Below are 57405 nucleotides of genomic sequence, written 5' to 3'. Positions count from 1 at the left end.
GGGCTGCTGTTTTGCAGTTTGCGCACCAGTTCCTCGGGTGAGGGCAGATCGGCCACATGGGTCAGGCGGATCACGGCCATTTCGGCGGCCATCATCGCGTTGGGGGCGGCGGCGACTTCGTCCAGCGCCTTCAGCAGCATTTGCCACAGCCGGGTCAGCACCCGCATCGGCAGGGTTTCGGCCATTTGTTGGCCGCGGGCGCGTTCTTCGGGGGCGATTGTGGGGTCTTCGGCGGCGTCGGGGGTGATTTTCACGACTGAGACCCAATGGGTGATCTCGGCCAGATCGCGCAGCACCGCCATCGGGTCGGCCCCGTCGGCATATTGCGCCGAAAGTTCGGTCAGCGCGGCACCGGCATCGCCACGCAGCACCATGTCGAAAAGGTCCAGCACCCGGCCCCGGTCTGCCAGCCCCAGCATGGCGCGCACCTGTTCGGCCCCCGTTTCGCCCGCGCCGTGGCTAATGGCCTGATCCAGCAGCGAGGTCGCGTCGCGAGCCGAGCCTTCGGCAGCGCGGGTGATGAGCGCGAGAGCGTCGTCGGTGATCTCGGCAGTCTCTGCCGTCGCGATCTTGCGCAGCAGGGCGATCATCACTTCGGGCTCAATCCGGCGCAGGTCAAAGCGCTGGCAGCGCGACAGCACCGTCACCGGCACCTTGCGAATCTCGGTGGTGGCGAAGATGAATTTGACGTGTTCGGGCGGCTCTTCCAACGTCTTTAGCAGCGCGTTGAACGCACCGGTGGAGAGCATGTGCACTTCGTCGATAATATAGACTTTGTAACGGGCCGAGGCCGCGCGGTAATGCACCGAATCGATGATCTCGCGAATGTTGGCGACACCGGTGTTCGAGGCGGCGTCCATCTCCATCACGTCGACGTGGCGGCCTTCCATAATCGCGGTGCAATGTTCGCAGACGCCGCAAGGATCAGTCGTCGGCCCGCCATTGCCGTCTGGCCCGATGCAGTTCATCCCTTTGGCGATGATCCGCGCGGTGGTCGTTTTGCCAGTGCCGCGGATGCCCGTCATCACGAACGCCTGCGCGATCCGGTCGGCGGCAAAAGCGTTCTTGAGCGTGCGCACCATGGCGTCTTGGCCGACGAGATCGGCAAAGGTTTCGGGCCGGTATTTGCGGGCCAGAACGCGGTAGGCGGATGTATCTGTCATGGTGCCCCAGATCGGATTCGGTCAAGGCCGTAAACTAGGCGCTCAGCGCCGTGGCGTCTACCGTGCTTGCGGGAGGGTCAGAGCATCCAAAGGATCACGCCGACGCCAGTTGAGGCAAAAGCAAGGAACGCGGCCAAGATTTTCATGCGGCTGTTGGGCTGGGCGTGGGCGTGATGGTCGCTCAGCCGCTTTTGGGTTTTCGCCGCCGAGGCCTGCGCGGCCCAATAGACATAGAGGGCGGCTATGATGAAGACCGACGCCACGGCTTTCGCCACCCACGTAGGTTCAAACTCACCAAAAACGGCACGCAGACCAATCGCCACGGCCACGGCAGCCATGCCGGTGCGCATCCAGCCTGCAAATGTGCGTTCATTGGCAAGGATCGTGCGGTCTTCGGCCCAATCCGTGCGGTTCTCAGCGAGATCGTTTTTATCAGTCATTGAACCAATCTGCTCTTTGCGCGTTCATGTGGCAATAAACTTTGACATAGTGGGGGACGGTTAATGCGTTTGCGGGGAATTGGGCGGAGCAAGAATGTCATTCGCCGCAGCGGTGGGGCGGGCAAGGCAGGCGGTCTGGGTCTGGTCGGCGTCTTGGCGGTGCTGGCAATCGGCTATTTTACGGGAATTGACGTGACCCCGCTGTTGAACGGTCAAGGTGGGGGGCAGGTGCAGCAATCCCGCCCGCTGAGTGATAGCGAAGACCCGCAAGTTGATTTCGTAGCCCGCGTGTTAACCACCACCGAACAGGTCTGGGCTCGTGTGTTCCAAGAGCAGTTGGGAGAGACATATACCCCGCCAAAGCTGGTGGTTTTTGAGAATGTGACCCAAAGTGCCTGTGGCGGGGCGTCAGGTGCTACGGGGCCGTTCTACTGCCCGGCGGACAAGATGGCCTATCTCGACACCGCGTTTTTCCGCACCCTAGATCAGAGGCTTGGGGCCGAGGGTGACTTCGCCGCTGCCTATGTGATCGCCCATGAGGTTGCGCACCATGTTCAGAATGAGATTGGCGTTCTCCCGCAAGTGGCCCAGATGCGTCAACAATCTTCTGAAGTTGAGGCCAATGCGTTGACTGTGCGGCTTGAGTTGATGGCCGATTGTTTTTCGGGGATCTGGGCGTCGAACGTCGAAGGGTTGATGGAAAAAGGCGATCTGCAAGAGGCATTGAACGCAGCGCGGATGATCGGCGATGATCACTTGCAGCGTCAGGCCGGTCAAGTGCCGCAGCCGCATACCTTTACCCATGGCACATCAGAGCAACGCGCGCGTTGGTTCGAGCGCGGCTATGAAAGCGGCGAGATGGCGCAGTGTGATACGTTTAAGGCGGATCGGTTGTGATGGGGTAAGGGGGGAGCCCGTCCCAATAGGGTTATCGAGGTGCGGCATGGCCAGCAAAAGCGGCGAGCGCTTTAATGTGGCGAACTGGGACATCGTTCTGAGTGGCGGCAGTTTGGCTGTTTGCCCCTCTCATCGTTTCTGCGAAGCGTCTGCCGGGGCTCGCACCATTGCTGCACAATAGTGCTTGGGTGAGAGGCTGATAACGACCCAAGCGGGGCTCGTTACGGCTGCTTCCTTCCGGATCTGACCGGGTTGGCGAGGCGCCTGCCCGCACCAACCTCTCAATGCCCATATAGGAGGGAGAGGACCAAAGTGCAAGCCTCACAGATGAAGCCGTACCTCTGCAAAACCTAAGGGCGTTGTTCCGCCGGGATTCGGGGAGAGATGCGCGATCTCTTTGATGAAGGGCAGCGCGGCGGGAGTGGTATGTAGGATCGCTTGCGCGCCTACAGCGCTGAATCGCCATGGCGGGGCATCGGGCCAGAGGACGGCGTTTGGATCGGCGAGGGTGGTGATCAGCGCCTCCGACAATGGCATTGGATTGCGCAGCACCACAGTGGCCTTGGGCGCGCAATCGAATCCCCCCCCTCCGGCTGCGCGAAACTGGTTCGTGGCCAATAGAAATCTCTGCTTTGCCGACACTGGCACGCTTTGCCATGACAGGGCGGTAATGCGGTCGCCCCGCGGGCGGCGCAGGTTGATCTCATAGGTTACACCGTGAATCGTATCAAAGTGGTAGGGCGGGCGGTGTGGATCAATCAGCGGTCCCGCGACGGTCCCCAGCGGGGCAAAAACCTCTGCCGCAGTCTCCAACCACTGACGAAGATCAGCACCCGTGACGCGCAGCGCCCAGACTTCGTTGCGATAGGGGACAAGTCCGGAGATATGGCGGCGCTGTACCGGTCCGGGCGGGATATGTAAAAAATGTCCCGGCCCAGCACGCCCCCCTGCCGTATGGGCGGCTGTTGCGACGAGGATGGGAAGATCGCTGTCGGGCGTACCAGCGACCCCTTCGCGTATCACCTTGGCCTGCGCGCGGGCGGTCAGTGCGTCAATGGCGGTGGGCATGGCAAGCGCAAAGAAGTTGTGCAGCGCAATGTCGGTATGGCCGACGACTTCTTCCAATTGCGCGCGGATGGCGATGTGGTTTGGCCGTGCGGCACTCAGCACAACGGGGTCGGCTAGGGTGTTGACGGTGTTACAGCGCAGGCGGCTTTCGTGGCTCAATACGCTCCATCGACCCTGCGCATCACGGTTAAGTGCAAGATCAAGAACAGCCAGATCAGACCCGCCAAAGCCCGGCATTGCAGCGGGTTTCAGTGAAAGCGTCCCGGCCTGTGCGTCCACACCGCTGCCTTCGGAATGATCCGGCCCGGGAAACCGGCGGTGCGTGTGGCCGGTGATGACCGCGTCGATCCCGTCGACCTGAGCCAAGGCGCAGATGTCTTCTTCGACTTTGGCCTCGTCTTTATGTGCGATGCCCATATGGGCCAGCAGGACGATCAGATCAGCCCCCGCTGCCCGCAATTTTGGCACCGCGGACCGAAGGCTTTCCAGCGCGCAGGTGATTTTGGCTTGGCCTTCCAAAACATCACGGTTCCAAATTTCCGTCTTGGTTGGCAGCACGGAAAGCAGGCCAATCTGTAGCGTTGGAGCCGTAGGGTGATCTGCCATCGGCAGGGGGCAAGTGGCGATGGCCCAGTGACGCAATGGGCCGGGTTCGGTCAGATGCAGGTTGGTCGATACCAGCGGCATGTCAAGCGCGCCCGCAACTGTGCGGAGATACGGCAGCCCATGGTCGAGGTCATGATTGCCCAGGCCAATGGCGTCATACCGCAAGTGATTCAAACAGGCGATGACGGGGTGTGCGGGGGATACGGCCATCTGCGCCAGTTGGTCACCCATCGCATTGCCCTGCAGCAGATCACCGTTGTCCAGCAAAACGCAAGCGGCACCTTGTGCTGCGGCCTCTTGCCGGGCGGTGCGAATAAGCGTGGCGATGCCCGCCAACCCATGATGCCCCACAGAACGGTCACTGACATAATCATGCCCAACGATTTGCATGTGTAAATCGGTGGTGGCGAGAATGCGTAGACGTGCTTCAGCCGGGGTGGTTCCTACAGGAGGATCTGCACCGGCTGAAGCATATGAGCAGCGTCTGTCCACCGAAAAAGTAATCACTTGTTAAAATTACACAACTTTAAAGTGTTTTTAAGTAAGCACAATACAACCTCGTGGCAAGTGGGGGTGGGATTGCCTAGATTGCGCGCGCTGTGGCATGGCTTGGCCCAAAGCGGAAAACCCGCGTCAGGAGAGCGCCATGCGTCATGCGGAAACGGTAACTTTTGGAGGCTCAGCGCTGGATCGTGCGGGCGAGCTGCGCGGTAATGCCGAAGCGCTGGAACAGCTCCGGGCCGACCCTGCGGCGCGGGCCATCGTTTTTTGGCGCGGCAAACCTTTGATAGCGCCCGAACGTCCTGCCGCCTTGGTGCGGCTGCCTCTGGACCACCCGGCGTTGAAGGAGGCCGATGGCTCAGCGATCTTGCTGGGCCGCGAGGACGGAGCGGCGCGGTTTGCGGTCGATCTCTCCAACTGGCAGCCTGCCGATCTGGATCAATCGCAACTGGGTGCCTTCCTCGACCCCAGCGAGCAGCGCCATCCACTGCTGGGCGATGACATGGCATTCGCCGAGTTGCGCAGGGTGATGACATGGCTCGATCCGCGCGATGCCGAACTGGCTGCCAGCGGCAAGGCGATCCTCGGCTGGCACGAAACCCACCGCCATTGCGCGCGCTGCGGCTGCGCGACCGATCTGGCGCAGGGCGGTTGGCAGCGGGTCTGCCCAAATTGCGGTGCCGCGCATTTCCCGCGCACTGACCCGGTGGTTATCATGCTGATCACGCATGGAAATTCCGTTCTTATGGGCCGCTCCCCCGGCTGGCCCGAAGGGATGTATTCACTGCTTGCGGGCTTTGTTGAACCAGGCGAGACGGTTGAGGCTGCCGTACGCCGTGAGGTTTTTGAAGAAGCGGGCGTACAGGTCGGCGCGGTGGATTACCTTTCAAGCCAGCCGTGGCCTTTCCCGGCGTCGTTGATGCTGGGCTGCGCTGGCGAAGCTCTCAGCCGTGAGCTGACCATCGACCCGGTTGAGATCGAAGACGCGCTTTGGGTTACCCGAGAAGAGATGATGGACGTTTTTGCCGGCAGCCATCCGCGCCTGATGCCCGCCCGGCGCGGAGCCATCGCGCATTTCTTGCTGGAAAACTGGCTTGCGGATACACTGCGTTAACAGGCCCCGCCGTCACCACGGTTTTGACGAACAATACGAGCAGAAGAATTGGAACGGACGTAATGAAATTCTCGACCAAAGAAGATGTCGAAGCGCCGATTGAAGCGGTATTTGACATGCTGTGTGACTTTGAGAGCTTTGAGCGGTCCGCCATGCGGCGCGGGGCCGAGGTGCAGCGCGTTGATACCATGCCCAAGCCCGGCGTTGGCATGACATGGAATGCGGTTTTTCCCCTGCGCGGCAAGCGTCGGGAGTTAACGCTTGAGATGGTCAGTTTTGACCGGCCCAACGAGATGGTGATCGACAGCATGTCGCAGGGTCTGGCCGGGCAGATGTCGTTTGAGCTGATGTCCCTGTCGCGCAACAGCACGCGGGTGCTGGTGGCGCTAGAGATCAAACCTTTGAACCTCTCGTCGCGGCTATGGGTGCAATCGCTAAAGTTGGCCAAGACGACCTTGAACAAGAAATACAAAGAACGCGTGGCTGATTATGCTCGGGGCATGGAAGAACGCCACGCCCGCAGCATTCAGGCCTAAACCCGCGCGTGTCACATCCCGGTCGGTGCGCCTCGGTCGGGATGGGCGGGATAGGCGCCTAGAATTTTCAGCATATTGGTAAAGTAGCCCAGTTCATCCAGTGCGCGTTTGACGGCTGGGTCTTCGGGGTGGCCTTCGATATCGGCGTAGAACTGCGTCGCGGTGAATGACCCGCCGACCATATAGCTCTCGAGCTTGGTCATGTTGACCCCGTTGGTCGCGAACCCTCCCATCGCCTTGTAAAGCGCGGCGGGGATGTTGCGCACCTCAAAGACAAAGGTGGTCAGCATCCGCTCGGCCCTGCGGCTGAGATCGATCTCGGGCGCCATCAGCAAGAAGCGGGTGGTGTTGTGGTCCATATCCTCAATGTCGCTGGCCAGCACGTTAAGGCCGTTTATCTCTGCCGCGACCTCACCGGCCAGCACCCCATCGGTGCAGCCCTCGGTGGCGGCCAGTTCGGCGGCGGCCCCGGCGGAATCAGCGGCTGGCTCGGACGTGATGCCGTGTTCTTGCAAGAAGCTGCGGGCCTGGGGCAGCAACACCAGATGCGCGCGAACATGTTTGATGTCTTCCAGTGCCACACCGGGGCGGGCCATCAAGGCGATGCGCACCCGCACAAAGGCCTCGCCGATGATATGCAGCCCGCTTTCGGGCAGCAGACGGTGAATATCAGCCACGCGCCCGTATGTGGTGTTTTCCACGGGCAACATCGCCAGATCCGCACGACCCTCGCTAACCGCGCGAAAAACCCCTTCGAACGATTGGCACGGCACCGGTTCCATGTCGGGGCAAGCGCGAATGCAAGCCTCATGACTATAGGAGCCAAGGGCCCCCTGAAAGGCGATGCGGGGCGTGGTCTGGGGGGTCATGGATCGTATCCTGCTGCAAAAGGCGCGGGGAAGGGCAATTGGTCGCGGTAACTACACCTTGCCTGCGCCAAGGGAAAGCAATAGATACGCGGGCAACGATGCCAAGAACCATGGCCCGCCCATGGTACCAATACCAAGTGATGGACCCTGACGCATGTTCGATACAATGACCCTGACAAAAATCGCAGCCGGCGTATTCGGCGCCTGGTTGGTGCTTCTGCTGGGCAAATGGGCGGGTGAAGAGATTTACCACGCCGATGCACATGGGGAAGCGTCCTATGTGATCGAAGTGGCCGATGCCGGTGGTGACGAAGGCGGCGAAGAGATCGACTTTACCGCCGTGATGGCCGAAGCCGATGCCGACAGCGGGTCCAAAGTGTTCCGCAAATGCGCCGCTTGCCACAAGGTCGATGGCTCCAACGCCGTTGGTCCGCACCTTGACGGTGTTGTCGACCGCGATATCGCCTCGGTTGACGGTTTCGGGTATTCCGGCGCGCTGACCTCGATCGACGGAAGCTGGACCCCGGAAGAGCTGAGCGCCTTCCTTACGAGCCCCAAAGGCTATGCTCCCGGCACCACCATGGGTTTCGCCGGTCTGCGTAAAGTCGAAGACCGCGCTGACGTGATCGCCTACCTGCAAAGCGTTTCCAACTAATTCCACGCTGCAATGCGTGCGTGAAAGCCGCCCCAAGGGGCGGCTTTTGCGTTTTTGGCGGGTGGAACGACTTCTTTTGGCAGGTGTTGGGCAATGAAACGTCCACACCGAAAGGAGACGCGCCATGCAAAGTCACACATCTACGGTCGATGGAATCGAAATGCGTTGGGAAGAGATGGGGGCGGGTGGTCCTGTCATCCTGCTCCACGGCATCCCCACATGCCCCGCACTTTGGCGCGATGTTGCGCCGAAAATTCAGGGCCGACGTGCTCTTGCTTGGGAAATGCCGGGCTATGGCGCGTCAATCCCGCAGGGCGAAGGACGCGATATTTCGGTTTCAGCACAGGCGGATTACTTGGTCGCATGGATGCGCGACCAAGGCATTGATCGTGCGGTGCTTGCCGCCCATGACCTTGGCGGCGGCGTTGCGCAGATCGCAGCGGTGCACCACCCTGAAATGGTTAGCGGGCTGCTGCTGACCAACGCGATCAGCTATGATTCATGGCCCGTACCGTTGGTCAGCGCGGTGGCCACAACCGGCAGCGTGACGAAACATGCGCCAGATGGTTCATTCCACCAACTGCTAAAAACGATGTTTTCGAAAGGCCATGAGACCGACGCTGCCGCAGAGGCCGCCTTTGACGCGCACGCACCGCACTACGCCCGCCACGGAGAGGCAGAGGCATTTGTGCGGCAAGCGCAGTCATTGGATGTGGAAGATACAAAGGCCATCGCAGACAAGCTTCCTACACTTAATATCCCGGCGCGGATCGTCTGGGGGGCGGCGGATGATTTCCAAAAGATCGAATATGGTGAGCGCTTGGCGAAAGATTTGAACGCGCCGCTGCGCCGGATTGCGGAGGGCAAGCATTTTACCCCCGAAGATCACCCAGACGTGCTGGCGGATGAGATCAACGCATTGATCCGAACGATCGACGGTAATTAACGCGAGGGGGCGGCGCGGCAGCGATCGCGCGGCCCTCCCCGATATTAGGCGGCGATCACAGATCTGTGGATAGCCGTGGCAATGGTTCCAATGGTATCATGTCGCCATGCAGACTAAGAAACAGGCTGTCCAGTGATCTAACTGAGGCGGGGGGCGCATCGCGCCATCCGCGGCACACCGCCGCTGGGCCCAAACCTTACATATTCGCAACTTGTATCTTGGCGCGTCACAGCGTTAGCCTACATGACGCTACGATCCGGACTATGCCACGCCAAGGAGTGCCCTATGCCCCGTGCCCAGACCCGCGCCGCGACCCGTCCATCGGCCCTTGCCCCCCTTCCACTATGGTTAACGACGATGACGGTCTCGGTGCTTGTTTTGCTGGCGAGTTCAGCAGCGGCGCAGGAGCAGAAGGTCATCAAAAGCCACGGGTATTCCTTTTACGGCGATCTGACATACCCGGCGGATTTTGAGCATTTCGACTATGTGAACCCCGATGCCCCCAAAGGGGGTGAGATTTCGCTGCCCTTCGTCGGCACGCTCGATTCAATGAACCCATATTCCGGCAAGGGCCGCGCGCATCTGTTTTCGATCTTTGGCTTTGAGAGCCTTTTGGGCGAAGCGCCAAGCGGAGAGCCACTGCCCGCAGATGTCTATGGCGAGAGCTATTGCCTGCTGTGCGAAAGTCTTGAGTATCCTGAAGATAAATCATGGGTGATCTTCAACATGCGCCCCGAGGCGCAGTTTTCGGACGGCACACCCGTCACTGCGCATGACATCGTATTCTCGCATAACTTACTGTTAGACGAAGGGCTGAAATCCTACGCCGACGCGGTGCGCAAACGCATCCCAAAGGTTGAGGCGTTGGACGATCACACTGTCAAATTCACCTTTGCCGACGGCATCTCGCGCCGCAGCTTGATTGAGACGGTAGGCGGCGTGCCTGCATGGCCGAAAGCGTGGTTTGAAGAGACCGGCAATGGCCTGAAAGACAGCTGGATGGACCCGCCCCCCGGATCGGGTGCCTATATGGTGGAAAGCGTCGACCTGACCAAACGGATCGTACTGAAACGCAATCCCGACTATTGGGGGAAAGACCTGCCGATAAACCGCGGGCGGATGAATTTTGATCGTATCCGACTTGAGATCATCAGCGATGACACCTCAGCATTTGAGGCGTTCAAGGCAGGCGAATACACCTTCCGGGCTGAGGGCGATTCCAAGAAATGGGCGACGGGATATGACTTTTCCAAGGTGAGCGACGGCGATATTGTGAAAGCGGAACTGCCTGACGGTTCTCCGCCCACGCCATCGGGGATCATCTTCAACCTTGGACGTGAGGCGCTGCAGGACCGTGCCGTGCGCGAAGCCGTGGCGCTGATGTTTAACTTTGAGTGGACGAACGAGTCGCTGCAATACGGGCTGTTCAATCACCGCGCCTCCTTTACCCAAGACACACCGCTGATGGCCCAAGGCGCGCCTGAAGGGGCGGAGCTGGCGCTGCTGGAAAGCCTTGGTGATCTGGTACCCGCTGAGTTGCTTTCCGAGCCTGCCGTCGTACCGCATTCCTCTGACGCCAGTCGCTTGCTAGATCGCCGCAATGCGCGGCAGGCATCAAAGCTGCTCGAAGAGGCCGGCTGGACTGTGCAGAACGGCATGCGCGTCAACGAGGCGGGTGAGCCGCTGCGACTGAACTTCCTAATGAACTCCTCCGGCTCTCCAACGATTTCTGCCGTGATTGAGAATTTCGTGGGCAATCTGACATCTATCGGGATCGATGCCCGGCTCGAGAAGGTGGACAGTTCGCAATACACTGCCCGCGAGCGTGATCGCGATTACGACATGATCTATGATGCCTACGCGGCCTTCCTTGGCACCGGTACGGGGTTGTCGCAACGCTATGGGTCTGAGGCGGCTGAATTCTCGCTCTTTAACCCTGCTGGTCTGGCCAGCCCGATGGTGGACGCGATCATCGAAGCCTCGCTAGACGCTGAAACAGCCGAGGAAGAAGACGCGGCCCTTATGGCGCTTGACCGGGCGCTGCGGCACGAATTCTTCATGATTCCCACATGGTATAATGACAGCTATTGGGTCGCCTACTACGATCAATACGACCACCCCGAGGAGATTCCGGCCTATGCCTTGGGGTACCTTGATTTCTGGTGGTACGATAAAGAGGGCGCAGAGCAATTGCGCGCCTCGGGCGCCTTGCGGTAAAGCGACCTTATGGGTGCATATATTCTCAGACGGCTGTTGCTGGTGATTCCGACATTGCTTGGGATCATGTTGGTTAACTTTGCCTTGGTGCAATTCGTCCCCGGTGGCCCGGTAGAGCAGGCCATCGCGAGGATTCAAGGGGGCGGCGATGTCTTCGGCGGTTTTGCCGGGGGCAACAATGACGCTGGGGTTGATACTATGGCGCGCGGGTCTGACAGCACCTATGTCGGCGCCCGCGGGCTACCGCCTGAGTTGATCGAGGAATTGGAGAAGGAATTCGGCTTCGACAAACCGCCCGTCGAGCGTTTCTTGCACATGCTGTGGAACTACGTGCGGCTGGATTTTGGCGAGAGTTATTTCCGCTCCATTGGTGTGATTGACCTGATCAAGGAAAAGCTGCCCGTGTCGATCACGCTGGGGCTTTGGTCGACGCTCATTGCCCACTTGATCTCAATCCCGCTGGGCATTCGCAAAGCCGTGCGCGACGGTAGCCGCTTTGATACTTGGACCTCAGGCGCGATCATCGCCGCCTATGCGATCCCCGGCTTTTTGTTCGCAATCCTGCTCTTGGTGCTCTTTGCTGGCGGGTCTTATTGGCAGGTATTCCCGCTACGGGGGCTGACCTCTGACAATTTCGACAGCCTGAGCCCCTTGGGCAAGGTTGCCGATTACTTTTGGCACATCACCCTCCCGGTGCTGGCCTCGACCATCTCGGCCTTTGCGACACTGACGTTGCTTACGAAAAATAGCTTCCTCGATGAGATCAAAAAGCAATATGTCATCACCGCCCGCGCCAAAGGGCTGTCGGAGAGCAAGGTGCTGTACGGCCATGTTTTCCGAAACGCGATGCTGATCGTGATCGCCAGTTTCCCGGCGGTGTTCATCTCGGTCTTTTTCGGCGGGTCGATCATTATTGAGACAATCTTTAGTCTCGACGGTCTGGGCCGCCTCGGGTTTGAGGCCGCCGTGGCGCGGGACTATCCGATTGTCTTTGGAACGCTGTTTATCTTTGGTCTCATCGGCCTTGTCGTCGGGATCTTGTCGGACATGATGTATGTGCTCGTGGATCCGCGCATTGATTTCGAGAAGAGGGAAGGCTGATGGCGCTCTCCCCCCTGAACCAGCGCCGCTGGCGCAATTTTACCGCGAACCGACGGGCCTATTGGTCGCTGTGGATCTTTGCGATCCTATTCGGGATATCGCTGTTTGCTGAATTCGTGGCGAACGACAAACCGATCCTCGTGAACTACCGAGGTGAGTATTTCGCGCCGATCTTCAATTTCTACCCCGAGACCGCCTTTGGCGGGGACTTCCAAACCGAAGCCGCCTACCGCGACCCAGAGGTGCGCTGCCTAATTGCCACCGGCGGACTGGAACAGTGTTTCGACGATCCCGAGGGATACATCCTTGATGCCGAAGATGGCGAAGTTGAGGGCGAAGCGATTGATAAAGGCTGGGCGATTTGGCCCGTGATACCCTATTCCTTCAACACCGCTGTTGATCGCCCCGGCGCCGCGCCGCTGCCGCCCAATGGGCAGAACTGGCTAGGCACCGATGGCACCAAACGCGATGTGATGGCGCGGGTCATTCATGGGTTCCGGCTGTCTGTTTTGTTCACGCTTATCGTTACCGGCGCGGCGTCGATCATCGGAATTCTCGCAGGCGCGGTGCAGGGGTTCTTCGGCGGTTGGCTCGACCTGATCTTCCAGCGCATCATCGAGATATGGTCATCCACCCCGTCGCTTTACGTGATCATCATTATGTTCGCGATTCTGGGGCGAAGTTTTTGGCTTTTGGTGATCCTCCTCGTGCTGTTCTCATGGACCGCACTTGTGGGTGTGGTGCGGGCCGAGTTCCTGCGCGCGCGTAACCTTGAATACGTCCGCGCAGCGCGTGCGCTTGGCGTCGGTAATGGCACAATCATGCTGCGGCACATGCTGCCCAACGCGATGGTGGCCACGCTGACCATGCTGCCGTTTATCATCACGGGCACGATCTCTACGCTGGCCACGCTCGATTTCCTTGGCTTTGGCCTGCCGTCCTCGGCGCCGTCGCTGGGGGAGTTGACGCTGCAAGCCAAGCAGAACCTGCAAGCGCCTTGGCTGGCTTTCTCGGCCTTCTTTACCTTTGCCATCATGCTGTCACTGCTGGTCTTCATCTTTGAAGGCATCCGCGACGCATTCGACCCCAGAAAGACCTTTTTGTGACCGCGCTTTTGGACGTTAAAGACCTGCAAGTTTCCTTCCGGCAGGACGGTCAACTGATCCCCGCCGTGCGCGGTGTCAGCTTTGCCGTGAACCGCGGCGAGACGGTGGCGCTGGTGGGTGAAAGCGGGTCGGGTAAATCCGTCTCGGCGCTCTCGACCGTGTCGCTGTTGGGCGACAGTGCAGAGGTCAGCGGTTCGGTCACCTATGACGGGCAAGAGATGATCGGCGCGGATGACAAGCTGCTGCACAAGGTGCGCGGCAACGACATCTCGTTCATTTTCCAAGAGCCGATGACATCGCTCAATCCGCTGCACACGATTGAAAAACAGTTGGCGGAATCGCTGGCGCTGCACCAAGGCCTGCAAGGTGCAGAGGCCCGTGCGCGGGTGTTGAGCCTGCTGGAACAGGTGGGCATAAACGACGCGGAAACCCGCATGGGGGCCTACCCTCACCAACTCTCAGGCGGGCAGCGGCAGCGCGTGATGATCGCCATGGCGCTGGCCAACAAGCCCGACATCTTGATCGCGGATGAGCCAACGACGGCGTTGGACGTGACCATTCAGGCGCAGATCCTTGATCTGTTGAAAGCGCTTAAAGATGAAATGGGGATGGGGCTGTTGTTCATCACCCATGACCTTGGCATCGTGCGGCGCATCGCCGACCGCGTGTTTGTGATGCAAAAAGGCGTGGTGGTCGAAGAGGGCGCCACGGCTGAGATTTTTGATAACCCGCAGCACCCCTATACTCGCAAACTGCTGAGTGCCGAGCCGACGGGCTCTCCTGAGCCTGTAGCTGAGGATGCACCCGAGGTGCTGCGCACCGACAACCTCAAGGTCTGGTTCCCGATCCAGAAAGGACTGCTGCGGCGCACCGTGGGGCATGTACAGGCGGTCAATGACACCAGCCTGTCGGTCCGCGCTGGTGAGACGTTGGGCATCGTCGGCGAAAGCGGGTCTGGTAAGACCACGCTGGCGCTGGCGATCATGCGGCTCATCGGTTCGGAAGGGGAGGTGACCTTTCGCGGCGAGGATGTGCGCAAATGGTCCACCCGGCAACTGCGGAAGCTACGTGCTGACATGCAGATCGTGTTCCAAGATCCCTTCGGCTCGCTCAGCCCGCGTATGACCTGTTTTCAGATCATCTCGGAAGGGCTGGCGATCCATAAGGTGGATAAGGGCCGCGACCGGCGGGAACTGGTGGCGGAAGTGATGACCGAGGTCGGGCTCGACCCTGTGACGATGGACCGCTACCCGCATGAGTTTTCGGGCGGGCAGCGCCAGCGTATCGCCATCGCCCGCGCCATGGTGTTGCGACCCAAGCTTTTGGTGCTGGATGAGCCGACCTCTGCGTTGGACATGACTGTACAGGTGCAGATCGTCGATCTGCTACGGCGATTGCAGGTGAAATACGGGTTGGCCTATCTGTTCATCAGCCACGACCTGAAGGTCGTGCGCGCCATGTCGCATAAGGTGATGGTAATGAAGCGCGGTGATGTGGTCGAATATGGCGACGTTGATGCGCTTTATGACAACCCGCAGACGGAATACACGCGGGCTTTGTTGCAGGCGGCCGGGTAAGCTGGCGTCGCAGAGGTAGCAGGGGGCGCTGCCCGGCCGTTAATTGTCAGGTACATAAGCAACTATAGAAATATAACGTGTTTGCGTTTTTGGCAGACCGGAGTCGCCACCATATTCTTAAGGAACGTCCCGCATCAGACATCGCTCAAACAGCGCCTAGTTTTTCCGGCGTCTGTCCGATGAAATCCAGCTCTTGCTGCAGAGAAATCTGCGTTAGGGATGAAAACGGCAATGACGTAAATGCCTTCAGACGGCGTTCCATCGTGGCATAGCACTGCTTGAACGCTAAGGCGCGTTCGGCCTCGGTGCCTTCTGTCCTGCTGGGGTCGGTCATGCCCCAATGGGCTGTAACGGGCTGGCCTAAAAGCGGTGGGCATTCTTCGTTTGCAGCGCGGTCGCAAACGGTAAAGACAAAATCCATGCGCGGGGCAGAGATTTCATAGAAAGCGTCATAACTTTTGGGGTAGAACTGCGATATCTCGTGGCCCTTGGCGCGCAGCACCTCACTTGCGAGGGGCTTGAGGGCCGCGCGGGGGCGAGTGCCTGCGGAAAAGGCGCGAAATTTTTCTCCGCCTTCCGCCTTCAGGATCGCTTCGGCAAAGATTGATCGGGTGGAATTCCCGGTGCAAACAAAGAGAACGTTAAAGGTTTTTTGCGGGCCGGTGATTTCGTCTGGTCGAGGTTGAGATATCAGTGACGTCAAAAGTTCCGGGCGACCCCGGCAGCAATCGTTCACAAGGTATTCGATCAAAGAACCGGTTAACGCGAGATCAATGCCATAGTGGAGCGAGCGGCCCCTGCGAGTTTGCTGGATAAGGCCCGCGCGTGTTAGAATTCCCAGATAAACCGATAGCGTGCTGGGTTTTAACGAAAGTGCTTCGTTCAGTTCCCCCGCCGAAACGGTATCCGGGGTGCGTCGGGCCAAAAGCCGAAAGACCGCCATGCGCCCCGGGTGGGCCAGTGCGGCCAGCGCCGCAATGTTTTCTTTTTCGCTCATGGCTGACCGGACTTAACACCTAAAACAACAGTAGGATGGCGGCTTTGCGTGGAGGGAAAACCATCCGAGAAACCGCATTTAGCATCCCAACGGCCTGCCAGACAACCGCAATAGCGCGATGGATCGCTTAGCCGAGGGCATAGCCTACGCCGTGCACGGTTCGGATCGGATAGGACTTGTCGGTTTGGCAAAGCGCCTTGCGCAGTCGGGCCACATGGACATCAACCGTTCGTGCTTCGACCCTGGCATCCCGGCCCCAAACGCGATCAACAAGGGCAGCCCGTGTCCAGACCTTGCCGGGGGTTTCGATCAAGGCGACCAGCATGACGAACTCAGTCGATCCAAGGTGTACCAATCGTCCTGCGCGGCGCACACGCAGGCATTCTATATCAAGCACGATGTCGTCAAACTCGAATACGAGTTCATCCGCGATCAATGCTCGGCCCCAAGTCATCCAATCCCAGACCCTGTTCTGGTCGCGCCGGGTGCGACGCCCCGCGAGACGAACAACACCTCTTCTGCGATGTTGGTGGCGTGATCGCCGATCCGTTCAAGCGCCACGGCGACCAAGATGCGCCCTATGTGGTCACGCGCCTGCGCGGCATTCCGTTGAAGGTCCACAATCGTCGCGTCGAAGACCGCGTCGCGATAGGCATCAACCCGCAGATCGGCAGCCAGAACTTGTTTGGCGGCTTCGGTTGAATGATCTGTCATCGCGATCACGCTTTTGCCCAGCGTGCGTGCGACCAAAACCGCCATTTCGTCAAGCCGGGTGCGATCCTCGGGGGGTAGCATATGTTTCGGTGTGGCAATCACATGTCGGGCGATCGTCTTGGCGTGATCCCCGGCCCGTTCCAGATTGCCGACCGCGTGTTCAATCCCCATGACCAGCCGCAGGTCCTTTGCGACGGGTTGAAACCTTAGCAGCACGTCAAAACAATCCGAGCGCAATTGTTCAAAGGTTTCGTCGATATCTAGGTCGTGGTTGATCGCCTCAAGCGCGCGCGCCTCGTCATGGGCAAGATATGCGGAGGTTGCCAAAACACAGTTCTCGGCTGTCATATCTCCCATCTGCTGGAAGTTCTGACGGAGCACCTGAAGCGCGGCATCAAAGGATTTCAAAAAATGCGGATGCTGGGACATGATCATGCTTACCCGTATCGGCCCGTGATATAGCTTTCCGTGCGGGGGTGTTTGGGATTGGTGAATATCTGATTGGTGTCCCCAAACTCGATCGCCTCGCCCAGATACATAAACGCCGTCCGATGCGAGATCCGCGCGGCTTGTTGCATATTGTGGGTGACGATCACGATGGTCACGGTTTCCGACAGCTCCTGTACAAGGTCTTCGACCTTCGCGGTGGCGATGGGATCAAGAGCGGAGGTCGGCTCATCCAGCAGCAGGATTTCGGGGTTGGGTGCGAGCCCGCGTGCGATGCAAAGGCGCTGTTGTTGCCCGCCAGAAAGGTCATAGGCCGAGCCGTGCAGTTTGTCCTTAACCTCATCCCAAATGGCGGCACGGCGGAGGGCGGTTTCGACGGCCTCATCAATCACGGCGCGTTTTTTGATCCCCCGCACGCGGAGCCCGGCAGCAACATTTTCATAGATCGACTTTGGAAAGGGGTTGGGCTTTTGAAACACCATCCCCACCCGCAGGCGCACCAGCACGGGGTCGGCCTCGGGCCCGATCAGGTTCTCGCCCTCGGGCTCTAGGATCACTTTGCCCTCATAGCGGTTGCCGGGATAGAGATCATGCATCCGATTGAGGCTGCGCAGCAGGGTCGACTTGCCACAGCCCGAAGGGCCAATGATTGCGGTGATCTTGCGATCAAGAATTGGCATGTCGACCTGTTTGATCGCCTGAAAACCGTTCGAGTAGTAAAAGCTAAAGTTCTCAATTCGTGCGCGCAGCGGATCGCGCTCTGCCGCGGGTTTGATGGCGGGCGGCATGTCGGGTTCGGCCTTAGTGGAGGGCGCCGGCTGCGTATCCGTCTTTGTCTTGTCTAAGGTCATGGTGGTATCCGTCATGGGTCAGTTCCTATAGCCTTGGCGCAGTCGATAGCGGATCCAGATCGCGATCCCGTTGAGCGAGAAAGTCAGCGCGATCAGAACCACGCCGGTAGCTGCGGCAGCGACGTGGAATTCCGCCTGTGGACGCGACACCCAGTTGAACATCTGGATCGGCAGCACGGTGAAACCGTCGTTTAGCCAAGCGAATGATATGAATGGGAATTCCCCGGTCACCGGAGCAGGGGGAAGAAAGGCGATGAAGGTCAGCGCGCCGATGGTAATGATCGGTGCTGTTTCGCCAATGGCGCGGCTCAGCCCGACGATGGCACCCGTCAGGATGCCTGGGCGCGCGGCAGGGATGATATAGCTCCACATCACCTGCCATTGATCTGCCCCAAGCCCGTAGGCGCCCTCTTTGATGATCCGGGGGATCGCGCGCACCGCCTCGCGGGTTGAAACGATGACGATCGGCAGGATCAACAGGGCCAATGTCATCCCTGCGACAAGGATCGTCTTGCCCAAGTTAAAGCCATAGACAAACAGGCCCAACGCGAGCAGGCCATAGATGATCGACGGCACCCCAGCGAGGTTTGATACGTTGATCTCAATGAAATTCGACAGCCACCCTTTGCGGGCATATTCCTCAAGATAGAGCCCCGCGCCAATGCCGATGGGGATGGCGAGAAATGCGGTCACCAGCATTACCAGCAATGAGCCGACCCATGCCGATAGAATGCCCGCCCGTTCAGGCAACCGCGAGGGGTAGCTGGTTAGGAAACCATAATCAATGCGCGTGGCACCGCGAATGACCAAATCCCCAATCAGCGCCAGCAGCAGCGTCATGGCCAGCGCCATAACAACAAGCCCGCCCGTGGCAAAAAGGATGTCTTTTTGCTTGGCCTTGCGAACGGCATCAAAGGCAGTTTGGTTGGTGGTTGCGGCGCTCAACGCGCCTTGGGTAGTCGTGCTCATCTCAATACGCCTCGCGGAATTTACGGCGCAGATAGAAGCCGACGATGTTGAAAAGCAGCGTGATGACGAAAAGCAGCAAACCGACAGCAAAGATCGACTGATAGGCGATAGAGCCATGGGCCACGTCGCCGAGGCTCATCTGCACAATATAGGCGGTTATGGTCGCGGCCCCTTCGCGGGGATCCCATGTCAGGTTCGGGTTCTGCCCTGCCGCGACGGCCAGCACCATGGTTTCGCCCACCGCACGTGACATCCCAAGAATGAAGGCCGCAGTGATACCGGAAAAGGCACCGGGAATGACGATCCGTGTGGCCACCTGCCATTTCGCCATACCCAGCCCATAGCCGCCTTCGCGGAGGCTATTGGGCACGGCGCGCATCGCGTCTTCGCTGACGGAAACGACGTAAGGCAGGATCATGATGCCAAGTATGATGCCCGGCACCAACAAATTGATGCCTTTCAACCCAGGAACGAAGCCCTGCAAGAAAGGGGTCATGACTAAAAGGGCGAAATAGCCATAGACCACCGTTGGTACGGCCTCCAACATCTCTAGCGCAGGTTTGATCGTTTCGCGCACTGCGGGCCGCGCATATTCGCTGAGGTAAATCGCCATGATCAGGCCGAAGGGGACGGCGATTGCCATTGCCAGCCCTGCGGTTTGCAGCGTCGCAGCCAAGAGCGGCAGCACGCCAAATTGAGGGTTGGCAAATACCGGCGTCCACATTGTGCCGAAGAGGAAATCAAACAACGGGACATTCGCAAAAAAATCCCAAGAGTCGCGGACCAGAACAAAGACAATGGCCGTGGTCACAAAGACAGACAGGGCCGCGCAAAGGAACAGAAAAGTCTTCATACCGCGCGCGATCCATTTTCGGCGTCGGACGAAACCGCTTTGGATCAACTCGGCAGAGGTGGGGATGGAAGAATTAGGCACGCGTGTCCTCGTTCGGTCGTGAAGAAATGCGCGGCGGACCCAACGGCCCGCCGCAAAGGCGCGATGCTTAGTTCGCCGCCAGAAGATCGTCAGGTGTCACGCCAACCTTGGAGCCGCCGTCAAAGAATGAGCCGGTCTTGCGGGCCGCAATCTTTTCTTCCGCTGCGGTAAAGGCCGCTTCGGGAAGTGCGAGGTAGCCGGTGGAGGACACCAAATCGATGGCATGGGCCGGGTCGAAGAAGAACTTGGCGAAATCCTCGACATTTGGCATCTCATCAAGGTGAGCTTTGTTCACATACATAAACAGCGGCCGCGTCAGCGGCTGGTAGGTGCCCGATGCTGCATTCTCGGTCGAAGGCTCAACACAATCGCCGCCGTTGTAGGAGATTTCCAAAGGCTTCACGCGGCCGCGGTTTTCTTCGACATAGGCTAGACCAAGAAAGCCGATGGCATCGGGGTCGGTCGACACACCTTGAATAGTAATGTTGTCATCCTCGGTCGCAGTGAAATCGCCGCGCGATGCACCTTCTTCACCGATCACAGCAAAGGTGAAATAGTCATAAGTGCCTGAGTCTGTCCCTGCCCCGAATAGGGTCAGGGGCTGATCCGGGTATTCTGTATTCAACTGGTTCCAGTTATCGACCTTGCCTTGCGCTTCGGTCTCATAGGCTGTCTTCAGCTCTTCGACGCTCATACAGGTCAGCGGGTTTTCTGGGTTCACGATGACGGCAAGCGCGTCCATCGCGACCGGCATTTCCAGAAACTCGATGCCGTTTTCCGCACAAAGGTCGGCTTCTTCGGTTTTGATTGGGCGCGAGGCACCCGAGAAGCTGGTTTCGCCACGGCAGAATTTCTTAAAGCCGCCGCCGGTGCCGGAAACACCGACCACCACGCGGTTGCCAGTTGCGATCTGGTATTCTTCAGCAAAGGCTTCGGACACTGGGAACACCGTGGAAGAGCCGTCAACCTGGACGGCATCTTGGGCGAAAGCCATACCCGGCAAAGCAAGGGCAAGGGTGGTGAGGGATAGAGTACGCATGAGCAGATATTCTCCTGTCGATGTTTGCAGCTCAGCGTCGGGCTAACGGAAGTATGTTTCATATTTGTGAATTCATGAAATATCGAATTAAAAAATTTATAATTCAGGATTGGCATAGGGCAAAAACACCATTTGCATGCATTGCTGTTCAGTTTGGCACCTTTGCTTGGAACGTAATACAATGCCGCTGGAAGAGTTCCTGAATATGAAGTTTTTGTAAAAAAACAGTTTTTTGGCCAATTCGTGCTACGGTGAGCTTGATAAATCTATTCTACGTGAAATAACAAAATGACTGCGCCCAATCTGGCGTGGTCGCGCGCCTCGCTGTTCGGCAGGGCGCGGGAAGACTGCCATTTTCCTTACGCGGCACCGACCGCACATCCGACGGAGATATCATGTCCCTTCTTTCCAATAGTATCGCAGGCGCAACCATCGCGGCCTTTTGCGCCGTACCGGCTATGGCTGAATTTCAACTTGGAGAGCGTTATTCTGACGCGGATGGCGACTTGATCGCCGACATCCCACAAGATGCCGCTGATCAGATCGATCCCTCGACACTTATCTTCGCCTATACCCCGGTCGAAGACCCCGCCGTTTACGCTGATGTTTGGTCTGAGTTCCTTGCGCATATGAGCGAGGTTACCGGCAAAGAAGTGCAATTCTTCCCCGTTCAATCGAACGCTGCGCAGATCGAAGCGATGCGCGCAGGTCGCTTGCATGTTGCGGGCTTCAACACCGGCTCCAATCCGTTGGCCGTGGCCTGTGCCGGCTTTCGTCCCTTTGCCATGATGGCGGCGGAAGACGGCTCTTTCGGTTACGAGATGGAGATCATCACGCATCCGGGCTCTGGGATTGAAGCTGTCGAAGACATCAAGGGTGGCCAAATGGCCTTCACTTCCGAGACTTCGAACTCAGGCTTCAAAGCGCCCTCTGCAATCTTGAAAGCGGATTTCGGCATGGAAGCGGGCAGCGATTTTGAGCCTGTCTTCTCTGGTAAGCACGATAACTCGATCCTTGGCGTCGCCAACAAAGACTACCCCGCAGCGGCGATCGCCAATTCGGTCAAGGCGCGTATGATCGAGCGTGACGTTGTCACCGAAGACCAAATGAACGTGATCTATACCTCGCAGACTTTCCCGACCACGGGTTACGGCACCGCCTACAACCTCGCACCGGCCCTGCAGGAAAGCATCCGCGAGGCGTTCTTCTCCTTTGATTGGTCCGGCACCGGCCTTGAAGAAGAGTTCGGCAAGAACGGCGAAGCGCAGTTTATCGACATCACTTTCAAGGAAGATTGGGCCGTGATCCGCAAGATCGACGAGGCCAACGGCGTCGCATACGACTGCCAATAAACACCTCTGACGGAAAACCAGTCAGGCGGCCTGAGCGCCGCCTGACCATCTTTATCGAAAGCCCCATTCATGCTTGAACTCAGCTCCGTCTCCAAGACCTATCGAACTGGCGACGCCGCCTTGTCAGATGTCTCATTGCAAGTGCCCAAAGGCCAGATCGTGGGGCTGATCGGTCCATCTGGCGCTGGCAAATCGACGCTTATCCGCTGCATCAACCGGCTGGTTGAGCCGAGCGCGGGTGACATCGTTCTTGGCGGCAAGAGCCTCGTGTCGCTGGGTGGGCGTGATTTGCGTCGACAGCGCCGCCGGATCGGCATGATCTTTCAGGAATACGCTTTGGTCGAACGATTGACAGTGATGGAGAACGTTCTGTCCGGGCGGCTCGGCTATGTCCCCTTCTGGCGGAGCTTTCTCCGCCGCTATGAGGGCGCGGACATTCAGCGCGCGTATCAACTGCTCGACCGGGTTGGTTTGCTCGCCCATGCCAACAAACGCGCCGATGCGCTCTCGGGTGGTCAGCGCCAACGGGTCGGCATTGCCCGCGCCTTGGCCCAAGACCCTGATTTGCTGTTGGTGGATGAACCCACCGCCAGCCTTGATCCCAAGACCAGCCGCCAGATCATGCGCTTGCTGACCGAGATCTGCGCAGAGCGTAACCTACCCGCTATCGTCAACATCCATGACGTCCCGCTTGCACGCCAGTTCATGCAGCGCATCGTCGGGCTGCGGGCTGGAAAGGTGGTCTTTGACGAAGCCCCCAGTGCCTTGACCGAGGACGCGCTGACCGAGATCTACGGCGCCGAAGATTGGGACGCCATGCGTAAGGGCGACGATGAGCAAGCTGAAGCGGAAAGCGACGCCCTGCGCCAGCTTGCCGAGGTCGGCGCATGACCGCGCAATACCCCACCACCTGGCGACGGCCGCATCAGATCGTTCCCGACCGACGGCTGCGTATTGCGCTGCAAATCGGGGTGCTTGTGTACCTCGCGCTGGCCTTCAGCACAGTCGAGGTAAACTGGCAGCGTGTCACCGAAGGGATGGAACGCGGGCAGCGATTCATCATGGGGTTCCTACAGCCTGATTTCACCAGCCGTTGGCGCGACATCAGCCAGGGGTTGATCGAGAGCCTGACCATGACTTTGACCTCTACGGTCGTGGGCGTGTTGATCTCTGTGCCTATCGGGATTGGCGCGGCACGCAACCTTGTGCCGCGACCGGTCTATTTGGTCTGCCGCGCCATCGTTGCGGTAAGCCGGTCCCTGCAAGAAGTGATCGTGGCGATCTTCCTTGTCGCGATGTTCGGCTTTGGCCCCTTTGCTGGCTTCCTGACACTGACCTTTGCCACGATTGGATTCATCGCCAAGCTGTTAGCTGATGACATCGAAGAGATCGACGAAACCCAAGCCGAAGCCATCCGCGCCACCGGGGCGACTTGGTTCCAACTGCTGGACTATGCCATCAAGCCGCAGATCATGCCGCGCCTGATTGGCCTGTCGCTCTACCGGCTCGACATCAACTTTCGCGAAAGCGCGGTGATCGGAATCGTCGGTGCGGGCGGTATTGGCGCCACGCTGAACACCTCGATTGACCGGTATGAATACGACAGCGCGGGAGCGATCCTGCTGATCATCATCGCAATTGTGATGGTGGCAGAATACAGCTCCAGCTATCTCAGAAAGTTCCTGCAATGAGCGATATTTCGATGCTTCCGGCGGACTGGTCCCTGCGCAGCCGCGCTAAGCGGATCGCGATCTGGATGGGTTGGCTAGCGCTTGTTGCGCTCTTTGTGTGGTGCTGGCAGATCATGACAGAAACCACGATCTGGGCCTTTGTCTGGGACGCGCCGCGTCAAGCGCAGGACATTGGCGGGCGCATGTTGCCGCCCGAATGGGGCTACCTGCCTGAGTTGATGCAGCCGCTTTGGGACACGCTGAACATTGCGACGCTTGGCACCATTGGTGGCGTGATCATGGCCGTGCCGGTCGCCCTTCTGGCGGCCCGCAACACCACGCCTTCGGCGACTTTCCTTCGGCCTATCGCGCTGTTCATCATCGTGGCCTCCCGGTCAATCAATTCGCTGATCTGGGCGCTATTGCTAGTGACGATCATCGGCCCCGGACTGCTGGCCGGCATCATCGCCATCGCCCTGCGCTCCATCGGCTTCATCGGCAAGCTGTTCTACGAGGCGATCGAGGAAACCGACCCCAAGCAGATCGAGGCGATCCTGGCCACGGGCGCCGGCCCTGCGCAAGTTTTGACCTATGGGGTGGTTCCGCAGGTCATGCCCGCTCTATGGGGCATTTCGGTTTTCCGCTGGGACATCAACATCCGCGAAAGCGCCATCCTTGGGTTGGTGGGCGCGGGCGGCATCGGGCTGAAGCTGAACGCCTCAATGGCGACTTTGGCTTGGGACCAGGTGGCGGTGATCCTGCTGCTGATCCTTGCGACTGTGGTTGTAAGCGAATGGGTCTCAGCCGTGATCCGCCGCACTATTATCTAATCAAGACCTGACGTAAGCGGCGATTGGCAGCGTGGTTTGCCGCAGTGCATCATATGATTGAATCGATGAATGTTGGCTATGGTGTTCCTGCCGGACCAACTAGCGCTGCAAACACGAAGACGTCCGCCCCTCACGTGTTTAGTTTGGGCTCGGTGCAGAGGTCGCGCTTCGATGCCTTGAAGAGGTTAGCTGCGCAGGGGAGGCGACGGGCTGTAGGCCCAATTCGCGTTTTCTTTCTTAAACTATGCGATATCATAAGGCATTAAAACTATTCGACAATTACGGGCCGGGTAAAGGCAATGCCCGGCCCGTAATTAACAGGTGCAGAAGCAATTATACAAATAGAACATGTTTGGTTTTTCGCCGACCGAAGTCGCCACCATATTCATTAACATGAAGGGGGGGGGGGCTGCTGGCGATTGTCGAGCGGCCCCGTATGCGTGGGCAGGGGGCGCTGCCTTGCCGTTGATTGCAGCTTCCCCTGGTTTTGTTGAACCTATGGCTCGTGGGTTCAAAACTACAGTGCGCAGGTTCGAATGGGACAAGGGGCGCTGCTCTGCCGTTATTTTCTTATCTTCTCAGATTGTGAGGCGCGCAACGAAAAGCGGAGAAGTTCTTTGTTACGAGGCATGCAGTCTGACTTAATCGATTTCTGCAGGGTTCGAAACTATGTCCGTCTCAAAAAGGCTTTTCAAAAGCCCTTTTAGCCCGGCGCCTCAATCGAAGCGCCGGGCGAGTCTATCAACAACATTTGCTAGGAGACGCCGGGTTTATTCACCCAATTTTTTGGCTGGGCAAGGCGTCGGCCTTCAGGCGCGTCGCAATCATATGGTCTGTTGCCTCAGGGCGGAGCTCGTGGCGTCGAATAAGTTTCGCCGCACTCGCTGATGCCAGCTCTTCGATGTCGGCGAACAATTCAGCAGCTCGCTGCTCTGGCATTTCGCGAAGCAGTGTCTCGAGAGACTTTATCATCGCAGCGCGGATCTTTGCACGGGTTTCCGCATCCTTCTCGCCATCCTGACGGGCTGAAGCCTTGAGGGCTTCGATGAGGCGGTCGGTCTTGTTGGTCATGGGGCACTCCTATTTTGAGCAATTAAGTTTGAGTGACAGAAGTCACAATTAGGAATTGGGATTGGCACATTTCGAACGGAAAGAATTTATCGGTGGTCAGGCTCATCTTTTTCAGCGGAGCCTGAAACGCCATTTCGACGCAGGGCCATCAAACTGCGTGTAAGGCCTTTGAGCGAGGTCTTTCCGGATTGAACGAGATCTCCGGAAAGGCGCGACACAATAACCTTCAACAGCTCATGTGCTTTGCCGATTTCGGCGATGTCACGGCGCAGTTCCTGCTCTACATCAGAACGTGCACGAGACTTTAGAACACTCATGATACGCGCAACGAGTGAGGCGGCGCGCTGTTTTCCCTGCGGGGATGCCTCTAAGCGCTGTATCAGTCGCATTGTCTCAGGCGCGCTGTTTGCCTCAGGGGGCGTGAAGCTTAGGAGAGGTACGTCCTTGGTCTCTTCAATCTCAAGTTGCCCGCTTTCTAAGCCGTCGATCGCGGCGTCAATCGTGTCGATTTCTGCTTCACGGGATGCAAGGGTAGATTCTCGCGCATCCAACCGGATGCGCTTCTGATCAAGGGCGTCTTCGCGTTCGCCCAATTCCTTTCCTTTGGCTTCCAACGTTAATTCCTGTGCGGCGCGCCACTGCGATGTCCGGGTGTGATAGCGTCGCTTTGGCAGAGGCTGGCCCGATTCTCTCGCTGCCTTAATTCGTGCGGCTCGACGCTCACCGCGCTCCAACCCAACAGCGCTAAATGCTGCCCCTGCGCTATCTTGCGCTTTCTCGTAATTCTCAACTAATGCGTGCTTTGACGGCTGAAGCATATGCCGCACCGCGATGACCCTCATTTCACCGGTTGCCTTCTCTGTACGGGTCATCTCGACACGTTCGATCGGTAAGAGCACAGCATGGATGTGAAAGGCGGTCTCGTCTCTATCAAAGCGCGCGTGGATGATATCTCCCCTAAACTCTTTGCGCAGCCAGTTCTCTGCGCAAACTTTGAAATCGCCTTCGCGGTCTTCGCCCAAAAAATGAGCCATCTCGTCTTCAAAGTACTCGCGGTTGGCAGTCAGTATGATCTCACGCAGCGGACCATGGCGCGTTGCTCGCCAAGGGTCTTTGGGGCCCTCGGCGAGACGCCGCTCGACATCCTTCTTACGTTTTCGCTTACGCAACGCCGTAACTTCATCGAGAAAGTTCTGTAGTCGGATTTCCTTAATCCGCTCTGAAGCGTCCGCAGCCCATGTCTCAGAGCCGATAAACGTCTGGTTCAAATGGCTCCGGCTTTTATCAATGTGGCTGAGATCACCCCCTTTGCGTAGGCGATGCGCTTCGTAGCCCGCAAGGTCCTTTGGGAACATGCCCCGCATACGTAGCACCACGCGGTACATGTCTTGTTTCTGAAGTGAAGGCGTCATTGACCGGTTTCCTGCTGCTTGATGAGCAGGAAATCGGTCCATCTCTGAACTTCCCAAAATGTGTAACTAGCAGGGGCTCACATTGGCGTGCCGCGGTAAGGGCAAAACGTGGCAAGGCACAAAGGTTAGGACTGTGAAAGGTCACGCGCGCGAGAGTAAGGAAAAGATTAAGTAAATACTTGCGAGTAGTCCTATTCACGTCTTACACGACGGCGGAAGGCGACAGTTCGCTGCAAATGCGAGAACGGGGCCGCCGGGGGCCTACGTTCTTAGCAGAACCACCTTTACAAGGCTTCCTGCAACCACTCACACTCGAACTCTGAAAGCGCCGTCTTTGTTGGGTCCAGAATGGCTTCTTGAAGACGCTTCCTCAAGGTTGCCTTAGTATCACCGTCGATGTAAAACGCCTGAGAAATTTGAATTGGCACACCTTCCTCGTCCAACTCCTTGAGGATCTCAGGCTGAAACCAGCTTCCAATGCCGCCAAGGAACAAACCGTAGTCGGCTTGGGGCGAGAACTGACGGACAAACAGCTCTACTAAAGCAAAGTTTTGCGGCAAACCATACTCGCAAGCTCGCAAGAATTTAAAGATGTTGTCCCGGTTTTCAGGTTTCCCCTTATAGCTCTGATCTTGACCCACAAGGAAGTTTTTTAGGTTCGCAGCCTTTCGAAGTTTGTCGATAAGCGTAGCAAGTTGTCTGGTATTGAACGCTCCAAAAGAACCGACGCTATGGTGAGAACAGAACACATTACAGACTTCGAGTATCTCAGGCCATTTTGGCGATTGAGCCCAAACTAATCTGTCGCTCGCTTCAAGGGAGCGGATCACCTGCTCTTTTATGGCTATGGATGTTTCTAACCCTATTGAAGACGCCAGTTTAAGTTCTTCTCCTTCAAGCCCTAACTGGTCCTGGTAGTAACGAAACCTGTCATCTGACCGCTGTGACCTATCCGGTTTGTCGATATGTACGATGTACTCATCGGGTAGCTCATCATCGTCTGAAAACAATGTTGGGCTAACCTCCAGTTCGGCGTGTTCAGGTATATCATTGAAGACTATAACTTGGCCTACGTGATGTTGTCCCAGCCGCCCAGCGCGCCCTTTGATGTTTGAGTATGTGAAGAAGTCATACGCATCCCGATTAATATCCTTGTCATAGATCATGACCGTCTTTGCCGCCGTGTTGACTCCTTCTATGAGCGTTGATGTGCAAAGCAGTATCGGCAGCTTACCTTGATTGAAGAGGCGAACCATTTGTGCAGCGATTGCACGCGGGATGCGCCCATGATGGACACCAAACCCATAATAGACTGCCAAAGATAGAAAGTTGTTCTTCCCAATATTGTCCCTTAACCAAATGGCAAAGTCGCTGGTTTCCTCTGCCACCGCCATCTTTTCAGAAAGCTCTATTGCGAGTTTGTTTGCCCTTCCAGGAGACGAGATGAAGACAAGCGCTGGCCAGTTTCTGTCCTCGCCAATCTCTTCAATTAAGCGTTCGCGCTTGTCCGAGATTCCTTGAAGGTCCAAGGTCTCTACCGCAACTGTCGAAAAACGTGTTCTCAGGAACTCGAAGTTCCAGCGGGAATCTGGTGCGACAGAAATCTTGTCGATATTTGGGCCAAGAAAGAAGAATTGCTTTGAGCGCTTGAGCAAACGGTAGACCGCGGCGTTAAGTGTGATGCTCCGTTCGTCTCGTCTATCAGGATCGAGTTTGTAAAACTCGTCAACAACCGTGAGGTCCAAACTTCCCAAATCCTCGCGGTAGATCAATCGCTCTTGGGTCCCTAAAAAAATAGTCGGCTCATCGGTCGATGTTTCGCTTTGGTGCATCACAAGGTTGAACTTATCTGAAAAACGGTCACGAAAACGTCTTCTGAATTCATCGAGTAGCGCGATAGTCGGAAGTACAACAGCCACACGACGATAACTTTCACTCGAGAGCAGAGCGTCGATCAGCAAGCTCTTTCCAAAACTAGTTGGGGCGCTTAGAATGAGATTTTGGCCCGCTAGGAGCGTATCCAGAGCTTTGATCTGTTCTCTGTGAAACGTGACGCCCCCTAATTCGGCAGCTGTTACCGCTTCAGCGACAAATGCGTCTGTGGCGTCTGCCCATTCCTTTTCGATGTAGTTCCACAGCCCGGTTGAACGGGCCAACGAGCTTACTAGGGGCCGATAGCTTGCGAGTTCTTCGGGGTGCTTGTCTAGGAGGTCAGCGAATCTGGGTACAATCTCAAGCAAATTGGGATCATCGGCGTCAGTTGACTGAATAGCGAAGGATGCAACTTGCAGCACTCGAAACGTTTCGCGCTTCAGGTCAGAACCAGTAAGCGCATTTAGGTCCTTCCAATTTATATCCAAAACGGGCATTTAATACACCTTATCCAATTTGCAGCCCTTTAAGGCGCTCATCGAAAGCCTTGTTGAGCGCATCCTTGTCGCCCAACGGGACGTAAATGAGCTTTAGTTTTATGGCCTCGTTCAGCCCTGACGCTTTTAATTTCTTCCACAAGCCTTGCATCTCGGCTTCCAACTCAGCGCTATAGTTGTCGCTTACCGACACGTGGCTTCCTGTTGCGTCGCTATTGGCAGCAATCAGAACGGGGAAAACTGCACTCGCGATTAGGTCATCTAAAGACGCTTCCGCGGACAAGAGTTGCTTGATCTTAGCGCTGTGAGGAATGTCGTTGGATACCTGAGGGCCAAGTAGTAATTTTTCGTTCTTGAGGAAACCCGCCGTAATATGCCCTTTAATGGATGCAATTGCATCACTAATTGCGTCGTTCCGGCTCTTGAAAAACTTCGCCTCCCCTAACCAAAGCTCTATGTCGTCATTGCCAATGTACCGCACATGAACCAAGTCAAAAGCCTTTACCGGATCGTTTGAGGCGCTCAGATAGTTCACCCTTGCCGCGACAGGTATTGTATTGAAATAGGTCCGACAAACAGCGTGTGCGGCAATCTCACCTACCTCGCCGCGCCGTTCGTATTTTGCACTTGTATAAACTCTAGAAGCTGCCTGCTTAAGGCGAACAAAGGTGTTGGTATGGTTGGTATCGCGAAGTTCGTCAGATTTGAGAGCGTAGTCGATTATCCATTCTATTAGATTGTCAGCAAGCCCGGAGCATCGCCATTCGGACAGTTCGAAGCCTGCGCAATAGCTTTCCAAGCTTTCATTCGATTTTGTAAGTCGAGTTAGAATGCATTTCGGGGCGTTCTTGTAAGGGTTTGTCATTCGACACGCTGCTCTTGGTTATCATAATCGACTTTGCACCATAATCTCGGACCCGGCAACTCGTAATGGTTGTGCACCCAACTATACTTCAACTCTAATTTATGGTTCTAATGGCTCGGAACAGACAGCTCGACTGAATTATTTTAGAGCGACCGCATCCGCTCTTATGGTTTGACGCAGGGCTGGGAGCTCCGCAGATGTTGCGATGCAGAAAACGAAGAGGCGATGGATATCTGGTTCGGGCCGTTCATGATCTCGGCCGCTCTGTTATACTGGTGGAGAGGCGCCATTCATTGCCCAAGTGACCAGAACATCAATGATAAGCTGGTCACTAAAGGCGGCTACTGGCTGCCCGTCTATAACAGCGGTCTTCGTTACGCACGACAGGGATCCTTTTTCTCAGCGGACGCGGCGAATCAAATTAAGGTTCGAAACATCATGGGTCTAAGAATCGCCGGACGAAGCTGACTGGTGCAAGAATTGCGAAGATCAGATAACCCAGCAATCTAGTGAAGCATCGCACCAAAACGAAGAATGGTTTCCACTCCTTCAAATGAAATGCGGTAAATGGTTTGAAGTGATTCAGCGGATTTTGGAGGAACTGATCCCAAAGGCCACCTGTGCCAAGGTTTTTCTTTAGCTCGCTCGGCTCAAAAGCGCTCGAATGCCCGTAGCTTTGCTCAGACACATTGATACTGGCAGAATCCTTGAAGCCTTTTTGTCCACTTGGTCCAGTTCCTGGGATGAAGAATTGAGCGGCGCGAACGGGAATGTCCTTCTGTCCGACATGGTTCAACACCGCTTCGATCTTCCCGCTGTCAATATGCTTGCTCCAGTCAAAATCAGGGTGAATGATCGATCCGACTGTTATCACGCGCCCGAACTTCAAATCGCAGAACTGTTCGTTTTCCAAGAGCAACGCGAATAGTTGGCTACCGAAGCTATGGACGATGACGTCCGGGCGATGGTCACTATTGTGCTCTCTTGCAAACTGAATGCCCTTGCGGATGCGTATACCCAGTTTGTTCACGAGGGACTGATGGCGACACTTTACCAGAACATCAATTGTTGCCAGTCCGTACTTGAAGATTAGCACGGGTGCCGAATATTTGAATTTGTTCGCCAGACGCCAACTAAGCTCTTCCTGCCAAGCGCCACGAGTGTTCATACCGTGGATGACGATCATCCAATAGATGTCCCGACTGGTATCACCTTTGGCTCGATATTTTAATTGTCTGATGGGGTTTTCACCAACCTCCTGAAAGTCGGTTCCGCATTTCGGGCAAACGTTCGCTTCTAGCTCATTCTTGTCAATGACACGCTCGCAACCCTCCACCGGGCATTTCCATGCTTGAAGGGCTTCAAGCTCACCCTGGCAAACTTTTTCTTTCAACCACATCTCGAAACTATCGTCTGTTCCCGCGCCCCCTATTGCGCGCAGAAAGTTATCGGGCGAAAATTCAAGCCCATCACCGGCTTGCTGCCGCCGCGCAAGTTCTGCTGCCCATTCTTTCGCGCCGTTATTCGCCATAGTCGTCCGCATTCAGCGCCATAAGATTGTCAAGCACCGTATATATATCATCGCGCTTACAATGGGCCCAGATGGCCACATGCCCGACACTCCCCACTACTTTGATAGTCAAATCTCGACTTAGATTGAAACCCTCTTCATTCATGACGAAGGCTCCCTCTGAACGAGGAAAATCATCAACATTTAGTCCGCGTCTTGCTTGGCGCACGGCTGCTACGTCGTTGATGCCTCCGCTTGCGAGGTTGGAGACCATCTCCACATGGCCGTCGTCTGTTCCAAATCTGGTGGACTTGGTTTCGACACTTCCCCCGCTTGCTGACTTGACCGCGTGGCTCAACGATATGCGTGCGGTTCGGACAGCGCAGATTCCCAGAGCAGACACTTCCTCCCACACTTGGTCTATTGCAGTACTGTGATCGATTTCCTTGCTGCGGTGTATCAGTATGGCTACGAAGGGGTCAGCGAAGCGCCATTCAAAACGTACCGTACTGCGATCAAGTCGCTGTCGATAAGCTTCGTATTTGTATATATCCAGCCCTTCTTGCTGTGGGCTGATGTCATTTGCACGACTACGGTTCCAACCTTCTTTTCCTTGCTGCCAAACAAGGGAGATACCTTCGCCGCCTAGTTCGATGTTCGATAGTCGAAGATCGTCGGGAAACTCGTAGCCAAACCCTTGCTCTATTAATGGAGCAAACCCACTTTGCGACATCGCTTCTCTAGCGTCTTCCGGGGTGATTTCGGGGGGCTCGAATAGATAGAGATGTTGGTTACCCCATCCTTCGATCTGCTTAAGCCAAGCTTCGATCATCTCACGAGTAAGAAGATCCTCGTCAATGGCGTCGCTTATGTTGGTCAGGAAGTCCTTTTTCGTGGAACCAATAGGAAGGCTGTTCTCCCTTAATAGCTCCTTGATAAATTGGTTGCCTTGGATCAGCAGAATTTTTTCAACTTGGGTTTTTAAAAGCGCTTTGTCTTCTGCCGTCATTACCACAATCCGCGTCTTATCTATAGAAAAAACATAACGTAGAACAATCCTACCGAGAAACAGATGCTTTCTAAACAACTATTTGAACTCTAACTGTGGCTGACGCCAGCGGTTGGTTTAGCGTTTCTTGGCTCAGATACAGACGTGGAATTTCACTTCGGGAAATGCGTGGCATTCGAGCAAGCCATCCGCGCTTCTATAATGCTGCAAGGTGTACGAATGGCAGGAATGCGAAAGCTGCGGTGCGGCGTAGCACAATCCGCTCAATGTCTGCTGTAGGCCTAAGTCGGCCGCTAACTTTCTACGAGGATTTTAGCTTCGAGGTTCGGTGTCTCCTCGAAGCTAAACTCACCAGAGACCATACTTCGCATTGCGCGCCGCTGCGCGAGCCGGGTGCGGAGGAGTTTACTCACTAATCAGCTGGCACTCCGGTCGCTGCGCGACCTTCGTTCCAGCTGTCGTTCGCCGGGGGCACGCCCCCGGACCCCTGCGCCGCTTGCGCGCCGCTCGGGAGGCGCACCGCCCTCCCGAACCCTCCAGGGGCCTTCAGCCGGACCAGAGGTCATCGTTCCGCACTCCCCTCTGGACACCCCTGCTCGGAGAGCTTGCTCGCCGCATCCCTCCACCCTCTGACAGCCGTCGGCTCGACGAGGGGGGTGCCATCCCCCTCGACCCCCGGGCAGGGACGCTCAAAGCCACTCCCTGCACCCAAGGCTAAGACCAGTCACGTAGCTAACAGATTTACCGCCCCAAGCCGTTCATCGCCGCGCGCGTCTTTCTGACGCGCGGCGATGAACGGCCCTCAGGCTCCAAACGATGCGCGTTATTCCCCAAACCAGATGGAGGGCATGATGCTCAATTACTCCAACCCACCTCGTTGGCAGGACATCCTGCAACGCGGTGACATCGTACTATTCCGCTTTCCCGTGGCCGATGAAAAGGGCGCACTCCAGCCCAAGGCACGTCCGTGCCTCGTACTGGAGCGTGCCGTGCTCCAAGGCGTTACGTTTCTCAAGCTCGCATACGGCACCTCTGCGATGACCCGTGCGAACCGCGGCCATGAGGTCCGCGTATCACGGCCCGACGGAATGCGCCTGGCCGGTGTCCGAGAGCCGACCCGCTTCGTCGGCGCCCGGACACTCTTGGTCTCCCCCCAACACTCGGGCTTCTCTCTCGGCCCCGCGGGTTCGCCAATCATTGGTCGCCTCGACGCGAATCTCATCGAGCGGATGAACTGCATCCGCCTGGTCCTCGCGAGCAAGGGGTTCACGTGGTGCAACACAAGGGCAACGCGAGACGGGGCCATCGAAGCCTGCGGTTTTCCGGATCGGAACCGCAGCTTTCGCGGCGCCCGTAACTCGAAAGGATCAATTAAATGAATAATGTTTCCGCTACCCTCACAGATATCGCAGCCCGCGCGCTGGAGGCTTCACGACATGCACAAACTGCTCTGGAAGCCGATGTGCTCCCCAATAGCCAAGGTAATCTGCACGACCTAAGTGAAGAACTGACCGACGCCATCATTTCGCGCGATATCTTCACCGGACACGTCGTGGGTTTGATCGAACAGGTTCTTGACGATCTTGCGGAGCATATCCTCGAAGGCTCCACACGTTCGACCCGATACGACGTGCACTCGGTCAGCGGCGGCAGTTGGACTGAGACCACACGGACGGAACAGGCAAAGGCTTTTGCCCGCGCAAATGCCGTCCTGCTCGACTTCCAACATTCCTTATGTGCGGTCCTTGACCGCGTTGAGGCCGAGCGCGCGGTAGTGCGCCTGCTTGCTGTCGGCTGACATGGCATCGCGGAGGGACCGGAACACCCTTTCGCGTCAGGGCGCGGCGGCAACTCCTGCTGCTCATGGCTGCCGCGCCCAATTTTCTTTCTCACGATTACAACGGGATATTCCGTGATCCGAATGAAAACTGCTCAGTTCTTCGCGCCCGCGTTTCCGCGTGGAACGCAAACAACCCTTTTTCTCCATGAGCGCTGTTGCTCAACTTGCAACCTCCGAAGGAGACCTTCCATGGCTACCCAGACTGCCCCCTTTAACGCGGCCAATGACAACCCGAGCGGCGCGACCGGCGTCCAAATCGCATTCAAATCGCTTGCCGTGCTTTTGGCCCGTGCCGAACTACGCGCGCAATCCCGTGCTACAGCAAACTTGAACTGTGCGCCGCGTCAAAAGGCGCAGCCGTGATGCCGCGCAACACAGGTGTCCGTCGCGCGGCCATCTATGCCCGCTACAGTTCCACTCAGCAGGAGGATACCTCCATCGAGGACCAGCTACGGATGACCCGCGACTACTGCCAGCGCGAGGGATACGAGGTGGTTGAAATCTACACTGATCACGCGATAACAGGCCGAACAAAGGATCGCCCGGGGTTTCTGAAGCTTTTGGCGGGTGTGGAATCCGGTGCCTTCGATACCATCGTGATTGAGGCAGTCGACCGGCTTAGCCGAAACCTCACGCACACCCTTGAAGCTTGGGATCTGTTCAAATTTCAGGGTGTCGAGCTTCGCTCCGTGACGGAAGGACCTCAAAGTTTCTTCACGGTCCTGCTGCAAGGCTACGGAGCGCAGATGTTCTCAGAAATGATCGGCGTTCATACGAAGCGTGGTATGCAGGGCGCGCTGTCTCGCAACCGGACGCATTCCTCAGCCTACGGCTACGACATTGTTGAGGATGCGGCCCCCGGCGAGCCCAACCGCCGGATCAATTCGGAGCAGGCGGCGGTCGTTCAACGTATCTATCAGGATACTGCAGAAGGTTTGTCTGGCGTCGCGATCGCCCGAGCGCTGAATACTGAGGGGATACCTGCGCCGAAGGGTGGATCCTGGGACGCTTCGACGATCCGTGGCCACGCCGCTCGAGGAAACGGCATCCTGCACAACCGGCTCTACATCGGACAGGCGGTGATCTGTGCGACAACACGGCATTACCACCCGGTCACGGGCGCTAAGCGCACCGAGATGACACCGGTGGAGCAGCGTGAGCAAGAAATACCGGCCCTGCGCATCATTTCCGACGACCTTTGGCAGCGGAGCAGAGCACAGATCGCCCGCGCAGCTCGACGTGTATCTGGCAAAGCCGGTGGACCGAACCCTGAGGCCGCGCGGCGCAACCGCTACCTGTTGTCGGGGATGATGGTTTGCGGCTGTTGCGGTGGGAACTACGTCAAGGCCAGCACAACCAGCTTCCGCTGCAACGAGTCGCGCAAACATGCTTGTGAGAACCGTATCAGTATCTCTCGCAAGCGCATTGAAGCGCGGGTCTTCGGGAGAATCCGTGATGCTTTCCGCTCGCCAGAGTTGCTGGAAGCCTTCACGGAGGCGCTGGATGCAGAACGCAGCAAAATGAAGGATTTTGATCCGAACAAGAATATGGACCACACGCAACAGCGCCTCAGCAAAGCCAAGGCTGCAAGAAAGGCCATCCTTGATGCAATCGAGGCTGGGGCACCGTTCGCGCTCTACAAAACGCGTTCTGAGGAGATCGAGAGCGAGATTGCGGACCTTGAGCAATCTCTTCGACAGCTTAGAGCGAGAGCCGAAACTGCAGCAGCCGCGACGCCGGATGCCGCCGCACTCTTTGAAGCCGCGGTCGTGAAGATGGAGCAGTTGTTGAGCGATCCGGAACTCGTGGATCAAGCCAGTCAGTTCTTAGGTCAGATCATCAAGCGGGTCGTGATAAATCCTGATCCGAACGCTCAACATGGCCTTTCGCTTAAGCTGGAGACTGACTTTGCCGCGCTTCTCGCTCCGGAGCTTGAAGGTCTTTCGCCCGCATACCTTGTGTGCTGAGATCCTTTTATTGTCGGCTCAGAGCACCCAAATTGTACATTCCGCTTGTCCACTAAAGAAAGCGCCGGCATCGGCACGCAGTCCTTTGGTCCGATCATTGGTCGTAAACTACGGACCGACCCTACCAGCAGAACCGCCCGGCTTCACCTATCAAAGCAATGAAGGTCCCGCCGAGGTACGGATGCGGAGTCGCATCAGCGTCAACAACGCCGAAGCCTATATCGCCGCCGCACGGGTCGGGATCAGCCTGATCCAGATACCAGTATTCGATGTGCGCGATCTGCTGGAAAACGGCGAATTGGTGCAGGTGCTTTCTGACCTGACCCCGCCCTCCATGCAGCTCTCGCTGCTCTACGCGCAGCGGCGCAACGTGCCTGCCCGCATCGTTGCGTTCCAGGAATGAGTGCAGAAGCTGTTTAGGGAGAAAGGAATTATCTGAAGTCAGGCGATGACCAGCTTCTGACAGCTGCCATCGAAACAGACACGGCGAAGGCTCACTTTGTCGCGCGACCTGCAAATTCGTTCCCTGTTCCATGCTGCGCTTTTCTTGAATGGCCGTATTTCCCACCGGTGCGCAGCGCTAAGGTTCTCGCTGCTGCGGCAATTCGGACTCTGCGTGTGCGCGCAGCGGGAAAACCAAACTTACAGGTTGGGCTCGGACCCGACCTTCGCTACGGCCTGAAACACAGACCGCAATGCGGGACCTTCCAGACCTTCGGTGCAAGTGCGCGAATGTCGGGTTCAATGAACCGTTTAACAAACAGTGATTCTAAGGAGCCTGTATTTTAGGTGATAGACCGGGCATCCGGTTGCGCAAAAGTGACGACTTGACGATTGATGTATGCGTTTCGGCTCGCTCATGAAACGGCAGCAGGATATCGTCCAGTTCCGCGACGCTCACCGAGGCCAAGCGAGCGATGAAGCAGTCGTCACCGGTCACTCGGTCACAGGATGTGAAACGTGGCTCATTCTGGATCATCTGCTCGACGTTATGAAGCTGTCTTGAGCGTGGTTTGATACGGACAATGGCCTCCAGCGTAAAGCCAAGGGCCTTTGCATCTACACATTTTGTAAACCCCTCGACCACCCCATCCGATTGTAAGCGCCGCAATCGCTCACCGACTGCTGGTCCAGAGAGACCGACGCCTTTTCCAATTTCGGCCAAGCTCGCTCGTCCGTCATGTTCAAGGGTGGAGATGATTCCCCGGTCAATTTCATCAATAGCTTTCGTCATAGTGGTTGAATACGCTAATAGACTGCCGATGTGATCGCATAATGCTGATAATACTTGCGGTATCGCCGGGACGTCATGGGTTTGGAACATGCATATTCTGACCATAACCAAATGGAGAACCAAACATGAATATTCAGCGCATTGCAGCCTTCAGTGCTAACGGCAAAGGCGGCAACCCTGCCGGGGTCGTTCTGCTCGATAACGCCGCACCCGAAGCGGATATGCAAAAGGTGGCAGCAGAGGTCGGATACTCTGAAACAGTCTTTGCCGTTCCCGTAGAAGGGACAGATCGGTCGTGGCGCGTCCGTTATTTTTCGCCAGAGTCGGAAGTATCGTTCTGTGGGCACGCGACAATTGCGCTCGGGGCCGCCCTTGGACAGCGCAATGGTCCGGGAACCTATAATCTGGATTTGAACAACGCTTCGATCACGGTCGATGCTGCGACATCGGCTGAAGGCATGGCGGCAATGCTGGCGTCGCCGCCAACCGAAAGCCGTGCGATAACTGACGATGAGTCAATGAATGCGATGGCACTGCTTGGCCTGACCTCGGACGATTTGGACATGCGCCTGCCACCAGCCCACATTCATGGCGGTGCCGATCACTTGGTGTTTGCGCTTCGTGACCGCGCCCGGCTAACCGCAATGGCTTACGATCTTGATGAGGGGCGGGACATGATGCGGCGGCACAAACTCGTGACAATCATGCTCGTTCACATCGAGGGGGATCGCGCCTTTTCAGTCCGCAATGCATTTGCATCCGGGGGTGTTTTGGAAGACCCCGCTACTGGCGCAGCGGCAGCGGCATTTGCCGGTTATCTGCGGGATCGCAAGTGGCCACATGGCGGGCAATTCACGATCCGGCAGGGCGAAGATATGGGAGCGCCGTCAATCATCGAGGTTGAGTTGGACAGTGAGGTCGGATCGTCGATCCGTGTCTCGGGCAACGCACACTCGATGCAGCCAGCTTAGTAGTTATCTGCGCAAGGCGCCGCTGCGTGTTGCGCATCCATTTGGGCCTAAATTCCGAAACTCAGTTTAAGGCTTTCGCCAGACCGGACATTGGTGCGCGCCGCAGCATCGGAGAGTCTGGGCTCGAAGAAGACGTTAGCTGCAACGAGCACTGAGGTCTGCTGGGCGGACTTGGCCGACCTTGATGTTTGGACATGTTGCTGAAGCAGCATTCGTTTGCATTCGCGGCAAATGATACTCTGCGTAGTTGCAGCTTTCGCCAGATCGGTTATTCACAAACATGGTTTCGGTCTAAACTGAGAACGCATTTTGGGCTCTTAGGCAGATTTCGTCACTTTTAAGGCCTTAGGGTTGTTTAAAATTGGCAAACGGCAAATACCATCCGCCAACATGGTCTAGATTTGATGCGTTCAGCAATAATCAGAGTGTTTTCGAGCTCGACGCCGAGAAAACGCACGGTGCTATCGAACTTGGTGTGACCAAGCATAAGCTACAAACCCTAAGGTTGCCCGTCTTTCGGTAGATCTCGGCTGCTTTGGTTCGGCTTAGGGAATGCGTTCCGTAGCCGCTCGGCTCCAACCCAATTGCCCTCACCCTGTCGCGGACGAGCCGACCATAATGCCGTGTTGAGATATGCGGGCGGTCATGGAAGTGGCTCAGGAATTTGAACTGGCAAGTGCTCATTTCAGGTGGTCTAACCCACGCAATGACGGTATCTCGTGTGTTTTCAGTCAGCTCGGACTGAACTGGCTGCGTGGTTTTGCTTTGGATGACCGAGACACGCTCACGAACGCGATCATCTTCAACTAAATCAGAAGCAGATAATTTGACCAGGTCGCAGCCAAGGAGTTTGCTATCAATTGCAACGTTGAACAGCGCAAAATCGCGAAGATACTCCGCAATTTCGATCCGCGCGCAAATGGCCCATACCTGTTTGGGGAGCAGTGGTCTTTTTTGCCCGATGATCCGTCCTTTGTTCCAGGCTTTACGCTTCGGGGTGACCACGGGAAGTTGGACTCTTGGCATGATATGCCCTCCAATCCTCCCTCCATGCCCAAACATCAGCACCGCGCTGACGACAGGAGGATAGCATCGGGTTGAATGCGTCTTGCCCGAAGGCATTAGCACGCACTATCTCTGAACGTGCATGGGGTCACAAAGAGTCCATTGTGCCGAATGCTGCGCATTGCGCCAAAACCAAAAAGCGCAGCAAGCGGTCATTGGATCCGGCGACCGCCATACCAATTCGAAACCTTTTTCAGCTTGAAGATTATTGGTGCTGAAAGCTCAAACTACCCACAATCAGCCTTATGAAAAGGGTAGTCGGCTGTGTCCTTTCTGATTCAAGCAAGGCTCAAGCAACTGCAATTCTTCTGCCAGCAGTAAGACCGCTTATCTTGTCAATGATACCTCGGGCGTCGATGCCGTAGTGGCGGTACAGCTCCCCAATGGTCCCGGTCTGGCCAAAGTGATCGACACCGAGCGGGATCGTCTGATGTCCCTGGACCGCTCCGAGCCAGGACAAGGTTCCGGGGTGGCCGTCAATCACTGTGACTAGGCGGCAATGCGGCGGTAATTCCTGTAACAGGCATTCAATGGTACTCGTGACACCCTGCTGGCCGCGCGCCCGTGCCCGTTGTGCCGCTGTCCAGCCGGCATTCAGCTGATCGGCAGAGGTCACAGCCAGCACACCGATGTCGCGTCGGGCTTCGGACAGTAGCCCGGCCGCGCGAATGGCCTCTGGCGCTATGACACCCTGATAGGCGATCACGACCTCGCAATTGGGGCCGGGACGGCGCAGCCAATATGCACCGTCGATCGCGCCTTGACGCCAATCCGCATCGGGGCGATTGCCGGGTTGATCGATGGGGTTGGTCGACAGCCGCAGGTAAACCGATCCGCCGCTTTCATTGTCTTGCAGCGTGCACGTGTCCGCGTCTTCTGATCCTTCGCGCTGAAGGTAGTCGAACGCCCACTCCATGATGACGGCCAGTTCATCTGCAAAGGCAGGCTCGAAGGAGACCAGCCCGTCCTGGCTCATGCCGAGCAGCGGTGTACCGATGGATTGATGCGCGCCACCTTCAGGGGCAAGTGTGACGCCAGACGGGGTGCCCACCACCATGAACCGCGCGTCCTGATAGCAGGCATAGTTCAACGCATCGAGGCCGCGTGCGATGAAGGGGTCATAGAGCGTGCCGATCGGGATCAGGCGCTTGCCGAAAAGAGAATGCGAGAGTCCCGCAGCCCCCAGCAGCAGGAACAGGTTCATCTCGGCGATGCCCAGTTCGATGTGCTGCCCCTTGGGCGTGAACTCCCACTTCGCGGTCGACGGGATGCGATGTTCGATAAAGGCATCGGATTGTTCCGCCCGGGCGAACAGTTTGCGCCGGTTGACCCAGGGGCCGAGATTCGTGGTGCCGGTCACATCGGGGGACATCGTCACGATACGTTCCGCCAATTCACTGTCGCCTTTGGACAGGTCATCCAGGATCTTGCCGAAAGCCATCTGGGTCGAAATCTCGCGTTCGGATGACAGGACGATCTCGGGTACCGGCAGGACCACATCGGAAAACCGTCTGCGCCCCTTGGCGAAGAAAGGAACGTCGTCGAGAAAAGCCTGCAATTCCGCGGCTTTGGGAACGTTCGCGAACCTGTCCCACTCGTGCCCCTCGGGCACGCCCATATGAGCCTGCCAATCCCCCATCTGCGCCTTGGTCATCAGCCCGCCATGGTTGTCCTTGTGCCCGGCGATCGGCGTGCCCCAGCCCTTGATCGTATAGGCCAGGAAGCAGGTGGGGCGGTCGCTGGTGACGCCCGCAAAGGCCTCGGCCATCGTATGTACGCAGTTGCCGCCGAGGTTTTCCATCAGCGCGGCGAGATCCTCGTCGGTGCGCCGTTCGATCAATGCCGTCACCGGCCCCTGATCGCCCAGATCATCCATCAACCGTTCGCGCCAGACCGCACCACCTTGGTAGGTCAGCGCCGAATATTCCTGGTTCGGGCAGGCGTCAATCCAGTCGCGTAGTGCCTCGCCACCCTCTTCCTCGAAGGCCGCACGCTGAAGGGCACCGTATTTGACGCGGACAACGTCCCAGCCGAAAGCAGCGAAAATCTTCTCGACCCTTTGGAACAGTCCCTCACGCACCACGCCGTCCAGCGACTGGCGGTTGTAGTCGATGATCCACCAGCAGTTGCGCAGGTCGTTCTTCCAACCCTCTTGCAGGGCCTCGTATATATTGCCCTCGTCCAGTTCCGCGTCACCCACCAGCGCGATATGACGCCCCGCAGAGACGTCCTGGCCCCAATCCTTGGCCATCAGGTAATCCTGAACGATCGACCCGAAGGCGGTGATCGCAACCCCCAACCCGACGGAGCCAGTCGAATAATCCACGTCATCCACATCCTTGGTGCGGCTGGGATAGCTTTGTACCCCCTTCATCCTGCGGAAGTTCTTCATGTTTTCGAGCGTCTGGTTGCCCATGAGATATTGCATGGCATGAAAGACCGGTGAGGCATGCGGTTTCACGGCAACCCGGTCCTCGGGACGAAGCGCAGAGAAATAAAGCGCCGTCATGATTGCAACCATCGACGCTGAAGACGCCTGATGGCCGCCGGTCTTGATCGCATCCTCTTTCGGGCGAATGTGGTTCGCGTGATGGATCATCCAATGCGACAACCAAAGAAGACGGTCTTGCACGGTTTTGAGATGATCTGTGTCGGATGCCATTGCATGTCCTTACCTGATTTCTTACGCTTCGAGTGAATATCACCTTATGATTAGCGAATTCGGTCATTTGACGGCGTTTAGAATGAATATATTAGCGATTTGCATTAAGAATATGGATAATGCTGGTGATTAGCACCAATCTAGACTCATATGACCTGAATATTCTCCATGCCCTACAACGCAATGGCAGGGCGACGATAAACGAACTGGCAGAAACCGTCGGCCTTAGCCCTTCACCGGTCGCGCGCAGGTTACGCAATTTGGAAGCAGCCGGAGTGATCACAGGTTATGCCGCGCTGATTGACGAGGCTGTTCTGGGGTATGAATTCTCGGTTTTCGTTTCGGTGAAACTGGAACGCCAAGTGGACAACGCGCTGGCCAGCTTTGAGACCGCCGTACGTAGATTCCCAGAAGTGGTCGATTGTTGGTTGATGACGGGCAACCGTGACTATCTTTTGCGCGTGGCAACCCGTGGACCAGCCGATTTCGAACGCTTCCTGACCAGTGCCTTTACCAAGGTTCCCGGAGTTGCCTCCATCGAAAGCTCGATCCCGTTGCGGCGCGTCAAAGCCGGGCTGTCACGGACATTGGCCGGTTAGCGCAGCGGTCTCTGGCACAAAAATTGTTCCGACAAAGCGACAGCTGGCCATCTACTTTGCGTTGGTCTTGGATGGCCGAAGCGGCGCTCGGCTGGTCTCGTTATGTGCTGACACCGCACGGGTCAACATCTCGATGAAGACCACTCTCTCGTCGGGCGAAAACGGCGAAAGGAGGCGATTTTCGACTTCGCTGATTGCTGCGCGCGTTTCATCTAACAGACGTTCGCCCTCTGGGCAGATGCGCAGGGTCTTAATGCGCTTATTGTTCTTTGGCACTTCTCTGACGACAAGGCCACGACCCTCAAGCGAGCGGAGCATCGTTCCTATGGTGGAGCGGTCTGCCGCAACAACGCTGGACAGGGCACTTTGGTCCAATCTGGGAGTTTCGCGAATTGCCACAAGTGCTGCATATTGGATCGGGGTGACCTTCCATTGGGAAAGTTCGTCAAGAAAGATGGCTGATGAAACCTGCTGTAATCGTCGAATGAGATAGCCAGGAGCGCAGTAGACTTCTTCCAGCTTTAACCGTCCTTCAATTTCCTCAGGTTCGTTGGTCATGGTTGCCAGACTCCGACATGAAACACTTCTTCTTTTGCGCCAGCGCACCCCGTAGCGTAGTCCCTTATCGCTTAGATATGATGAGAAGTCGAAGATTAGAAAGTTTGACTTTTGCAGACCGTAAGTATACTCATTGTTTAAAATTCATGAAAGGGAGGAATGCTATGGATAATCTTGGGACGATGGAGGAGTTGCCAAAGGACTATCAGGACGAGATGGAACGCACGTTGGTTCATCCGCTCTGGCCTTTGCTTCGCAATACGTTGCCGCCGCATAAGCCCAATTCTGTCACGCAATCGCATAACTGGGCCTACAAAGACGTTCGCCCATTGCTAATGCGCGCAGGCGAACTGACGCCGGTTGAAAAAGCTGAACGCCGTGTGCTTATGCTATCTGATCCTGGGCGTGGTGCTGGGGCAATGCAGGCAACGGCCACCATTTACGCTGGGCTGCAATTGCTTTTGCCCGGAGAGCGCGCACCTTCCCACAGACACACACCAAGCGCGGCGCGCATCATCGTCGAGGGTGAGGGCGCCTACACGGTGGTTGATGGTGAACGTCTTCCGATGGAAATGGGTGACGTTGTTCTAACACCCGGCGGCGCATGGCACGATCATGGCCATGATGGCGCAGAGCCTGTGATTTGGCTCGACGCACTCGACCTGCCGCTGTTCGCAAGACTGGAAGCCAGTTATGGCGAAGAAGGTGACTTTCTCGCGCAACGCAACCGCCCCGATGCCTCACAACTGGAATTTGCTGCGTCCGGTCTTTTGCCAACCAACCGTAACGCCCCCGAGGTTGAGCCCAAAGCCAAAATGCTGCGGTACCCTTGGAAGCGGTCCGAAGAAGCCCTGCGCAACTTGGCGGAACATGCCGATGAAGGTGAGGCAATTGAACTGGACTACGTAAAGCCCGGAACCAGCGATAGCTGTCTGGCGGTTCTCGGGTTCACCGCAACCATGCTGCGTAAGGGCGATCCCGTCCGGCAGAAAGTTCGGTCATCCAGCGCTGTGTTCCATGTGGTCAAAGGTCAGGGCACGTCCGTGATTGACGGCAAGACAATTGAATGGTCCGACAAGGATACTTTCTCGGCGCCTGTGTTCGCAGAGATTGATCACGAGGCCGCGGAAGATGCCTTCTTGATCCGTATCCACGATGCGCCTCTTCAACAAAAGTTGGAATTCTACGAAGAGCGTCCGCGCAGCTAAGTACGAAAAATGACATCGACGGCTAACAAGGAGCCGTCGATGCAAGTGTGGGTTTCTTTGGCTTTCTCGTTCAGAGCGCACAATCGGCGCTGTTTAGTCGGGCGCGGAGCGCCCGTGGGTGATCCCATCAACACTGACTATAAGACGGCCGCCATGTGCACGGGACACACAGCAACACATTGCATGGTTTGCCGTTTTTTCCTGCGCGCTGAGAAAAACATCGCGGTGATCCACCTCTGACTCAGATGACAGTATGTTGACTTTACACAGCCCACATTCGCCCTTTCGGCAATCAAACATCACGGGTTGATTTGCCGCCATCAACGCATCGAGCATCCCCTGATTTGCGGCCACCTGAACGACATCACCGGTTTCGACAACTTCGACTTCAAACGGCACGGCGGGAAAGCGCCCCGAGGAGCCGAATGTCTCAAAGCGAAGCTGGTTTGAAGGGCGACCATCCGTTTTCCACGCCCCCTTCATGGCATCCATCATCGGGGTTGGCCCGCACATGTAAAGAAAGCTGTCAGCCGACAACGATTTGACAAATGCCGCCGTGTCAAAAAGACCGGAGACGCTATCGTCATGCAACGTCAATGCATCGCCGAATGTATCTCGCAACTCGTTGATGAACGGCGCGTTCGAGGCCTCACGCACAAGATAGACGAAGCGCACGGTTTTGCTCGCACGCAGCAACGCGCGGCCAATGCCGATCAGAGGCGTAATGCCGATACCACCGGCGACCAACGCATAGTCGGTTCCGGCATAAGTAACTGGCAGATGATTTGGCGCAGTTTCAAGGCGAACTGTGTCACCCTGTTCCAGAGTGTGCATATATTCCGATCCGCCCGCACTTTGTTCGGCACGGCGTACAGCGATGCAGATTCGGCCATTCTCATCAACGCCAACCATCGAATAAGAACGTGACGCTATGCCGTTTTGCAACGGCAAGTGAAACTTAAGATGCCCGCCCGGCTGGTAGCACCGGCTCCCATCCGGGAAGGTCAGCCAAATACGGTTCACGTCGGAGCTCAAGCGATCAACCTGCGCCACGCTAACGTCAAATACATCATGCATTGGCACGTTCCGCTTGGGGCAATCCTTTGGGGCCGTCGGCTTCTTCTGCGATCATCGCGTCGATTTTGCGACGCGCCCACATGCCTCCTGCATCAATGTTGAGGTTGTAGAACTCTTTGTCGGGATGACGGTCCATACCCTCTTGTTGCGCTTCGAGGATTTCCTCGTCTTGGCGGAATACTTCACGGACACCGCGACGGATACTGACTGTCGCGCTTTGGTCTTGCGTGCGGTAGTTGCGCACCACGCACCAGAAATAATGCGCGGTCTTGTCTGTTTCCGGCGTAATGATGTTGATCACCATCAGGTTCACACCTTGCGATCTGTCTCCCTCTGGGGCGCCGGTGCCAGTGAGTGCGACACCGACGTCAATCGCAATGGTTGAGGGTGCTGTGAAATTGATGATCTGCCAACGATCCACATCACCCGGCTTGCCCAATTGCGCCCGCAGGAACGCAGGTGCGTCAATGCCCTTCATCCAGCGCGTCACCTTGACGGTGCGCCCCTCGTTGGTCACATCGAACGGCGCTTCTGCGACGGCCTCGTTCCCGATGCTTTCGGGGTGCACGAAGGTCTCGTGTGTCAGGTCCATCAGGTTGTCCAAGACAAGACGATAATCACATTTGGTGTGAATGGTTCCGCCATCACCGGCCCAGTCGTCACTGGTCAGCCACCAAAGATCGGGAATGGTGCTGTCGTCCGCCAGCGCAGGGTCGCCAAGCCAAAGCCAGATCATCCGATGACGCTCAACTGCTGGGTAAGTCCTTACACAAGCCGACGGATTGATCGTGTCCTGCGACGGCATATGCACGCAGCGGCCACCCGGTTCGAACTTGAGTCCATGGTATGGACATACAACATTGTCACCTTCGATCCGCCCCTTGGACAGCGGTGCCAGGCGGTGCCAACACGCGTCATCCATCGCCGTTACCGCACCGCTGGAAGTGCGGTAAAGCACCAGCTTGCGTTGACATATGGTGACTGGTTTCAAGGCACGTGCCACGTCATGCGACCACCCCGCTGCGTACCACGCATTCTGTGGAAAAGATGTGCTTGTCATAATGGCCTCCCCTAATTGGCTTTTCACGCCGCTCTGACAGATACTGACATTTTGCCAATGCCATCGATCCAACAATCCATCCGGTCACCGGGATCAACCGGTCCGACGCCCTCTGGCGTGCCGGTCATAATCACATCGCCAGGCTGTAGAGTGTAGGCGCGTGATGCATATTCGATCAAATCGGCAACGTTCAGAATAAGGTCACGTGTATTGGCTTTTTGCCGTGAAACCTCACCGATCTTAAGCTCAAAATCGACGCTGGACGGGTCACCAAATTCGTCCGCAGTTACCATCCATGGGCCCAGTACGGAAAAGGTATCCAGCGATTTGCGAAGACTGCGATCCTCGGTGCCGCGCACCGTCATATCAAGACCAATCGCGTAACCAACGACATAAGAAAGCGCGTCGTCCTTCGAGACATTCCGGCAAGGCTTCCCGATGATCGCGGCCAGTTCGATTTCGTGATCGATACGGCGATCCGCCCACGTCGACACAACCCCTTCACCGGGCCCAACGAGTGAGCTGTTTGCCTTCAAGAAAACACCGCATTCATGGATCGTCAGGATTTTGGTATCGTTGTGGATCTCGGAATCCGCGCGGGCTTCGTCCAAGTGCAGCTTGTAATTTACCGGTGCACCAATCAGTTTTCCAGGGTTTCCAATCGGGCTGAGCAACCGCACCTGTTCGATCGGTTTGCGCGCGCCTGACTTGGCGGCTTCCTCGATTGCCGAGCGCAGTTCGCTGAAGTGCGATATGAACAGATCACCCGGAGGATAAGGCCAAGTCTGGCTCGGCAACCGTGCAAGAACGCCCGTTACATCGACAACTTCACCGCCATCGACAACGCCAAGGAGTCCTTCATCAAATCGACAAATGCGCATCTCACATTCCTTTCTACTGTTTTATCTGGGGGTTACCGGTGTTGCCCGTCGAAATTCGGGATGTCAGCCAGTGAATCTTTCAAAAAATCCGCCGTTCGTCGCAAATGATCCACCAGAAGCTCAACGCTGGCATCTACGTCTCTGCGTAAAACGGAATCGCCGATTTTCTTGTGCTCCTCGTATGCTCCAATACGTGCACGCGCGCTCAGCCGTGCGATGTAACGATATCTATTACTGTCGTCATAAAGCTGCGAGCAGAACCGGAGGATATACTTTGACGGACACCCCGAAATCAGCGCCTCGTGAAACTCGCGGTGCTTTGCTTCCCAACTGTCAGAAAGCCCGCTTCCGGTCTCGGCCTCCAATTCGGATTCCCGCGAGAGATGGAACAGAGACAAGACAATCCTCTCTTCCCAACGGGCATCACCAAGCTCAATGGAGTCGCGCAGTGCCCGTGCTTCCAGCAAACAGCGGGCCTCGAAAATTTGCATGTAGTCGTCAGACGAGACTTTCGCGACCCGGAAACCGCGTCGTTCGATTCTGTCTACAAGCCCCGTGGCGGACAGAAAGACCAGCGCCTCTCTCAGCGGCGTTGCGCTGGTTCCGTACCGCTCCTGGAGAACGTCGATCTTGAGTTTGCTACCTGGCTCCAACTGCCCTTCAATAATATCGTCACGAATGCGGGTCTGAACCGTCGAAGCGGCTTCAGAGCTGCCTTGCAATCCGGTGGTGCCATTTGTGGCAGCATCTCTTTTTTGTATCGCCATACTATTCAGTCACCTTTGTCGTCCTCGGGCACTACAGGCTCTCGTCGGTCCCTGCTGCGTGCCTATTTCTACGAGGCAGGGGCGCAGCACCCACAGTAGTGCTCAGCTCCACAACGGTATATATAAACGTAAAATAATATACAATATTGACTTTAGATAAATTTTGCATTTTATTTGCGACATAGGTAGCCGCGTCGCGGCACGGCAAATATGCCGCCTTGGGGGTGATCCAAACGGGAGGAACAGGAATGCAAATTAAAAAGATATTGGTTGCGGCTATTGTTATCGTAGCGTGTGCTGGCGCAGCGTCGGCACAGGTTAAGTCGTTCGCGAGTCTCCCGCAGGGGTCGGCTGGCAACACAATGTCCACCGCCATTGCCGCGCAGGCACGCGAAAGCATCGGCATGAAGCTGGTGGTCCAGCCCTTCGGTGGCTCAAACCAGTTCCAGCAGATCATCGAAAACGGTCAGGCAGAATTCGCAGTCAATGACATCAATGATCTGATTGTCGCGGTGAACGGCCAGCATGGCTACGATAACCCGATGAAAAATCTGCGCGTTGTCGCGCGCATCATTGCGGTTCAGGTCGGTCTGTTCGTAAAAGCAGATAGTGGCATAACAAGCGTCGAAGAACTGGTCGGCAAGAAGGTTCCCTCCGGTTGGGACGCTTTTCCGACCGGAGCTGCAAATGTCGCTGGCATCTTGTCAGCGGTTGGGCTTGGGATGGATGACGTTCAGGCTGTTCCCGTACCTGAACTCATCCGTGGTGCGGATGCGCTGGCGTCGGGCCGCACTGACACCGCTCTTTTTGCCGTAGGAGCGCCGAAAGTTGCTGAAGTCGACGCGTCGGTAGGTGGCGTGCGGTTCCTGTCGATCAATGCCGACGAAGCTGCAGCCAAAGCAATAAAGACCGTGCGGCCAGCATATTACCTGTCCAAAGCAGATCCTGCCCCATTCCGGGTGGGTGTGCCAGAGACGATGGATTTCCTGACTTGGGATTACGTATTGCTTGCGGGTGCGCATGTCCCTGATGAAGACGTCAAGGCGCTTCTTTCGGTCGTCTTTGACGAAGCTGGCAAGATAGGTGCTGCCTTCCCGCCGCTTAGGGCCATCAACATCGACACAGCCTATCGCGCTTATCCGGATGTCGAATATCACGCGGGGGCCAAAGCGTTTTTTGAAGAACGCGGCATTGAGCAACAGGCAGCGGACTAATCAGTCCTGCAAAGACTTGCGCAAAAGTAGGGCCGCCAGCGCGCGGCCCTACCGGTGCCCATTGGAGAAAGTGCTTGGAAAACGTAAACGACAATAAGCCTGTAGAGAGCGCGCGAACTGTCAGGAAAGTTCTTGCCGGAGCTCTGAGCGCGGTCGCCATCGTACAGGTCGCGGACATCCCCAGCCGGCTCGGGTTTTCCTATTACACCGAACAATTTCTCGCTGTTGTGCTCGGGCTGAGTCTCGGCCTCGTTTTTCTGAGCCAACGCGCGCGCAAATCGACCACGCCAGACGAAACCGTGCCGAGTGCGTTGGATTGGGCGCTGGCGGCTTTGGGGTTGTTATTGCCACTATATGTCGCGTTTGATTATGCGGAACTGATCAACACGGCCATGCAGATCAAACCCGTTACTGTCGTAATCGGAACCCTTCTTTTTGGCTTGATACTGGAAGGTTTGCGCCGTGCTGTGGGGCTGACCCTTGTCATCGTTGTTCTGGCTATTTTCTGTTACGGGCTGATCGGGCATCTCGTGCAGGGTGCGCTTCAAACCAGAGAAGTTGCGCCAGCACGGATGCTTGTTTACCTCGGGTTTGATCCCAACGGCGTGTTCGGCATCACACTCAAAGTCGCGGCCACCGTCGTGATTGCCTTCGTCCTTTTTGGTCAGTTCCTTCTGCGGTCGGGTGCTGCGGATTTCTTCAACGACATTGCAATGGCCACGATGGGCAAGCGGCGTGGAGGAGCGGCGAAGATATCTATCGTTGCGTCCGCTTTGTTTGGCTCTATTTCCGGCGTTGTTGTATCAAACATTGTCGCCACCGGCGTGGTTACGATCCGTCTGATGATCAAGTCGGGTTTTCGCAACACCACTGCTGCAGCCGTCGAAGCCACTGCCTCCACCGGAGGGCAAATCGCACCGCCTGTGATGGGCGCTGTTGCATTCCTGATGGCTGACCTGCTGCGACTTCCCTATTCGGAAATCGTCATTGCCGCGATTGTCCCGGCCGCGCTCTATTATGTGGCCCTTTTCGTCCAAGCCGATCTTTTGGCGGCCAAGCAAGGCATCAAGCCAATTGAGGACGCCGATATCCCTTCGGCTGGCCATGTCATGTCGACTGGCTGGGTCTTCTTACTGCCCTTCATCGCCATTATCGTGACTCTGTTCTGGATGAACCAACGCGCAGAAGTCGCTGCGCTCTGGGGAGGGGCCGCCGCGATCGCAGTTGGGATGGTGCGGGGTTATGGCAACGCACGTATGAAGCTTTCCGACCTTTGGGATGGATTGGTGGAAACCGGCAACGCAGTCATTCCGATCATACTGATTTCTGCCGCCGCGGGGTTCATTATTGGCGTTCTCAACGCCACTGGGCTTGGGTTCGCAGTCACATTCTCGCTTGTTGGCCTCGGGCAGGACAGCCTGTTTTTGCTGCTGCTCATTGCAGCGGTTGTTTGTCTCATTCTTGGGATGGGGATGCCAACAGTAGGTGTCTATCTGCTTCTGGCGGTCTTGATCGCACCTTCGCTTGTCGAAAGCGGAGTGCTGCCAATCGCGGCACATCTGTTCATTTTCTATCTGGGAATGATGTCGATGGTGACCCCGCCAATTGGGATCGGGGCCTTCTTTGCCGCCGCAATCGCAAAAGCAGCGCCAATGCGAACAGCTTGGGAAGCGGTCCGGTTCGGCTGGACAGCGTATATCATTCCCTTTCTGTTCGTATTTTCTCCGGCCCTTTTGTTGATAGGTGATCCTGTCGAAATCATCATTGCGGTGACGTCGGCTATCCTCGGTGTTTATGCCATATCGGCAGCGTTCATTGGGTGGCTCCGAGGCCCTGCGGGAATGTTTCGTCGGATTGGCGCAGGCCTTGCAGGCGCCGCTTTGCTTGTGCCCCCCAGTGTTGGTTCGGGCGCAGCGCCTTGGGTGAACGGAGCGGGGTTCTTGCTCTTGGGTATTGTCTTGTTCGCGTTCGCCCCATCACACGCCCCGGTGAAAACCGATGTTTTTTCTGGTCGCTAAATAGAAAGAAAACGACATGACTACTCCGCTGAACGGAATCCGGGTGCTGGAACTCGGTCAGTTAATCGCAGGGCCGTTTTGCGGCCAAATGCTGGCTGACTTCGGGGCAGATGTTCTCAAGATTGAACCGCCCGAGACCGGTGATGCCATGCGGCAATGGGGGCGGACGGACAACGACGGGCAGCCGTTGTGGTGGTCAGTCATTGGGCGCAACAAGAAGTCCATGACCTTGAACCTTCGTCTCAAGGAAGGACAGGAAATCCTGAAAGCCCTCGTGGCCGAAGCCGACATCCTGACAGAAAACTTCCGCCCCGGCACGATGGAGCGATGGGGGTTGGGCTATGACGTGTTGTCAAAGATTAATCCACGACTGATTATGGTGCGGGTTTCGGGGTTCGGCCAGACGGGGCCATACGCATCCCGCGCGGGATTTGCGTCGGTTTGCGAGGCGATGGGCGGGCTACGTCACATTGCCGGATATCCGGACAGACCACCCGTGCGAGCTGGAATTTCATTGGGCGACACGCTTGCCGGAACCTTTGGCGCGATGGGTGCGCTACTGGCTTTGCAAGCGCGCCATTTGACTGGAAAAGGGCAAGTGGTCGACAGCTCGATTTATGAATCTGCACTTGCGATGACAGAAGCGATTGTTGCGGAATATAGTGGCGGTGGTCATATCCGAGAGCGCACCGGACCTTCGTTGCCGGGAATTGCGCCGTCCAACGCCTATCCCTGTGCCGATGGCCGCGACATTATCATCGGCGCGAACCAGGACACGGTCTACCGGCGAATGTGTATGGCGATGAACCGCGACGACTTAATCGAAGATCCCCGTTTTGCCACCCACAGGGCACGCGGAGAAAATGCAGCTGATATTGACGATATCGTCGGCAACTGGACCAAACTTCACTCGTCTGAAGTGGTGCTGGAAAAAATGGACAAGGCAGGCGTTCCGGCTGGTCTTGCCTATACTGCGCAGGACATGCTGCAAGACCCGCATTTCGCCGAACGCGAAAGTATCGTGCGTGTTGAGGACCCCAAGCGTGGCGCTCTGGACATGCAGAACGTCTTTCCGCGCCTGTTGTCAACGCCCGGCAAGATCCGCCACACGGGACCGGAACTTGGGCAGCACAACGCATATGCGCTGAGCGACTTGCTAGGCTTCTCCCAAGACGAGATCGCCAGTCTGCGTACGAAAGGTGTCGTGTGACTGAAACGTCTTTCGCATCTCGGCAACATTGGAACTTCTTATGTCACATTCCCTAGAAATCGTCGAAGTCGCGCCGCGCGATGGGTTTCAATCCATTGGTGCGCCGATACCGACACAAGAAAAGATCGAAATTATTGAAGGCCTGATTGACGCTGGCGTGCCGCGCGTGGAAATCGGCTCTTTTGTAAGCCCCCGCGCTGTGCCTCAGATGGCTGATATGGCTGACATCGCAGCACATTTTCGCGAGGAGCACCGTTCCCGGCTGTCGGTTCTTGTGCCCAACGTGAAAGGCGTAGACCTCGCGCTAACCTCTGGATTGCGCGAGGTCGTTTACGTGTTTTCTATCTCTGAGGCACATAACCAGAACAATGTGCGCTGTTCAGTTGAACAGTCCATCGCCGGTCTGGCCGATGTCATCTCAACAATTTCCAACGATCCGGACGTTTCCCTGCGGGTTGATCTGGCAACAGCTTTTGATTGCCCTTTCGATGGTCCGGTCCCTTTTGATGACTTGCAGGTCGCGATTGGCAAAGTGTTAGACCTTGCACCCAATTGCGAAATTGCGCTCTGCGACACCACAGGCTGGGCTCCCCCTTTCAATGTCAAAAAGCGCTTTGATGCCGTCATGCAGATGTCAGAACCGCAACCGCAGGCGTGGGCCTTTCACGGTCACGACACTTACGGAATGGGCGTTGCAAATGCCTTTGCAGCGTATCAATCAGGTGTCCGCGTTTTTGATACCAGCGCAGCTGGTTTAGGTGGCTGCCCGTTTGCGCCCGGCGCAGCGGGGAACACCGCCACAGAGGATTTGGTCCATGCCTTTCGGAGCCCTGGGCCGACAACGGGCATCGATTTGATGAAACTATTGGAAATTGTTGATCGGATATCGCCCATTCCGGAAGCAGTGGTCGCGAGCCACCTTGCCAATGTAAGAAGGGATCGCCTTCGAAAAGTGCAGAATTTGTGACCTTCAAAAGAAGTGCTCGAAGGTACTGGTAGTCCTGAATAAGTTCTGACCTTGGCGGGTGCAGATGCCTTGGAGCCAAATTGGTTGTCGGTTGGGTCTGAAGCGACTGATTTGGTGCAGCCAGCCGTCCGACCTCATAGTTGCCGCGATACATGTCAGCAGGCCTATATTGAGACACGCGATCCGGGTCCCAGTCACCGATGTGGCCTGTGAATCGCCACACGCCCAATTTGGGTGCTCCGAGACAATCTCTTGATCCGTGTTCAGTCACTTTCCTTCGTCTTCTCAATCCTGCTGGGTATCCGGTGCCGTTATCCGTCGTCCTTCGGTGTGACATGGCCTCAGGCGATCGTCAGGTATAGATCGGGCAGTTTGTCCCGCTCAAACGGACCTTGGTGTAAGGTGCAGCGAATGCCTGCAAAGTCCGCACTTGTAGATTCGATCGCTGATCCTCGCTGCGGCTTGCATGAACGACCGGTTTTCCTTCTGCCCTGCGACACTGGGTTTACGCTCACGCAGCATTTTTCGTGTTGCGCTCGCTCGCAGCACAAAATCACAATGGCCGGGTTGGGCTCAAAGCCGACATTGCGCTTCGATTCTCCGGACGGCTCATCTGCGCCACAGGTGCATTCGGCGGGCATCAAGGCCAGCATAGCTTGTATTACTTCGAGCGCCGCAGCTGCATACCGACGGCCCCATGAAGCGAGAGGCGCATCTGAGGGACCAATGGGATCCCTACGGTTGTCCGGCGAAGAATGAGCCTGCAAAATCGCGCAAAATATGGCGAGATGGCGGAAGAGCTAACCCAAGTCAGGGTCTTGCGCTATTCGCTGCTTTCTCTCGTGAGTCGTTGGGTCGTACACTGAGGTCGGTCCTCAGCAAAACCGAAAACAACGGCAAAGCAGGGGGCGCTGCCCCCATCGCGCCGGGGGCGCGATTCCCCCGCGGGTATTTTTGAAAAGATGAAGATTGGTTGGGGGTCAGGAGCGTAGCGTGCGGGAGAAACTGAGCGGGGGAGGGGGCTTCAGTCTTAGCTTGGCCCGATCATGAAGCAGCTGACATTCCGCGCAGCGAGACGGCGGCAGGCCAGATCGGCGCTTTCGCGGGACATGCCAAGGAAGTTGGCATCGAAACCCTGCGGGCGCTGTACCACTTTGCGCAGGGTGCCATCGAGCGTCGACATCTCGGCAAGCGCGGTCTTTAGTAGCACCTTTTCAGCAGCATAGCGGCTGGGGAAACGGCCAACGTTCACTCCCCAATGGCGGCCGCCGGAGGTAGAGACACGGGTCACAATTTCCTGCTCAACCGCTTGCTGCACGGCCAACGTTGCATCCTTTGGGCGCGGCTCGGGCCGGGCTGAGGCTTGGGCTGATGCGATGACGACTTCGGCGTCTTTACTTTCCGGTGTGGCGGCTGGTACGGCGGGCGTAGTTTGCACGGCTTCACGTAAAGCTGCGGTGATATCGCTGTTGGAAACCACGCTCGTTGCCTCAGGCGCGGTTGCGGTTGCCACGACGACCACCTCACTGCGGGGGCGAAGCTGCGGGCGCTTGGAGGCTGTAACTGCCCCCACAAGGCGGATCGTCTTGCCTGCGGCACCGGGGGCGGCTGGCGCATCTTCGACATCAGCGTAGACTGGCGGCACTGGCTTGCTGAGGGGCGCGGAAGATGGCGCGCGGCGGAAGCCGAGGTCCATCAGCTCGGCCACTTTGGCGTTTCGCGATGCGGTGGATTTGCCGCCGAAAACGGTAACGATGATCCGCTCATTGCCTCGCTCAGCCGATGCGGTCAGATTAAAGCCCGCAGCACGGGTATAGCCTGTTTTGATCCCATCGGCCCCTTTGTAAGACCCCAGAAACCGGCGGTTGGTGTGGGAAACCTTGCGCACACCTGCATCGGCAGTGATGCGCGAGAACAGGTTGTAGTACTGCGGGTAATCATAAAGCAAATGACGACCCATGGCCGTCATGTCACGCGCGGTGGAGAGGTGGCCGTTTTCTGTCAGCCCGTGCATGTTTTTGAATGTGGTCCGTGTCATGCCAAGCTGTTTGGCGGTGCGGTTCATGCGGCGGGCGAAAGCAGCCTCAGAGCCTTCGATGGCCTCGCCAATTGCGGTGGCAGCATCGTTGGCAGATTTTACGGCGGCGGCGCGGATTAGGTAGCGTAGGGCGATCTTTTGGCCGGGACGCATGCCTAGTTTACTGGGCGGCTCCGAGGCGGCATTTTGAGAAATCGTGACTTGGGTGTCGAGGGAAAGTTCCCCCCGCTCTACCGCCTGAAAAGCGATGTAGAGGGTCATCATTTTGGTCAGGGAGGCAGGGTGCAAACGCGTGTCGGCGTTCTCTGCGTGGATTTCTTTGCCGGTGCGGGCATCAATGACATAGGCGGCGTAGGGGGCGGCGATCGCGCTGAGCGGTAAAATCACCAGAACCCAGATTGCTGCGAATAGAAATAGCCCGTAACGGGCCGGCTGAATGCGCCGAGCCTTCATTTTTACCTGCCTTTTACTGCCTCAAGCCGTCGATTTTCGACTGACCATTTATTAATTGGTTTAAAGTTAGCACAGGACGGCGCTTCGCGGAAGCCGTCGAATCTATAGGACAGGCGGAAAAAGGGCGGATCTCTCCTCCAATATGTAGAGGCTGGTTCACGATCACCCACTATAAGCGGCATTAAGGCGAGAATAAGGCGCAATTTGGGCGGAAAATGGGCGATTGCGACAGGGACCTAGAATCGCCTTTTACGCCCTAATGAATCACCCTGATCTGATCCGATTCAATGTCTCCGAAAGGCCCGATAAATCTTCAATTTCGGCAAAACGCGGGGAATTGGTTGGCGGTTCGGCATGTTCCATCGCCCATGTCAGATCATGTGGCACATAGACACCCCAGCCGCCGGCATCGATCATTGGACGCACGTCAGAGGCTAGAGAGTTGCCGACCATCAGCCCCCGCGCGGCCCCTTCGCCATGGTGCTTAAAAATGCGGCGATATGCGGCTTCGGTTTTGTGGGAGACGATTTCGACCGCGTCGAACAGGCCCCGCAGACCGGATTGCGCAAGCTTGCGTTCTTGATCCAGTAGATCGCCTTTGGTCACCACGATCAGTCGGTAGTGGCCTTGGAGGCTTTGCAGCACGTCTTCTACATGGGGCAGTAATTCGATCGGATGGGCCAGCATCTCGCGCCCGGCGGCAAGCAAATCGTTGATCACTTCGGCGGGCACCTTGCCGTCTGTCACCTCGATCGCGGTCTCGATCATCGATAGGGTAAAG

The 57405-nt window shown here is 56.7% G+C and carries 50 protein-coding genes, 1 other RNA gene and 2 pseudogenes (2 of these 53 running past the window's edge); 25 read left to right on the top strand and 28 right to left on the bottom strand.

Annotation, left to right across the window (positions count from 1 at the left end):
- Both DSM110093_RS15630 and DSM110093_RS15625 read right to left on the bottom strand, forming a co-directional pair.
- Positions 1–1163, bottom strand: partial view of a DNA polymerase III subunit gamma/tau gene (locus DSM110093_RS15630; protein ID WP_243265936.1) — the 5' portion only. It extends 592 nt beyond the left edge of the window; 1163 of the gene's 1755 nt are visible here — the first part of the coding sequence; the start codon lies at positions 1161–1163; its stop codon lies beyond the left edge, outside the window.
- Between the two features lie 77 nt (positions 1164–1240).
- Complete coding sequence (locus tag DSM110093_RS15625; protein WP_243265935.1) at positions 1241–1603, bottom strand: DUF202 domain-containing protein; 363 nt, start codon at positions 1601–1603, stop codon at positions 1241–1243.
- Positions 1604–1666: 63 nt separating this feature from the next.
- On the opposite strand from DSM110093_RS15625, the gene DSM110093_RS15620 reads away from it, so the two are divergent.
- A complete protein-coding gene (locus tag DSM110093_RS15620; RefSeq protein ID WP_243265934.1) occupies positions 1667–2500 on the top strand; it encodes a neutral zinc metallopeptidase in 834 nt (277 codons plus the stop codon).
- A 186-nt stretch (positions 2501–2686) separates the two neighbouring features.
- Here the strand turns inward: DSM110093_RS15620 and ffs are convergent.
- Both ffs and DSM110093_RS15610 read right to left on the bottom strand, forming a co-directional pair.
- An RNA gene (gene ffs / locus DSM110093_RS15615) (signal recognition particle sRNA small type) lies at positions 2687–2784 on the bottom strand.
- Positions 2785–2821: 37 nt separating this feature from the next.
- Positions 2822–4564, bottom strand: coding sequence for a 5'-nucleotidase C-terminal domain-containing protein (locus tag DSM110093_RS15610; RefSeq protein ID WP_243265933.1), 1743 nt, complete (start codon positions 4562–4564; stop codon positions 2822–2824).
- 256 nt (positions 4565–4820) lie between these two features.
- Here DSM110093_RS15610 and nudC point away from each other — a divergent pair, with 256 nt between their 5' ends.
- A complete protein-coding gene (nudC, locus tag DSM110093_RS15605) occupies positions 4821–5789 on the top strand; it encodes an NAD(+) diphosphatase (protein WP_243265932.1) in 969 nt (322 codons plus the stop codon).
- A 62-nt stretch (positions 5790–5851) separates the two neighbouring features.
- Positions 5852–6325: an SRPBCC family protein gene (locus DSM110093_RS15600; protein ID WP_243265931.1), complete on the top strand. Its 474-nt coding sequence runs from the start codon at positions 5852–5854 to the stop codon at positions 6323–6325.
- An 11-nt stretch (positions 6326–6336) separates the two neighbouring features.
- On the opposite strand, the gene DSM110093_RS15595 is transcribed toward DSM110093_RS15600, so the two are convergent.
- Positions 6337–7194 carry a prephenate dehydratase gene (locus DSM110093_RS15595; protein WP_243265930.1) on the bottom strand — a complete coding sequence of 286 codons (858 nt, stop codon included), beginning with the start codon at positions 7192–7194 and terminating at the stop codon, positions 6337–6339.
- 154 nt (positions 7195–7348) lie between these two features.
- On the opposite strand from DSM110093_RS15595, the gene DSM110093_RS15590 reads away from it, so the two are divergent.
- The 6 genes from DSM110093_RS15590 (at position 7349) to DSM110093_RS15565 (ending at position 14796) form a co-directional block, all read left to right on the top strand.
- A complete protein-coding gene (locus DSM110093_RS15590) occupies positions 7349–7849 on the top strand; it encodes a cytochrome c family protein (protein ID WP_243265929.1) in 501 nt (166 codons plus the stop codon).
- A gap of 124 nt (positions 7850–7973) precedes the next feature.
- Positions 7974–8795, top strand: coding sequence for an alpha/beta hydrolase (locus DSM110093_RS15585; protein ID WP_243265928.1), 822 nt, complete (start codon positions 7974–7976; stop codon positions 8793–8795).
- A 285-nt stretch (positions 8796–9080) separates the two neighbouring features.
- Positions 9081–11012, top strand: coding sequence for an extracellular solute-binding protein (locus DSM110093_RS15580; RefSeq protein WP_243265927.1), 1932 nt, complete (start codon positions 9081–9083; stop codon positions 11010–11012).
- A gap of 9 nt (positions 11013–11021) precedes the next feature.
- The gene (locus DSM110093_RS15575) at positions 11022–12113 is read left to right on the top strand and encodes a microcin C ABC transporter permease YejB (protein WP_243265926.1); all 1092 of its coding nucleotides are present in this window, start codon (positions 11022–11024) and stop codon (positions 12111–12113) included.
- Positions 12113–13219 (top strand): ABC transporter permease, encoded by a 1107-nt coding sequence (locus DSM110093_RS15570; RefSeq protein ID WP_243265925.1) that lies wholly within the window; start codon positions 12113–12115, stop codon positions 13217–13219. The genes DSM110093_RS15575 and DSM110093_RS15570 overlap by 1 nt, the downstream gene beginning before the upstream one ends.
- Entirely contained in the window at positions 13216–14796 is a 1581-nt protein-coding gene (locus tag DSM110093_RS15565; RefSeq protein ID WP_243265924.1) for an ABC transporter ATP-binding protein, read from the top strand. Before DSM110093_RS15570 ends, DSM110093_RS15565 begins: the two co-directional genes overlap by 4 nt.
- A 145-nt stretch (positions 14797–14941) precedes the next feature.
- Here DSM110093_RS15565 and DSM110093_RS15560 read toward each other — a convergent pair whose 3' ends face one another.
- The 7 genes from DSM110093_RS15560 to DSM110093_RS15530 all read right to left on the bottom strand — a co-directional run bounded on the left by DSM110093_RS15560 (position 14942) and on the right by DSM110093_RS15530 (position 20747).
- Complete coding sequence (locus tag DSM110093_RS15560) at positions 14942–15793, bottom strand: helix-turn-helix domain-containing protein (RefSeq protein ID WP_243265923.1); 852 nt, start codon at positions 15791–15793, stop codon at positions 14942–14944.
- Between the two features lie 127 nt (positions 15794–15920).
- Positions 15921–16247, bottom strand: a complete 327-nt coding sequence (locus DSM110093_RS15555) for a winged helix-turn-helix domain-containing protein (RefSeq protein ID WP_243265922.1) — start codon at positions 16245–16247, stop codon at positions 15921–15923.
- Entirely contained in the window at positions 16244–16936 is a 693-nt protein-coding gene (gene phoU, locus DSM110093_RS15550; protein WP_243265921.1) for a phosphate signaling complex protein PhoU, read from the bottom strand. The genes DSM110093_RS15555 and phoU overlap by 4 nt, the downstream gene beginning before the upstream one ends.
- Positions 16937–16944: 8 nt before the next feature.
- Positions 16945–17742, bottom strand: a complete 798-nt coding sequence (gene pstB, locus DSM110093_RS15545; protein WP_093927973.1) for a phosphate ABC transporter ATP-binding protein PstB — start codon at positions 17740–17742, stop codon at positions 16945–16947.
- An 81-nt stretch (positions 17743–17823) separates the two neighbouring features.
- A complete protein-coding gene (gene pstA, locus DSM110093_RS15540) occupies positions 17824–18774 on the bottom strand; it encodes a phosphate ABC transporter permease PstA (RefSeq protein ID WP_243265920.1) in 951 nt (316 codons plus the stop codon).
- Between the two features lies 1 nt (position 18775).
- The gene (gene pstC / locus DSM110093_RS15535; protein ID WP_243265919.1) at positions 18776–19708 is read right to left on the bottom strand and encodes a phosphate ABC transporter permease subunit PstC; all 933 of its coding nucleotides are present in this window, start codon (positions 19706–19708) and stop codon (positions 18776–18778) included.
- Positions 19709–19775: 67 nt separating this feature from the next.
- Positions 19776–20747 carry a PstS family phosphate ABC transporter substrate-binding protein gene (locus tag DSM110093_RS15530; RefSeq protein WP_243265918.1) on the bottom strand — a complete coding sequence of 324 codons (972 nt, stop codon included), beginning with the start codon at positions 20745–20747 and terminating at the stop codon, positions 19776–19778.
- Between the two features lie 395 nt (positions 20748–21142).
- Here DSM110093_RS15530 and phnD point away from each other — a divergent pair, with 395 nt between their 5' ends.
- From phnD to phnE (DSM110093_RS15510), 4 genes are all read left to right on the top strand, one after another.
- On the top strand, positions 21143–22099 hold the full coding sequence (phnD, locus tag DSM110093_RS15525; RefSeq protein WP_243265917.1) for a phosphate/phosphite/phosphonate ABC transporter substrate-binding protein: 957 nt from the start codon (positions 21143–21145) through the stop codon (positions 22097–22099).
- Positions 22100–22168: 69 nt separating this feature from the next.
- Entirely contained in the window at positions 22169–22990 is an 822-nt protein-coding gene (phnC, locus tag DSM110093_RS15520; protein WP_243265916.1) for a phosphonate ABC transporter ATP-binding protein, read from the top strand.
- Positions 22987–23790, top strand: coding sequence for a phosphonate ABC transporter, permease protein PhnE (gene phnE / locus DSM110093_RS15515; RefSeq protein ID WP_243265915.1), 804 nt, complete (start codon positions 22987–22989; stop codon positions 23788–23790). Before phnC ends, phnE (DSM110093_RS15515) begins: the two co-directional genes overlap by 4 nt.
- Positions 23787–24599, top strand: coding sequence for a phosphonate ABC transporter, permease protein PhnE (gene phnE / locus DSM110093_RS15510; protein WP_243265914.1), 813 nt, complete (start codon positions 23787–23789; stop codon positions 24597–24599). Before phnE (DSM110093_RS15515) ends, phnE (DSM110093_RS15510) begins: the two co-directional genes overlap by 4 nt.
- Before the next feature lie 774 nt (positions 24600–25373).
- On the opposite strand, the gene DSM110093_RS15505 is transcribed toward phnE (DSM110093_RS15510), so the two are convergent.
- From DSM110093_RS15505 to DSM110093_RS15480, 6 genes are all read right to left on the bottom strand, one after another.
- Positions 25374–25670, bottom strand: coding sequence for a hypothetical protein (locus DSM110093_RS15505; RefSeq protein ID WP_243265913.1), 297 nt, complete (start codon positions 25668–25670; stop codon positions 25374–25376).
- Positions 25671–25756: 86 nt separating this feature from the next.
- Complete coding sequence (locus DSM110093_RS15500) at positions 25757–27082, bottom strand: plasmid recombination protein (protein WP_243265912.1); 1326 nt, start codon at positions 27080–27082, stop codon at positions 25757–25759.
- A gap of 284 nt (positions 27083–27366) precedes the next feature.
- A complete protein-coding gene (locus DSM110093_RS15495) occupies positions 27367–29451 on the bottom strand; it encodes a DEAD/DEAH box helicase (RefSeq protein ID WP_243265911.1) in 2085 nt (694 codons plus the stop codon).
- 10 nt (positions 29452–29461) lie between these two features.
- On the bottom strand, positions 29462–30316 hold the full coding sequence (locus DSM110093_RS15490) for a DUF1837 domain-containing protein (protein ID WP_243265910.1): 855 nt from the start codon (positions 30314–30316) through the stop codon (positions 29462–29464).
- A gap of 436 nt (positions 30317–30752) precedes the next feature.
- On the bottom strand, positions 30753–31847 hold the full coding sequence (locus DSM110093_RS15485) for a hypothetical protein (RefSeq protein WP_243265909.1): 1095 nt from the start codon (positions 31845–31847) through the stop codon (positions 30753–30755).
- Positions 31837–32835 carry a hypothetical protein gene (locus DSM110093_RS15480; RefSeq protein WP_243265908.1) on the bottom strand — a complete coding sequence of 333 codons (999 nt, stop codon included), beginning with the start codon at positions 32833–32835 and terminating at the stop codon, positions 31837–31839. The genes DSM110093_RS15485 and DSM110093_RS15480 overlap by 11 nt, the downstream gene beginning before the upstream one ends.
- Before the next feature lie 848 nt (positions 32836–33683).
- Here DSM110093_RS15480 and DSM110093_RS15475 point away from each other — a divergent pair.
- From DSM110093_RS15475 to DSM110093_RS15455, 5 genes are all read left to right on the top strand, one after another.
- Complete coding sequence (locus DSM110093_RS15475) at positions 33684–34214, top strand: hypothetical protein (protein ID WP_243265907.1); 531 nt, start codon at positions 33684–33686, stop codon at positions 34212–34214.
- Positions 34211–34633: a hypothetical protein gene (locus DSM110093_RS15470; protein ID WP_243265906.1), complete on the top strand. Its 423-nt coding sequence runs from the start codon at positions 34211–34213 to the stop codon at positions 34631–34633. Before DSM110093_RS15475 ends, DSM110093_RS15470 begins: the two co-directional genes overlap by 4 nt.
- 231 nt (positions 34634–34864) lie before the next feature.
- Complete coding sequence (locus tag DSM110093_RS15465; protein WP_243265905.1) at positions 34865–35038, top strand: hypothetical protein; 174 nt, start codon at positions 34865–34867, stop codon at positions 35036–35038.
- Positions 35038–36642: a recombinase family protein gene (locus DSM110093_RS15460; RefSeq protein WP_243265904.1), complete on the top strand. Its 1605-nt coding sequence runs from the start codon at positions 35038–35040 to the stop codon at positions 36640–36642. Before DSM110093_RS15465 ends, DSM110093_RS15460 begins: the two co-directional genes overlap by 1 nt.
- A gap of 181 nt (positions 36643–36823) precedes the next feature.
- Positions 36824–37045 carry a LysR substrate-binding domain-containing protein gene (locus DSM110093_RS15455; RefSeq protein ID WP_243265903.1) on the top strand — a complete coding sequence of 74 codons (222 nt, stop codon included), beginning with the start codon at positions 36824–36826 and terminating at the stop codon, positions 37043–37045.
- A gap of 366 nt (positions 37046–37411) precedes the next feature.
- Here the strand turns inward: DSM110093_RS15455 and DSM110093_RS15450 are convergent, their stop codons facing one another.
- Positions 37412–37966, bottom strand: coding sequence for an Lrp/AsnC family transcriptional regulator (locus DSM110093_RS15450; RefSeq protein WP_243265902.1), 555 nt, complete (start codon positions 37964–37966; stop codon positions 37412–37414).
- A 35-nt stretch (positions 37967–38001) separates the two neighbouring features.
- Between DSM110093_RS15450 and DSM110093_RS15445 the strand changes: the two genes are divergently transcribed.
- The gene (locus DSM110093_RS15445) at positions 38002–38847 is read left to right on the top strand and encodes a PhzF family phenazine biosynthesis protein (RefSeq protein ID WP_243265901.1); all 846 of its coding nucleotides are present in this window, start codon (positions 38002–38004) and stop codon (positions 38845–38847) included.
- 355 nt (positions 38848–39202) lie between these two features.
- Here the strand turns inward: DSM110093_RS15445 and DSM110093_RS15440 are convergent.
- Positions 39203–39873 (bottom strand): annotated as a pseudogene (locus tag DSM110093_RS15440) (integrase).
- A gap of 328 nt (positions 39874–40201) precedes the next feature.
- A complete protein-coding gene (locus DSM110093_RS15435) occupies positions 40202–42574 on the bottom strand; it encodes a 1-deoxy-D-xylulose-5-phosphate synthase N-terminal domain-containing protein (protein WP_243265900.1) in 2373 nt (790 codons plus the stop codon).
- A 119-nt stretch (positions 42575–42693) separates the two neighbouring features.
- Here DSM110093_RS15435 and DSM110093_RS15430 point away from each other — a divergent pair, with 119 nt between their 5' ends.
- Positions 42694–43173, top strand: coding sequence for an Lrp/AsnC family transcriptional regulator (locus tag DSM110093_RS15430; RefSeq protein ID WP_243265899.1), 480 nt, complete (start codon positions 42694–42696; stop codon positions 43171–43173).
- 51 nt (positions 43174–43224) lie between these two features.
- Here DSM110093_RS15430 and DSM110093_RS15425 read toward each other — a convergent pair whose 3' ends face one another.
- Entirely contained in the window at positions 43225–43731 is a 507-nt protein-coding gene (locus DSM110093_RS15425; RefSeq protein ID WP_243265898.1) for a MarR family transcriptional regulator, read from the bottom strand.
- 164 nt (positions 43732–43895) lie between these two features.
- Between DSM110093_RS15425 and DSM110093_RS15420 the strand changes: the two genes are divergently transcribed.
- Positions 43896–44939 carry a cupin domain-containing protein gene (locus DSM110093_RS15420; RefSeq protein WP_243265897.1) on the top strand — a complete coding sequence of 348 codons (1044 nt, stop codon included), beginning with the start codon at positions 43896–43898 and terminating at the stop codon, positions 44937–44939.
- 93 nt (positions 44940–45032) lie between these two features.
- Here DSM110093_RS15420 and DSM110093_RS15415 read toward each other — a convergent pair whose 3' ends face one another.
- The 4 genes from DSM110093_RS15415 to DSM110093_RS15400 are packed head-to-tail and all read right to left on the bottom strand — an operon-like array spanning position 45033 to position 48724.
- The gene (locus DSM110093_RS15415; protein ID WP_243265896.1) at positions 45033–46016 is read right to left on the bottom strand and encodes a PDR/VanB family oxidoreductase; all 984 of its coding nucleotides are present in this window, start codon (positions 46014–46016) and stop codon (positions 45033–45035) included.
- The gene (locus DSM110093_RS15410; RefSeq protein ID WP_243265895.1) at positions 46009–47076 is read right to left on the bottom strand and encodes an aromatic ring-hydroxylating dioxygenase subunit alpha; all 1068 of its coding nucleotides are present in this window, start codon (positions 47074–47076) and stop codon (positions 46009–46011) included. The genes DSM110093_RS15415 and DSM110093_RS15410 overlap by 8 nt, the downstream gene beginning before the upstream one ends.
- 23 nt (positions 47077–47099) lie before the next feature.
- The gene (locus tag DSM110093_RS15405) at positions 47100–47957 is read right to left on the bottom strand and encodes a fumarylacetoacetate hydrolase family protein (protein ID WP_243265894.1); all 858 of its coding nucleotides are present in this window, start codon (positions 47955–47957) and stop codon (positions 47100–47102) included.
- A 32-nt stretch (positions 47958–47989) separates the two neighbouring features.
- Entirely contained in the window at positions 47990–48724 is a 735-nt protein-coding gene (locus tag DSM110093_RS15400) for an FCD domain-containing protein (RefSeq protein WP_243265893.1), read from the bottom strand.
- A gap of 224 nt (positions 48725–48948) precedes the next feature.
- On the opposite strand from DSM110093_RS15400, the gene DSM110093_RS15395 reads away from it, so the two are divergent.
- The 4 genes from DSM110093_RS15395 to DSM110093_RS15380 all read left to right on the top strand — a co-directional run bounded on the left by DSM110093_RS15395 (position 48949) and on the right by DSM110093_RS15380 (position 54133).
- Entirely contained in the window at positions 48949–49938 is a 990-nt protein-coding gene (locus tag DSM110093_RS15395) for a TAXI family TRAP transporter solute-binding subunit (RefSeq protein WP_243267734.1), read from the top strand.
- A gap of 74 nt (positions 49939–50012) precedes the next feature.
- Positions 50013–51956, top strand: a complete 1944-nt coding sequence (locus DSM110093_RS15390) for a TRAP transporter fused permease subunit (protein ID WP_243265892.1) — start codon at positions 50013–50015, stop codon at positions 51954–51956.
- A 16-nt stretch (positions 51957–51972) separates the two neighbouring features.
- Positions 51973–53166 (top strand): CoA transferase, encoded by a 1194-nt coding sequence (locus DSM110093_RS15385; RefSeq protein ID WP_243265891.1) that lies wholly within the window; start codon positions 51973–51975, stop codon positions 53164–53166.
- Between the two features lie 28 nt (positions 53167–53194).
- A complete protein-coding gene (locus tag DSM110093_RS15380; protein WP_243265890.1) occupies positions 53195–54133 on the top strand; it encodes a hydroxymethylglutaryl-CoA lyase in 939 nt (312 codons plus the stop codon).
- 1030 nt (positions 54134–55163) lie between these two features.
- Here the strand turns inward: DSM110093_RS15380 and DSM110093_RS15375 are convergent.
- Both DSM110093_RS15375 and DSM110093_RS15370 read right to left on the bottom strand, forming a co-directional pair.
- Positions 55164–56624, bottom strand: coding sequence for a D-alanyl-D-alanine carboxypeptidase family protein (locus DSM110093_RS15375; RefSeq protein WP_243265889.1), 1461 nt, complete (start codon positions 56622–56624; stop codon positions 55164–55166).
- 264 nt (positions 56625–56888) lie between these two features.
- Positions 56889–57405 (bottom strand): annotated as a pseudogene (locus DSM110093_RS15370) (HAD family hydrolase) (it continues 191 nt past the right edge of the window).

This window comes from Sulfitobacter sp. DSM 110093, from assembly GCF_022788715.1.
Lineage (GTDB): Bacteria > Pseudomonadota > Alphaproteobacteria > Rhodobacterales > Rhodobacteraceae > Sulfitobacter.
This window is presented reverse-complemented; position numbering and strand designations above follow the sequence as displayed.

Excerpts from the sequence above, each read along its gene's own strand:
- nudC (WP_243265932.1), top strand. The coding sequence starts at position 4,821 with ATGCGTCATGCGGAAACGGTAACTTTTGGAGGCTCAGCGCTGGATCGT.
- DSM110093_RS15405 (WP_243265894.1), bottom strand. The coding sequence starts at position 47,957 with ATGCGCATTTGTCGATTTGATGAAGGACTCCTTGGCGTTGTCGATGGC.
- DSM110093_RS15585 (WP_243265928.1), top strand. The coding sequence starts at position 7,974 with ATGCAAAGTCACACATCTACGGTCGATGGAATCGAAATGCGTTGGGAA.
- DSM110093_RS15475 (WP_243265907.1), top strand. The coding sequence starts at position 33,684 with ATGATGCTCAATTACTCCAACCCACCTCGTTGGCAGGACATCCTGCAA.
- DSM110093_RS15625 (WP_243265935.1), bottom strand. The coding sequence starts at position 1,603 with ATGACTGATAAAAACGATCTCGCTGAGAACCGCACGGATTGGGCCGAA.
- DSM110093_RS15500 (WP_243265912.1), bottom strand. The coding sequence starts at position 27,082 with ATGACGCCTTCACTTCAGAAACAAGACATGTACCGCGTGGTGCTACGT.
- pstB (WP_093927973.1), bottom strand. The coding sequence starts at position 17,742 with ATGCCGCCCGCCATCAAACCCGCGGCAGAGCGCGATCCGCTGCGCGCA.
- DSM110093_RS15430 (WP_243265899.1), top strand. The coding sequence starts at position 42,694 with ATGCTGGTGATTAGCACCAATCTAGACTCATATGACCTGAATATTCTC.
- DSM110093_RS15480 (WP_243265908.1), bottom strand. The coding sequence starts at position 32,835 with ATGACGGCAGAAGACAAAGCGCTTTTAAAAACCCAAGTTGAAAAAATT.
- DSM110093_RS15580 (WP_243265927.1), top strand. The coding sequence starts at position 9,081 with ATGCCCCGTGCCCAGACCCGCGCCGCGACCCGTCCATCGGCCCTTGCC.
- DSM110093_RS15450 (WP_243265902.1), bottom strand. The coding sequence starts at position 37,966 with ATGTTCCAAACCCATGACGTCCCGGCGATACCGCAAGTATTATCAGCA.
- DSM110093_RS15555 (WP_243265922.1), bottom strand. The coding sequence starts at position 16,247 with ATGACTTGGGGCCGAGCATTGATCGCGGATGAACTCGTATTCGAGTTT.
- DSM110093_RS15455 (WP_243265903.1), top strand. The coding sequence starts at position 36,824 with ATGCGGAGTCGCATCAGCGTCAACAACGCCGAAGCCTATATCGCCGCC.
- phoU (WP_243265921.1), bottom strand. The coding sequence starts at position 16,936 with ATGTCCCAGCATCCGCATTTTTTGAAATCCTTTGATGCCGCGCTTCAG.
- phnE (WP_243265914.1), top strand. The coding sequence starts at position 23,787 with ATGAGCGATATTTCGATGCTTCCGGCGGACTGGTCCCTGCGCAGCCGC.
- DSM110093_RS15460 (WP_243265904.1), top strand. The coding sequence starts at position 35,038 with ATGCCGCGCAACACAGGTGTCCGTCGCGCGGCCATCTATGCCCGCTAC.
- DSM110093_RS15420 (WP_243265897.1), top strand. The coding sequence starts at position 43,896 with ATGGATAATCTTGGGACGATGGAGGAGTTGCCAAAGGACTATCAGGAC.
- DSM110093_RS15435 (WP_243265900.1), bottom strand. The coding sequence starts at position 42,574 with ATGGCATCCGACACAGATCATCTCAAAACCGTGCAAGACCGTCTTCTT.
- DSM110093_RS15590 (WP_243265929.1), top strand. The coding sequence starts at position 7,349 with ATGTTCGATACAATGACCCTGACAAAAATCGCAGCCGGCGTATTCGGC.
- phnC (WP_243265916.1), top strand. The coding sequence starts at position 22,169 with ATGCTTGAACTCAGCTCCGTCTCCAAGACCTATCGAACTGGCGACGCC.
- DSM110093_RS15595 (WP_243265930.1), bottom strand. The coding sequence starts at position 7,194 with ATGACCCCCCAGACCACGCCCCGCATCGCCTTTCAGGGGGCCCTTGGC.
- phnD (WP_243265917.1), top strand. The coding sequence starts at position 21,143 with ATGTCCCTTCTTTCCAATAGTATCGCAGGCGCAACCATCGCGGCCTTT.
- DSM110093_RS15375 (WP_243265889.1), bottom strand. The coding sequence starts at position 56,624 with ATGAAGGCTCGGCGCATTCAGCCGGCCCGTTACGGGCTATTTCTATTC.
- DSM110093_RS15530 (WP_243265918.1), bottom strand. The coding sequence starts at position 20,747 with ATGCGTACTCTATCCCTCACCACCCTTGCCCTTGCTTTGCCGGGTATG.
- DSM110093_RS15505 (WP_243265913.1), bottom strand. The coding sequence starts at position 25,670 with ATGACCAACAAGACCGACCGCCTCATCGAAGCCCTCAAGGCTTCAGCC.
- DSM110093_RS15470 (WP_243265906.1), top strand. The coding sequence starts at position 34,211 with ATGAATAATGTTTCCGCTACCCTCACAGATATCGCAGCCCGCGCGCTG.
- DSM110093_RS15485 (WP_243265909.1), bottom strand. The coding sequence starts at position 31,847 with ATGGCGAATAACGGCGCGAAAGAATGGGCAGCAGAACTTGCGCGGCGG.
- DSM110093_RS15425 (WP_243265898.1), bottom strand. The coding sequence starts at position 43,731 with ATGACCAACGAACCTGAGGAAATTGAAGGACGGTTAAAGCTGGAAGAA.
- DSM110093_RS15465 (WP_243265905.1), top strand. The coding sequence starts at position 34,865 with ATGGCTACCCAGACTGCCCCCTTTAACGCGGCCAATGACAACCCGAGC.
- DSM110093_RS15575 (WP_243265926.1), top strand. The coding sequence starts at position 11,022 with ATGGGTGCATATATTCTCAGACGGCTGTTGCTGGTGATTCCGACATTG.
- DSM110093_RS15620 (WP_243265934.1), top strand. The coding sequence starts at position 1,667 with ATGCGTTTGCGGGGAATTGGGCGGAGCAAGAATGTCATTCGCCGCAGC.
- DSM110093_RS15445 (WP_243265901.1), top strand. The coding sequence starts at position 38,002 with ATGAATATTCAGCGCATTGCAGCCTTCAGTGCTAACGGCAAAGGCGGC.
- DSM110093_RS15385 (WP_243265891.1), top strand. The coding sequence starts at position 51,973 with ATGACTACTCCGCTGAACGGAATCCGGGTGCTGGAACTCGGTCAGTTA.
- DSM110093_RS15410 (WP_243265895.1), bottom strand. The coding sequence starts at position 47,076 with ATGACAAGCACATCTTTTCCACAGAATGCGTGGTACGCAGCGGGGTGG.
- DSM110093_RS15600 (WP_243265931.1), top strand. The coding sequence starts at position 5,852 with ATGAAATTCTCGACCAAAGAAGATGTCGAAGCGCCGATTGAAGCGGTA.
- DSM110093_RS15570 (WP_243265925.1), top strand. The coding sequence starts at position 12,113 with ATGGCGCTCTCCCCCCTGAACCAGCGCCGCTGGCGCAATTTTACCGCG.
- DSM110093_RS15415 (WP_243265896.1), bottom strand. The coding sequence starts at position 46,016 with ATGCATGATGTATTTGACGTTAGCGTGGCGCAGGTTGATCGCTTGAGC.
- DSM110093_RS15495 (WP_243265911.1), bottom strand. The coding sequence starts at position 29,451 with ATGCCCGTTTTGGATATAAATTGGAAGGACCTAAATGCGCTTACTGGT.
- phnE (WP_243265915.1), top strand. The coding sequence starts at position 22,987 with ATGACCGCGCAATACCCCACCACCTGGCGACGGCCGCATCAGATCGTT.
- DSM110093_RS15400 (WP_243265893.1), bottom strand. The coding sequence starts at position 48,724 with ATGGCGATACAAAAAAGAGATGCTGCCACAAATGGCACCACCGGATTG.
- DSM110093_RS15490 (WP_243265910.1), bottom strand. The coding sequence starts at position 30,316 with ATGACAAACCCTTACAAGAACGCCCCGAAATGCATTCTAACTCGACTT.
- DSM110093_RS15560 (WP_243265923.1), bottom strand. The coding sequence starts at position 15,793 with ATGAGCGAAAAAGAAAACATTGCGGCGCTGGCCGCACTGGCCCACCCG.
- DSM110093_RS15610 (WP_243265933.1), bottom strand. The coding sequence starts at position 4,564 with ATGCAAATCGTTGGGCATGATTATGTCAGTGACCGTTCTGTGGGGCAT.
- pstA (WP_243265920.1), bottom strand. The coding sequence starts at position 18,774 with ATGAGCACGACTACCCAAGGCGCGTTGAGCGCCGCAACCACCAACCAA.